General features: G+C 48.3%; 67 protein-coding genes and 1 tRNA gene (1 of these 68 running past the window's edge). 54 read left to right on the top strand and 14 right to left on the bottom strand.

Annotated features, from left to right (window positions below):
- The 5 genes in view from CCE91_RS11920 to parC are tightly spaced (at most 59 nt apart) and all read left to right on the top strand, a layout consistent with a single transcriptional unit that may run on beyond the window.
- Positions 1 to 398: the 3' portion of a DUF1249 domain-containing protein gene (locus CCE91_RS11920; protein WP_086435536.1), read on the top strand. Its footprint begins 55 nt before the window's first position; only the last 398 of its 453 coding nucleotides appear in the window; the start codon falls outside the window, past its left edge; its stop codon occupies positions 396 to 398.
- Positions 398 to 1186: a metallophosphoesterase gene (locus CCE91_RS11915; RefSeq protein WP_157984170.1), complete on the top strand. Its 789-nt coding sequence runs from the start codon at positions 398 to 400 to the stop codon at positions 1184 to 1186. The genes CCE91_RS11920 and CCE91_RS11915 overlap by 1 nt, the downstream gene beginning before the upstream one ends.
- Positions 1187 to 1220: 34 nt before the next feature.
- Entirely contained in the window at positions 1221 to 1793 is a 573-nt protein-coding gene (locus tag CCE91_RS11910; protein ID WP_086435534.1) for a YqiA/YcfP family alpha/beta fold hydrolase, read from the top strand.
- Between the two features lie 59 nt (positions 1794 to 1852).
- Complete coding sequence (gene parE, locus CCE91_RS11905; protein ID WP_086435533.1) at positions 1853 to 3745, top strand: DNA topoisomerase IV subunit B; 1893 nt, start codon at positions 1853 to 1855, stop codon at positions 3743 to 3745.
- Positions 3746 to 3785: 40 nt separating this feature from the next.
- Entirely contained in the window at positions 3786 to 6029 is a 2244-nt protein-coding gene (gene parC / locus CCE91_RS11900; RefSeq protein WP_086435532.1) for a DNA topoisomerase IV subunit A, read from the top strand.
- Between the two features lie 16 nt (positions 6030 to 6045).
- On the opposite strand, the gene CCE91_RS11895 is transcribed toward parC, so the two are convergent.
- Positions 6046 to 7137, bottom strand: coding sequence for an HD-GYP domain-containing protein (locus CCE91_RS11895; RefSeq protein WP_086435531.1), 1092 nt, complete (start codon positions 7135 to 7137; stop codon positions 6046 to 6048).
- Positions 7138 to 7263: 126 nt separating this feature from the next.
- Between CCE91_RS11895 and CCE91_RS11890 the strand changes: the two genes are divergently transcribed.
- Positions 7264 to 8013 carry a 1-acylglycerol-3-phosphate O-acyltransferase gene (locus CCE91_RS11890; protein ID WP_086435530.1) on the top strand — a complete coding sequence of 250 codons (750 nt, stop codon included), beginning with the start codon at positions 7264 to 7266 and terminating at the stop codon, positions 8011 to 8013.
- A gap of 2 nt (positions 8014 to 8015) precedes the next feature.
- Positions 8016 to 8417 carry a ribonuclease E inhibitor RraB gene (gene rraB, locus CCE91_RS11885; protein ID WP_198678040.1) on the top strand — a complete coding sequence of 134 codons (402 nt, stop codon included), beginning with the start codon at positions 8016 to 8018 and terminating at the stop codon, positions 8415 to 8417.
- A gap of 91 nt (positions 8418 to 8508) precedes the next feature.
- On the opposite strand, the gene CCE91_RS11880 is transcribed toward rraB, so the two are convergent.
- The 3 genes from CCE91_RS11880 to pepA are packed head-to-tail and all read right to left on the bottom strand — an operon-like array spanning position 8509 to position 13376.
- A complete protein-coding gene (locus tag CCE91_RS11880) occupies positions 8509 to 11358 on the bottom strand; it encodes a valine--tRNA ligase (protein ID WP_086435528.1) in 2850 nt (949 codons plus the stop codon).
- Positions 11359 to 11395: 37 nt separating this feature from the next.
- Positions 11396 to 11866: a DNA polymerase III subunit chi gene (locus CCE91_RS11875; RefSeq protein WP_086435527.1), complete on the bottom strand. Its 471-nt coding sequence runs from the start codon at positions 11864 to 11866 to the stop codon at positions 11396 to 11398.
- 4 nt (positions 11867 to 11870) lie between these two features.
- Complete coding sequence (pepA, locus tag CCE91_RS11870) at positions 11871 to 13376, bottom strand: leucyl aminopeptidase (RefSeq protein WP_086435526.1); 1506 nt, start codon at positions 13374 to 13376, stop codon at positions 11871 to 11873.
- Between the two features lie 273 nt (positions 13377 to 13649).
- Between pepA and lptF the strand changes: the two genes are divergently transcribed.
- Both lptF and lptG read left to right on the top strand, forming a co-directional pair.
- Entirely contained in the window at positions 13650 to 14756 is a 1107-nt protein-coding gene (lptF, locus tag CCE91_RS11865) for an LPS export ABC transporter permease LptF (RefSeq protein ID WP_086435525.1), read from the top strand.
- A complete protein-coding gene (lptG, locus tag CCE91_RS11860; protein ID WP_086435524.1) occupies positions 14756 to 15826 on the top strand; it encodes an LPS export ABC transporter permease LptG in 1071 nt (356 codons plus the stop codon). Before lptF ends, lptG begins: the two co-directional genes overlap by 1 nt.
- 1 nt (position 15827) lies before the next feature.
- Here lptG and CCE91_RS11855 read toward each other — a convergent pair whose 3' ends face one another.
- Positions 15828 to 16334 (bottom strand): RDD family protein, encoded by a 507-nt coding sequence (locus CCE91_RS11855; protein WP_086435523.1) that lies wholly within the window; start codon positions 16332 to 16334, stop codon positions 15828 to 15830.
- Between the two features lie 193 nt (positions 16335 to 16527).
- Here CCE91_RS11855 and CCE91_RS11850 point away from each other — a divergent pair.
- The 12 genes from CCE91_RS11850 (at position 16528) to dnaB (ending at position 25751) form a co-directional block, all read left to right on the top strand.
- Positions 16528 to 16614, top strand: a tRNA-Leu gene (locus CCE91_RS11850).
- Between the two features lie 232 nt (positions 16615 to 16846).
- Positions 16847 to 19225, top strand: a complete 2379-nt coding sequence (gene rnr, locus CCE91_RS11845) for a ribonuclease R (protein WP_086435522.1) — start codon at positions 16847 to 16849, stop codon at positions 19223 to 19225.
- Entirely contained in the window at positions 19222 to 19974 is a 753-nt protein-coding gene (rlmB, locus tag CCE91_RS11840) for a 23S rRNA (guanosine(2251)-2'-O)-methyltransferase RlmB (protein ID WP_086435521.1), read from the top strand. Before rnr ends, rlmB begins: the two co-directional genes overlap by 4 nt.
- Positions 19967 to 20404 carry a hypothetical protein gene (locus tag CCE91_RS11835; protein ID WP_086435520.1) on the top strand — a complete coding sequence of 146 codons (438 nt, stop codon included), beginning with the start codon at positions 19967 to 19969 and terminating at the stop codon, positions 20402 to 20404. Before rlmB ends, CCE91_RS11835 begins: the two co-directional genes overlap by 8 nt.
- A gap of 151 nt (positions 20405 to 20555) precedes the next feature.
- Positions 20556 to 20927 (top strand): 30S ribosomal protein S6, encoded by a 372-nt coding sequence (gene rpsF, locus CCE91_RS11830; RefSeq protein ID WP_086435519.1) that lies wholly within the window; start codon positions 20556 to 20558, stop codon positions 20925 to 20927.
- 39 nt (positions 20928 to 20966) lie between these two features.
- Positions 20967 to 21278, top strand: a complete 312-nt coding sequence (gene priB / locus CCE91_RS11825; protein WP_086435518.1) for a primosomal replication protein N — start codon at positions 20967 to 20969, stop codon at positions 21276 to 21278.
- A gap of 10 nt (positions 21279 to 21288) precedes the next feature.
- On the top strand, positions 21289 to 21516 hold the full coding sequence (gene rpsR, locus CCE91_RS11820; RefSeq protein ID WP_006956988.1) for a 30S ribosomal protein S18: 228 nt from the start codon (positions 21289 to 21291) through the stop codon (positions 21514 to 21516).
- A gap of 43 nt (positions 21517 to 21559) precedes the next feature.
- Positions 21560 to 22012: a 50S ribosomal protein L9 gene (rplI, locus tag CCE91_RS11815; RefSeq protein ID WP_086435517.1), complete on the top strand. Its 453-nt coding sequence runs from the start codon at positions 21560 to 21562 to the stop codon at positions 22010 to 22012.
- Positions 22013 to 22162: 150 nt separating this feature from the next.
- Positions 22163 to 22723, top strand: a complete 561-nt coding sequence (locus CCE91_RS11810) for an RNA polymerase sigma factor (RefSeq protein WP_234996338.1) — start codon at positions 22163 to 22165, stop codon at positions 22721 to 22723.
- On the top strand, positions 22716 to 23228 hold the full coding sequence (locus tag CCE91_RS11805; protein WP_086435516.1) for a hypothetical protein: 513 nt from the start codon (positions 22716 to 22718) through the stop codon (positions 23226 to 23228). The genes CCE91_RS11810 and CCE91_RS11805 overlap by 8 nt, the downstream gene beginning before the upstream one ends.
- Positions 23229 to 23243: 15 nt before the next feature.
- Positions 23244 to 24203, top strand: coding sequence for a DUF4097 family beta strand repeat-containing protein (locus tag CCE91_RS11800; protein ID WP_157984169.1), 960 nt, complete (start codon positions 23244 to 23246; stop codon positions 24201 to 24203).
- A gap of 129 nt (positions 24204 to 24332) precedes the next feature.
- Complete coding sequence (dnaB, locus tag CCE91_RS11795) at positions 24333 to 25751, top strand: replicative DNA helicase (protein ID WP_086435514.1); 1419 nt, start codon at positions 24333 to 24335, stop codon at positions 25749 to 25751.
- A gap of 19 nt (positions 25752 to 25770) precedes the next feature.
- Here dnaB and CCE91_RS11790 read toward each other — a convergent pair whose 3' ends face one another.
- Positions 25771 to 26241 carry a chemotaxis protein CheX gene (locus tag CCE91_RS11790; protein ID WP_086435513.1) on the bottom strand — a complete coding sequence of 157 codons (471 nt, stop codon included), beginning with the start codon at positions 26239 to 26241 and terminating at the stop codon, positions 25771 to 25773.
- A 119-nt stretch (positions 26242 to 26360) separates the two neighbouring features.
- Entirely contained in the window at positions 26361 to 26804 is a 444-nt protein-coding gene (gene zur, locus CCE91_RS11785) for a zinc uptake transcriptional repressor Zur (RefSeq protein ID WP_086435512.1), read from the bottom strand.
- 115 nt (positions 26805 to 26919) lie between these two features.
- On the opposite strand from zur, the gene dusA reads away from it, so the two are divergent.
- The 16 genes from dusA to CCE91_RS11705 all read left to right on the top strand — a co-directional run bounded on the left by dusA (position 26920) and on the right by CCE91_RS11705 (position 38146).
- Positions 26920 to 27984, top strand: a complete 1065-nt coding sequence (gene dusA, locus CCE91_RS11780) for a tRNA dihydrouridine(20/20a) synthase DusA (protein WP_086435511.1) — start codon at positions 26920 to 26922, stop codon at positions 27982 to 27984.
- A gap of 191 nt (positions 27985 to 28175) precedes the next feature.
- Entirely contained in the window at positions 28176 to 28442 is a 267-nt protein-coding gene (locus CCE91_RS11775) for a hypothetical protein (protein WP_086435510.1), read from the top strand.
- Positions 28443 to 28676: 234 nt separating this feature from the next.
- Complete coding sequence (locus CCE91_RS11770) at positions 28677 to 29849, top strand: dipeptidase (protein WP_234996339.1); 1173 nt, start codon at positions 28677 to 28679, stop codon at positions 29847 to 29849.
- A gap of 251 nt (positions 29850 to 30100) precedes the next feature.
- Positions 30101 to 30412, top strand: coding sequence for a 30S ribosomal protein S10 (rpsJ, locus tag CCE91_RS11765; RefSeq protein WP_008488677.1), 312 nt, complete (start codon positions 30101 to 30103; stop codon positions 30410 to 30412).
- A gap of 38 nt (positions 30413 to 30450) precedes the next feature.
- Positions 30451 to 31089, top strand: a complete 639-nt coding sequence (gene rplC, locus CCE91_RS11760) for a 50S ribosomal protein L3 (RefSeq protein WP_086435508.1) — start codon at positions 30451 to 30453, stop codon at positions 31087 to 31089.
- Between the two features lie 18 nt (positions 31090 to 31107).
- Positions 31108 to 31713 (top strand): 50S ribosomal protein L4, encoded by a 606-nt coding sequence (gene rplD, locus CCE91_RS11755; RefSeq protein ID WP_086435507.1) that lies wholly within the window; start codon positions 31108 to 31110, stop codon positions 31711 to 31713.
- Complete coding sequence (gene rplW / locus CCE91_RS11750; protein ID WP_086435506.1) at positions 31710 to 32012, top strand: 50S ribosomal protein L23; 303 nt, start codon at positions 31710 to 31712, stop codon at positions 32010 to 32012. Before rplD ends, rplW begins: the two co-directional genes overlap by 4 nt.
- 14 nt (positions 32013 to 32026) lie before the next feature.
- Complete coding sequence (rplB, locus tag CCE91_RS11745; protein ID WP_086435505.1) at positions 32027 to 32851, top strand: 50S ribosomal protein L2; 825 nt, start codon at positions 32027 to 32029, stop codon at positions 32849 to 32851.
- 16 nt (positions 32852 to 32867) lie between these two features.
- The gene (gene rpsS, locus CCE91_RS11740; protein WP_086435504.1) at positions 32868 to 33146 is read left to right on the top strand and encodes a 30S ribosomal protein S19; all 279 of its coding nucleotides are present in this window, start codon (positions 32868 to 32870) and stop codon (positions 33144 to 33146) included.
- A gap of 11 nt (positions 33147 to 33157) precedes the next feature.
- Positions 33158 to 33490, top strand: a complete 333-nt coding sequence (gene rplV, locus CCE91_RS11735; RefSeq protein ID WP_086435503.1) for a 50S ribosomal protein L22 — start codon at positions 33158 to 33160, stop codon at positions 33488 to 33490.
- A 10-nt stretch (positions 33491 to 33500) separates the two neighbouring features.
- On the top strand, positions 33501 to 34184 hold the full coding sequence (gene rpsC / locus CCE91_RS11730) for a 30S ribosomal protein S3 (RefSeq protein ID WP_086435502.1): 684 nt from the start codon (positions 33501 to 33503) through the stop codon (positions 34182 to 34184).
- Positions 34185 to 34195: 11 nt separating this feature from the next.
- Positions 34196 to 34609, top strand: coding sequence for a 50S ribosomal protein L16 (rplP, locus tag CCE91_RS11725; RefSeq protein WP_086435501.1), 414 nt, complete (start codon positions 34196 to 34198; stop codon positions 34607 to 34609).
- Positions 34609 to 34800: a 50S ribosomal protein L29 gene (rpmC, locus tag CCE91_RS11720; RefSeq protein ID WP_086435500.1), complete on the top strand. Its 192-nt coding sequence runs from the start codon at positions 34609 to 34611 to the stop codon at positions 34798 to 34800. The genes rplP and rpmC overlap by 1 nt, the downstream gene beginning before the upstream one ends.
- Entirely contained in the window at positions 34800 to 35063 is a 264-nt protein-coding gene (gene rpsQ, locus CCE91_RS11715) for a 30S ribosomal protein S17 (RefSeq protein ID WP_086435499.1), read from the top strand. The genes rpmC and rpsQ overlap by 1 nt, the downstream gene beginning before the upstream one ends.
- 184 nt (positions 35064 to 35247) lie before the next feature.
- Positions 35248 to 36801: a BCCT family transporter gene (locus CCE91_RS11710; RefSeq protein WP_086435498.1), complete on the top strand. Its 1554-nt coding sequence runs from the start codon at positions 35248 to 35250 to the stop codon at positions 36799 to 36801.
- The gene (locus tag CCE91_RS11705; protein WP_086435497.1) at positions 36794 to 38146 is read left to right on the top strand and encodes a hypothetical protein; all 1353 of its coding nucleotides are present in this window, start codon (positions 36794 to 36796) and stop codon (positions 38144 to 38146) included. Before CCE91_RS11710 ends, CCE91_RS11705 begins: the two co-directional genes overlap by 8 nt.
- On the opposite strand, the gene CCE91_RS11700 is transcribed toward CCE91_RS11705, so the two are convergent.
- The 6 genes from CCE91_RS11700 to CCE91_RS11675 are packed head-to-tail and all read right to left on the bottom strand — an operon-like array spanning position 38124 to position 43988.
- A complete protein-coding gene (locus CCE91_RS11700; protein ID WP_086435496.1) occupies positions 38124 to 38555 on the bottom strand; it encodes a Na+/H+ antiporter subunit G in 432 nt (143 codons plus the stop codon). The genes CCE91_RS11705 and CCE91_RS11700 overlap by 23 nt on opposite strands.
- A gap of 31 nt (positions 38556 to 38586) precedes the next feature.
- A complete protein-coding gene (locus tag CCE91_RS11695) occupies positions 38587 to 38856 on the bottom strand; it encodes a K+/H+ antiporter subunit F (protein ID WP_086435495.1) in 270 nt (89 codons plus the stop codon).
- The gene (locus tag CCE91_RS11690; protein ID WP_086435494.1) at positions 38850 to 39341 is read right to left on the bottom strand and encodes a Na+/H+ antiporter subunit E; all 492 of its coding nucleotides are present in this window, start codon (positions 39339 to 39341) and stop codon (positions 38850 to 38852) included. Before CCE91_RS11690 ends, CCE91_RS11695 begins: the two co-directional genes overlap by 7 nt.
- On the bottom strand, positions 39338 to 40852 hold the full coding sequence (locus CCE91_RS11685; RefSeq protein ID WP_086435493.1) for a monovalent cation/H+ antiporter subunit D: 1515 nt from the start codon (positions 40850 to 40852) through the stop codon (positions 39338 to 39340). Before CCE91_RS11685 ends, CCE91_RS11690 begins: the two co-directional genes overlap by 4 nt.
- Positions 40852 to 41196, bottom strand: a complete 345-nt coding sequence (locus CCE91_RS11680; protein WP_086435492.1) for a Na+/H+ antiporter subunit C — start codon at positions 41194 to 41196, stop codon at positions 40852 to 40854. Before CCE91_RS11680 ends, CCE91_RS11685 begins: the two co-directional genes overlap by 1 nt.
- A gap of 2 nt (positions 41197 to 41198) precedes the next feature.
- The gene (locus CCE91_RS11675; RefSeq protein ID WP_086435491.1) at positions 41199 to 43988 is read right to left on the bottom strand and encodes a monovalent cation/H+ antiporter subunit A; all 2790 of its coding nucleotides are present in this window, start codon (positions 43986 to 43988) and stop codon (positions 41199 to 41201) included.
- A gap of 399 nt (positions 43989 to 44387) precedes the next feature.
- Between CCE91_RS11675 and rplN the strand changes: the two genes are divergently transcribed.
- The 17 genes from rplN to rplQ all read left to right on the top strand — a co-directional run bounded on the left by rplN (position 44388) and on the right by rplQ (position 52902).
- A complete protein-coding gene (gene rplN / locus CCE91_RS11670) occupies positions 44388 to 44756 on the top strand; it encodes a 50S ribosomal protein L14 (RefSeq protein WP_086435490.1) in 369 nt (122 codons plus the stop codon).
- A 10-nt stretch (positions 44757 to 44766) separates the two neighbouring features.
- Positions 44767 to 45084 (top strand): 50S ribosomal protein L24, encoded by a 318-nt coding sequence (rplX, locus tag CCE91_RS11665; RefSeq protein WP_086435489.1) that lies wholly within the window; start codon positions 44767 to 44769, stop codon positions 45082 to 45084.
- A gap of 19 nt (positions 45085 to 45103) precedes the next feature.
- Positions 45104 to 45643: a 50S ribosomal protein L5 gene (gene rplE / locus CCE91_RS11660; RefSeq protein WP_086435488.1), complete on the top strand. Its 540-nt coding sequence runs from the start codon at positions 45104 to 45106 to the stop codon at positions 45641 to 45643.
- An 11-nt stretch (positions 45644 to 45654) separates the two neighbouring features.
- A complete protein-coding gene (rpsN, locus tag CCE91_RS11655) occupies positions 45655 to 45960 on the top strand; it encodes a 30S ribosomal protein S14 (RefSeq protein ID WP_086435487.1) in 306 nt (101 codons plus the stop codon).
- A gap of 24 nt (positions 45961 to 45984) precedes the next feature.
- Positions 45985 to 46377: a 30S ribosomal protein S8 gene (gene rpsH / locus CCE91_RS11650; protein WP_086435486.1), complete on the top strand. Its 393-nt coding sequence runs from the start codon at positions 45985 to 45987 to the stop codon at positions 46375 to 46377.
- 13 nt (positions 46378 to 46390) lie between these two features.
- A complete protein-coding gene (rplF, locus tag CCE91_RS11645) occupies positions 46391 to 46924 on the top strand; it encodes a 50S ribosomal protein L6 (protein ID WP_086435485.1) in 534 nt (177 codons plus the stop codon).
- Positions 46925 to 46933: 9 nt separating this feature from the next.
- Positions 46934 to 47287: a 50S ribosomal protein L18 gene (rplR, locus tag CCE91_RS11640; protein ID WP_086435484.1), complete on the top strand. Its 354-nt coding sequence runs from the start codon at positions 46934 to 46936 to the stop codon at positions 47285 to 47287.
- Positions 47288 to 47296: 9 nt separating this feature from the next.
- On the top strand, positions 47297 to 47803 hold the full coding sequence (rpsE, locus tag CCE91_RS11635; protein WP_086435483.1) for a 30S ribosomal protein S5: 507 nt from the start codon (positions 47297 to 47299) through the stop codon (positions 47801 to 47803).
- Positions 47804 to 47809: 6 nt separating this feature from the next.
- Positions 47810 to 47992, top strand: coding sequence for a 50S ribosomal protein L30 (gene rpmD, locus CCE91_RS11630; protein WP_086435482.1), 183 nt, complete (start codon positions 47810 to 47812; stop codon positions 47990 to 47992).
- A 4-nt stretch (positions 47993 to 47996) separates the two neighbouring features.
- Entirely contained in the window at positions 47997 to 48431 is a 435-nt protein-coding gene (gene rplO / locus CCE91_RS11625) for a 50S ribosomal protein L15 (protein ID WP_086435481.1), read from the top strand.
- A 5-nt stretch (positions 48432 to 48436) separates the two neighbouring features.
- Positions 48437 to 49765 carry a preprotein translocase subunit SecY gene (gene secY / locus CCE91_RS11620; protein ID WP_086435480.1) on the top strand — a complete coding sequence of 443 codons (1329 nt, stop codon included), beginning with the start codon at positions 48437 to 48439 and terminating at the stop codon, positions 49763 to 49765.
- A 25-nt stretch (positions 49766 to 49790) separates the two neighbouring features.
- Complete coding sequence (gene rpmJ / locus CCE91_RS11615; protein ID WP_086435479.1) at positions 49791 to 49904, top strand: 50S ribosomal protein L36; 114 nt, start codon at positions 49791 to 49793, stop codon at positions 49902 to 49904.
- 133 nt (positions 49905 to 50037) lie between these two features.
- Complete coding sequence (rpsM, locus tag CCE91_RS11610; protein WP_086435478.1) at positions 50038 to 50394, top strand: 30S ribosomal protein S13; 357 nt, start codon at positions 50038 to 50040, stop codon at positions 50392 to 50394.
- Positions 50395 to 50408: 14 nt separating this feature from the next.
- Complete coding sequence (rpsK, locus tag CCE91_RS11605) at positions 50409 to 50798, top strand: 30S ribosomal protein S11 (protein ID WP_086435477.1); 390 nt, start codon at positions 50409 to 50411, stop codon at positions 50796 to 50798.
- A 30-nt stretch (positions 50799 to 50828) separates the two neighbouring features.
- Positions 50829 to 51449, top strand: coding sequence for a 30S ribosomal protein S4 (rpsD, locus tag CCE91_RS11600; RefSeq protein WP_086435476.1), 621 nt, complete (start codon positions 50829 to 50831; stop codon positions 51447 to 51449).
- A 25-nt stretch (positions 51450 to 51474) separates the two neighbouring features.
- Positions 51475 to 52464 carry a DNA-directed RNA polymerase subunit alpha gene (locus CCE91_RS11595; RefSeq protein WP_086435475.1) on the top strand — a complete coding sequence of 330 codons (990 nt, stop codon included), beginning with the start codon at positions 51475 to 51477 and terminating at the stop codon, positions 52462 to 52464.
- Positions 52465 to 52503: 39 nt separating this feature from the next.
- On the top strand, positions 52504 to 52902 hold the full coding sequence (rplQ, locus tag CCE91_RS11590; protein WP_086435474.1) for a 50S ribosomal protein L17: 399 nt from the start codon (positions 52504 to 52506) through the stop codon (positions 52900 to 52902).
- An 82-nt stretch (positions 52903 to 52984) separates the two neighbouring features.
- Here the strand turns inward: rplQ and CCE91_RS11585 are convergent, their stop codons facing one another.
- Positions 52985 to 53830, bottom strand: a complete 846-nt coding sequence (locus tag CCE91_RS11585; protein ID WP_086435473.1) for a hypothetical protein — start codon at positions 53828 to 53830, stop codon at positions 52985 to 52987.
- Positions 53831 to 54101: the final 271 nt, after the last annotated feature.

Genomic DNA, 54101 nt, shown 5'->3' with positions numbered 1-54101 from the left:
TGGCAGCGCGTAACTATGTGGCGCTGCAACGGCTGTTGCCGCAGTCGAATGCTGTTGGCGCAAAGCGTCAGGTACGGGTGAGTGAGCACTTGCTGTTTGAAGTTGAAATTAAAGAAGCAGCGCCCTTTACAACCATAGTGCAAATCAAACAAGAACGGAGTTCCTGGTCTTATCCCACGGCGCTGGAAGCGGATATTGAAGTTCGGTTGTACCACGATGCTCGCTTGGCCGAAGTAACCAGTAGTAATGGCATTTCGCGGCTACAGGCGCGCTACGAAACACCGAATCCGAACATGCACGAGGCCGATGAGAAACGTCAGGTAAATAAATTTCTGGCTGAATGGCTGCAACTTTGCTTGCAGCAAGGGCGGTCAGATTTGCAGTGGGCTTACAGTTAATGTCAGCAGCAGTGCAAACTCCGGTTAGTGTCATTCAGATAACGGATTGCCATTTATTTAGTGACCCTGATGCCCGCCTGGCTGGGGTAGACACTAAGGCTAATCTGACTTGTGTGCTGGAGCACATGGCACGCTATTTTCTGCCGCAAAGTATCATTTTAACCGGCGACCTTAGTCATGACGCCAACCCTGACACTTTAGCGTGGCTGCAAGCCCAGTGCCTGCAACACTTTCCGGGCAGTAGCTGGTTTTGGTTACCCGGTAACCATGATGACCCGGCGTCGCTGGCGCAGCAGTTCGACCAGCTCAATCCGCTGCGAGATTGGCAACAAAACGGTTGGCAGGTGTGTTTGCTGAACAGCCACAGTGGTCGCCCTGAAGGAGTTTTATTAAACAGCGAACTGGCTCGTATTGAGGCGCTGGCGCAACAAGGGCTGCCAGTGGCTTTGTTTGTGCATCACCATCCAGTAAAGTTAGGCTGTTTTATTGACCGCCATATGCTGGCTGAGGCTGACCCCTTGCTGCAATTACTGACCCAGTATCCAACAATTAAGTTGCTGGCGCATGGTCACACCCATCAGGAGTCGCGACTGCAATATGCGCAAGCTGCTATTCTGGGTTGCCCGGCAACTAGCGTGCAGTTTCAACCCAAGGCGCCGGAATTTGAGCTTGCTGGTACTAAACCAGGTTATCGGTGGTTGCAGTTACAGCAGAACGGCACTTTTACCAGTGGGGTAGTACGAGTGGTAGATGGTAGCGTTGCTGATGTAACTCAGGGTGTGTACTGATTGGCTTTGATATAAGCACAGGGATGATTGAATAATGCTGTTATATTTGCACGGTTTTGAAAGCAGTCCGGACTCAGACAAAGCACAGTTTATGAAACGCGCGGTTGAGGCTGCGGGTAAGCAGTGCTTGCTACCGCAATTGCCTGCCTCCATGGTGGCGACAAAACAACTATTGGATGACTATATCAACAGCCACGCAATTAGTGCTGTGATGGGAAGTTCGCTCGGCGGCTTGTGGGCTCACTATGTAGCCAGTGAAATAGTGCGACTAAAGCAACAGCAGTTGCGCGGTGTATTAATTAATCCAGCTGTTGCACCCGGGCCGCGCTTTGATCATTATGAACGCGAACGTTATCACCCGTATTTAAAACAAAACTACCAACTAACCGATGCTGATGTCGCCTGTTTGCAGGAAGCTGGCTCGAAATTAACTCAGCAGAGCGAGTTGTTGATACTGTTGCAACAAGGTGATGAAACCTTAAACTACCGGGATGCAACGGAATTTTATCAAAGCCAAAGACTTGTGGTTGAGCACGGCGGTAATCACAGGTTTGTTGGTTTAGAACGCTATGTACCGACACTGCTTGAGTTTCTGAAAATCATGTAACAGTATAGGCACACGAATCTATCCTGAGCGCTAGCAAACACAACTATAAAGAAGAAAGCATGACTGATTATAAAGCTGATGCCATAGAAGTTTTAAACGGACTAGAGCCTGTTCGCAGACGTCCCGGCATGTATACCGATACCAGTCGACCCAATCACCTGGGGCAGGAAGTAATAGATAACAGTGTTGATGAGGCTCTAGCGGGGTTCGCCCGCAATCTTCAGGTTATTTTACACCCTGACCAGTCACTGGAAGTATTCGATGATGGACGTGGTATGCCGGTGGATATCCATCAGGAAGAAGGGGTTTCCGGGGTTGAGCTGATCATGAGCCGACTGCACGCCGGTGGTAAATTCTCCAATAAAAATTATCAGTTCTCTGGTGGCTTGCACGGGGTAGGTATTTCGGTTGTAAATGCGCTATCGAAACGTGTTGAAGTTACGGTAAAGCGTGACGGTAACGTTTACGAGATGGCCTTTGAGAATGGCGATAAAGTGTCAGAGCTCAGCATTACCGGCACCGTAGGCAAACGCAACACAGGCACCCAGTTGCGCTTCTGGCCCGATCCTAAGTACTTTGATTTTGCCAAGTTCTCTGCCTTAAAACTTACGCATTTGCTGCGCGCTAAGGCCGTTCTTTGCCCGGGTTTAACTATTAACTTTAAGAACCTGGTAGATGAAACTGAAGAAACCTGGTGCTACCAGGATGGCTTACGCGATTACTTAGTTGAAGCTGTTAGCGATTTACCGACGCTGCCGGAAGAGCCTTTCATCGGTAAGTTAGCCGCGAAAGACGAAGCGGTTGACTGGGCGGTTACCTGGCTGCCGGAAGGTGGCGAAGGCACCATGGAAAGCTACGTGAACCTGATTCCGACACCGCAAGGTGGTACTCACGTGAATGGCTTACGGCAGGGTTTGCTGGAAGCTATGCGCGAGTTCTGTGAATTCAGAAACTTGCTGCCGCGTGGGGTAAAACTAACACCGGAAGATATTTGGGAACGCTGTAGCTACATCTTGTCGGTGAAAATGCAAGATCCGCAATTTGCCGGACAAACCAAAGAGCGTTTGTCATCGCGTCAGTGTTCCGCGTTCGTGTCAGGTATTGTGAAAGATGCGTTTAGCTTATGGCTGAATGAACACACTGAATTGTCTGAACAACTTGCTGACTTGTGTATTAACAACGCGCAACGCCGCATGCGGGCCAGCAAGAAAGTTGTTCGTAAGAAAGTAACCCAGGGGCCGCCGTTGCCGGGTAAACTTACCGACTGTGCCACGCAGGACCCAAGCCGAAGCGAATTGTTTTTGGTTGAGGGTGATTCTGCCGGCGGTTCGGCTAAGCAAGCACGTGATCGCGATTTTCAGGCGGTGATGCCGCTGCGCGGTAAAATTTTAAATACCTGGGAAGTCGAATCAGACCAAATTCTGGGTTCACAGGAAATACACGATATTTCAGTGGCTATTGGCGTTGACCCGGACTCGGTTGACCTGGAGAAGCTACGCTACGGAAAAATTTGTATTCTGGCCGATGCCGACTCCGATGGTTTACACATTGCTACGCTGTTATGTGCGTTGTTTGTACGTCATTTCCGCCCACTGGTTGAGCACGGACACATTTATGTGGCCATGCCGCCGCTCTATCGGGTAGACGTTGGCAAAGAAGTGTTTTATGCCCTGGACGAAGATGAGAAGCAGGGCATTTTAGACCGCATTGAGGCTGAAAAACGCAAAGGCAAAGTGAACACACAGCGCTTTAAAGGTCTGGGCGAAATGAACCCCTTGCAACTGCGCGAAACCACCATGGATCCGAACACGCGCAGACTAGTGCAGTTGACCGTAGATGAACTGCCTGACACTGATGAATTAATGGATATGTTATTGGCGAAGAAGCGTTCGGGTGATCGTCGGGTGTGGCTGGAAAGTAAAGGCGATCTGGTCGATTTAGCTGATTTATAAGTGCTTAGAACGAAACTGAGCCAATGGAGAATAGAAGAATATGTCGCTGGAAGCTGTTGAACAAATTCCGTTAAAGCGTTTCACCGAAGACGCCTATTTAAACTATTCCATGTACGTCATCATGGACCGGGCGTTACCGCATATAGGCGACGGTTTAAAGCCGGTGCAACGACGTATTATTTACGCCATGTCAGAACTTGGCTTGTCAGCGCTATCCAAACATAAGAAATCTGCGCGTACGGTCGGTGATGTGTTGGGTAAATTCCATCCTCATGGCGACAGCGCTTGTTACGAAGCTATGGTGTTAATGGCGCAGCCATTCTCTTATCGTCATCCGCTGGTTGACGGGCAGGGTAACTGGGGCTCGCCAGACGATCCTAAATCTTTTGCAGCCATGCGTTACACCGAAGCTCGGCTTTCTAAGTTCAGCGAAGTACTGTTAAGTGAGCTGGGGCAGGGCACGGTTGACTGGGTACCAAACTTTGACGGTACCATGCAGGAACCACGCATGTTGCCTGCCCGCTTACCGCATATTTTGCTAAATGGTGTTACCGGTATTGCGGTTGGTATGGCAACCGACATTCCTCCACACAACGCTGGTGAAGTTGCGCATGCTTGTGCGTTATTGCTGGAGAAGCCATCGGCTACTCTGGCTGATGTAATGGAACACCTGAAAGGCCCTGATTATCCCACCGACGCTGAAGTGATAACGCCGCGTGAAGACATAGTTAAATTATATGAAAGTGGCCGTGGCAGCATTCGCATGCGCGCTAAATATGTGATGGAAGACGGCGAAGTGGTAATTACTGCATTACCACATCAAGCCTCAGGCGCGAAGATTCTGGAACAAGTTGCTGGGCAAATGCAGGCTAAAAAACTGCCAATGGTCAGTGATTTACGTGATGAGTCCGATCATGAAAACCCAACGCGTCTGGTGGTAGTACCGCGCTCTAACCGGGTTGACGTTGAGCAGTTGATGCAGCATTTGTTTGCCACCACAGATCTGGAAAAGCAATATCGGGTGAACCTGAATATGCTGGGTCTGGATGGTCGTCCGCAGGTTAAACCTATTCTAAGCGTACTGCAGGAATGGCTGGTTTTCCGTCAACGTACGGTTACCCGCCGTTTGCAACATCGCTTAGACAAAGTGCTGGCGCGGTTGCATATTCTTGAAGGCTTATTAATTGCCTATCTGAATATTGACGAAGTTATTGCGATTATTCGTACTGAAGATAAGCCAAAGCAAGTGTTAATGGCCAAGTTTGGGTTAACAGATACCCAGGCTGAAGCCATTTTAGAATTGAAATTGCGGCACTTAGCCAAGCTTGAAGAGTTTAAGTTAAAAGGTGAGCAAGACGAGCTGGCCAAAGAGCGTGATCAATTAGAATTGGTACTGGGTTCTGATCGTCGTTTGAAAACCATGATTAAGAAAGAGCTACTGGCGGATGCTGAAAAATATGGTAACGAGCGCCGCTCTCCATTAATTGAGCGTGATGAAGCAAAAGCACTGTCTGACCGCGACCTTACCCCGGCTGAGCCTGTTACTGTGGTGCTGTCGAAGAAAGGTTGGGTGCGCTGCGCTAAAGGCCATGATGTTGATGGTAGTAGCCTTACCTACAAAGCTGGTGATGAATTCTTATCGGCTGCGCAGGGCAAGAGTAATCAGCAAGCCGTGTTTGTGGATAGCTCAGGCCGCAGTTTTGCCTGTGAGGCTCACCTGTTACCATCCGCCCGGACTCAGGGCGAACCATTAACCGGACGCTTCAGTCTGGTGTCTGGTGAAACGGTCGAACAGGTATTAATGGCGAAGGACGACCAACGTTATTTGCTGGCTTCTGACGCAGGCTATGGCTTTGTTTGTCAGTTCAATGACCTGGTTAGCCGCAACAAAAATGGTAAAGCCATTCTGAGCTTACCAACTGGCGCGAAAGTGTTACCACCGCAAGCTATTCAACAAGCTGAAAATAGCCGCGTGGCCGTGGTGTCTAACGAAGGCCGCTTGCTGATATTCCCGCTGGCTGACCTACCTGAGTTGTCCAAGGGTAAAGGCAATAAGATGATTAGTATTCCAACACTGCGGGCACAAAGTCGCGAGGAATACGTAGTGGCGGTGGCGGTGTTGGGCGAAGATAGTGCGCTCACCTTGCTAGCCGGCAAACGTAAGCTAACGTTGAAGCCAGCTGATTTAGAACACTACCTGGGTGAACGGGGTCGTCGCGGTAATAAACTACCGCGTGGCTTGCAACGCGTAGACGCATTAGTAGCGGATCAGGCTGACGCCTGATCCTGTTACGCTATTCTTAACTTTCTTGTTTTTCCTGCAGCAGGCTTTCCATAGCCTGCTCAAATACAGTTACCCAGAAGCTACTTAGCTGAGTACCCGCCAGTCGATTGATTTCCGCTACCGCGCGCCGAATCGGACGCTTGGTATGTTGCTCGTTCGCACGCTCATGGGTCAGTGCATCAAAAGTATCAACAATAGCTAATATCTTGGCACCATCGGAAATTTCTTTATCGGTAAGCCCCAGCGGATAACCGTTGCCGTCGGGTTGCTCATGGTGTTGCAGAATCATCATTTTGGCACTCTGCCAGTCGGCCATGTTTTCTAACAGTTTGGCCGAGCAGTACACGTGACTTTTAATCAACTTGCGTTGATTCTTGCTTAGCGGAGTGGTTTGATGCAGCAGTTCCAGCGGCATAAAGCCCATGCCGAAATCGTGTATGTAGCAAGCGGCGGTGAGTTGGCGTTGGTCAACAATGTCACCAGCGAATCTATTTAGCAGTAGCGCCATTTTAAGCTGCCGGTCAGCCCGGTCGTGCCAGTAGCGCGAACGGCTTTCAACTGATGCCATCAGCTCACGGAAAAAGCGTAAATCGTGCTGCCAGTCAAACTGCTGCGGAGAGTCTAAAGCTTCGGTTAGCACCAGCTTAGGGTCTAGCGCTGCTATAAGCTGATTCAACAGCGCCGGTTGTTCATCGGGTTGGGCTTGAACCACTTGTTGGGAAAGCTTCTGCGCACGTAGCTGACGTTCGTGAGAGTAGTGGCTTTTACCATGTAACTGGCAGTTAGTGACAAACTCAAGCGTTTGATCCAGCACAATGAAAATAGCATCACTGAGTAAGTTGGTGTAGTTCAACTGACCGTTTCGCAGCGCTTGCAATAAGTCTTCCACGGCACCGAGCAAACTTATCATCGGCGCAAAGCCAACCAGGCCCAAATCACCTTTAATGGTGTGGATAGCCCGGAACAAGCTTTGTTGGCGATCAATTAAATGCGGATCGCTTTCCAGCGCAATAATATCTTCTTCACACTGTTGATAGAGCTCTCGAATCTCGTCAAGCAATTCCTGCATGACATGCTCTTCAACATCGGTGCAAATAAATTCAGCCATAGTGTAGGTCCCCTGGTTGCGCAGACATTACAGCCTATTTCTTAATCAGCGTCCAGTAAGCATAACTGATCGGAGTTTTTTTCATGAAAAACACGTTATACTACTGCCGTCAAATTGGGAGTACACATGTTAGCTGTTTTGCGATTAATCTGTCTGGCGATATTTTTTATAGTGGTCGGTATTGGTGGTTCGCTGTTTTGTATACTGCGACCCTTTCATCCCGACAATACGCGCGTTGTTTCGCACCTGTTCGGGCGTATGCACCGCCTACTGGGCTTGCGTATTGAGATTCGGGTAGCACCTGAGGCGCAGCAAGGCGGGCCTTATGTGTATATTGCGAATCATCAGCATACCTATGATATTTTTACGCTCAGCAGTGCGGTGCCGAAAAATACCGTTACTATTGGCAAAAAGAGCTTAAAATGGATACCATTTTTTGGGCAACTGTATTGGTTGTCCGGAAATATCTTAATTGACCGCAAGAATAGTGGTAAAGCTAAAGGCACCATAGCTCAGGCAGCAAATGCAATTAAGCGCGGCAAGCAATCGATTTTGTTGTTCCCGGAAGGCACCCGCAGTTACGGACGTGGTTTATTGCCGTTTAAAACTGGCGCGTTTCGAACCGCTATTCAGGCGAATGTAAATATAGTGCCGATTTGCGTGTCGGACTTGCACAATAAAATTAAGCTAAACCGCTGGAATAACGGCTTGTTGATCATAGAAATTATGCCGCCAGTTTCCATACTGGGGTATTCAACAGACCATGCACGTGAGCTTATGAACGAGTGTCACGCTCGTATGGCAACAAAAATAGCTGAGCTGGACGCTGAAGTTGAACAACGCGAGCGCACAGTTACAGAACCGGAGAACAAATAATGGTGAGCCTGGATTTAGATGAATTAAGAGCACAAAGCCGGGAAACCGTGGCCGCGATGCTGGCCGATGGTCTTCCTGCCGACGAAGACTATGTCATCGAGCACCATATCGCCAGTACCGACTTTAGCAAGCTGGAAAAAGCGGCAGTGGAACTGGTAAAGCTTAATTACCACGTTGATGATGCTGACGAATTTGAGCTAGATGACGGTTCGCGCTGTTTTGCCTTTGTGGCCGTGGCTGAGTGTCAACTGGACGAAAAATTACTCGACGAGCAAACCTGTGAAGTAGCCGAGGTTGCTAAAACAACTGGCGTTGAGTATGACGGTTGGGGCACTTATCTTGGTGACGACGATGAAGACGAAGGTGACTTTGATGAAGACGACTACCTGGAAGACGATAACTAATCATCAGTTAGCCTAAGTTCGCTCTGAAATAAAAAATCCCCGCAGTGTTAGCCACTAGCGGGGATTTTTGTATGCACCAACAACACCTAACTTACATATCCGCTATGCGTTTACGTTGTTGTGTTAACTGCTGAAGTTTTTGCTCAGCCTTGGCCAGCTTGCCTTTTTCTTTCTCAATAACGGCCGCTGGCGCGTTATCAACAAACTTACTATTGCCCAGTTTGCCAGCCACCCTTTGCTGCTCTTGCTGTGCTTTGCCAATAGCTTTGTCCAGTCGTGCCAACTCGGCATCTTTGTCAATCAGACCAGCCATTGGAATGTGCAGCTCTACTTTACCGGCAAGCGCTGTGGCACTTGCTGGTAGCACTTCGTTGTCGCTGGCAAAGCGCAGGCTGTCCAGCCGCGCTAAGGCGCTCAGGAAGCCCTGGTTATCATTAATACGGCGCTCGGCTTCAGTGTCAGCACCCACAATAATCAAATCCAGCGGCTGGGCCGGTGATAAGCCCATTTCACCACGTATGTTGCGAATACCTTCAATAACCTGTTTTAGCCATTCCATGTCGGCCATGGCTTGCTTATGCTCAGGCTTGGCAACTTGCGGATAAGCCTGCAACATAATGGTGTCGCCCTTCACGCCAGCCAGTTCTGCTACTCGTTCCCAAATGGCTTCGGTAATGAATGGCAGAATCGGATGCAGCATACGCAATAACTGCTCCAGCACTGTTACCAGAGTATGGCGGGTGCCACGTAACTGAGCTTCGGAGCCTTGTTGCAGAATTGGCTTGGTCAGCTCCAGATACCAGTCACAGAACTGGTTCCAGGTAAATTCGTAGGCAATACTTGCTGCCTGATCGAAGCGATAGTTATCGAGCGCGTGGCGGAACTGACCTAAGGTTTCATTGAAACGTTCAATAATCCATTGATCCGGCAACGACAACTGCAGCTCGCCACCCTTTTGGCCGCAATCCTGGTCTTCGGTGTTCATTAGCACGTAGCGGCTGGCATTCCACAGCTTATTGCAGAAGTTGCGATAGCCCTCAAGACGCTTCATGTCCCAGTTGATATCGCGACCGGTAGAAGCTAGTGCGGTTAGGGTGAAGCGCAAGGCATCTGTACCGTGAGCGACAATACCTTCCGGGAATTCTTTGCGGGTACGCTTGGCTATTTTTTCTTCCAGCTTCGGCTGCATCATGTTGGCAGTACGTTTAGTTACCAGCGTATCAATGTCGATACCATCAATCATGTCGAGCGGATCCAGCACGTTGCCTTTCGACTTCGACATTTTCTGGCCTTCTTCGTCACGAATAAGTCCGGTTACATACACGGTTTTGAACGGTACCTGAGGTTTGCCATGCTCGTCTTTCAGGAAATGCATGGTCATCATGATCATGCGCGCTACCCAGAAGAAAATAATATCAAAACCTGTTACCAGTACATCAGTAGGGTGGAAGGTTTTTAAGTCTTCAGTATTGTCCGGCCAGCCAAGGGTGCTGAAGGTCCATAGCGCTGACGAGAACCAGGTGTCCAGCACATCTTCGTCCTGACGTAACACACAATCACCCAGATTATTCTGCGCGCGCACTTCGGCTTCATTGCGGCCTACATAGACATTGCCTTGTTCGTCATACCAGGCTGGAATACGATGTCCCCACCACAGTTGACGCGAGATACACCAGTCCTGAATATCACGCATCCAGGAGAAGTACATGTTCTCATATTGCTTAGGTACAAATTGAATGTCGCCGTCTTCCACTGCTTTAGTGGCAACTTCAGCCAGTGGTGCAACGCGCACATACCATTGGTCGGTCAGGTGCGGCTCAATTGGCACACCACCGCGGTCGCCGTAAGGAACCTTGTTGGTATGAGTTTCAACTTTATCCAGCAAGCCGGCGTCTTCAAATTCACTAATCAGCAGCTTACGCGCAGCGAAGCGCTCTAAGCCGTGGTACTGAGCTGGTAACAAGCCATCAAAGCCGTTAATGTTATCCAGCTTTTCACCGGTAGGGGTGTACAGCCCGGCGTGCTGCATAACACACGCCTGATCATCAAAAATGGCAATCATATCTAATTTCTGGCGCTTGCCGACTTCGTAATCGTTAAAGTCGTGCGCCGGCGTGATTTTCACACAGCCGGTACCAAATTCAGCATCAACGTAGTCGTCAGCCACAATAGGAATGCGGCGATTCACCAGCGGCAGGTCAATAAATTTGCCGACCAGATGTTGATAGCGCTCATCAGTTGGATGCACGGCTACACACACGTCGCCCAGCATAGTTTCAGGGCGGGTAGTTGCTACTACCAGATAGTCATCGCCTGCCTGAGTTTTAGCGCCGTCGGCAAGCGGATAACGCAGGTGCCAAATGTGGCCCTGCTGTTCTTTATTTTCTACTTCCAGATCGGAAATCGCGGTTTGCAGTTTCGGATCCCAGTTCACTAAGCGTTTGCCGCGATAAATTAAACCTTCCTGATGCAACTGCAGGAATACTTCCTGAACCGCATTAGACAGGCCTTCATCCATGGTGAAACGCTCACGATCCCAGTCTACCGAATCGCCTAAACGACGCATTTGCTGCGTAATGGTGCCACCGGATTGCTCTTTCCACTTCCAGATTCTATCAATAAAGGTTTCACGACCAAGCTCTTGACGACTTTGCCCTTGTGCTGCTAACTGACGCTCCACTACCATTTGGGTAGCAATACCAGCGTGGTCAGAACCAACCTGCCAAAGTGTATTGAAACCGTCCATGCGCTTGTAGCGCGTCAGGGTATCCATAATGGTGTGCTGAAACGCGTGGCCCATGTGCAAACTACCGGTGACATTCGGTGGTGGAATCATGATGCAGTATGATTCACCTTCACCTGACGGCTTAAAATATCCCGCCTGCTCCCAGCGAGCGTAAATAGTTTGTTCAAGATCTTGTGGCGAGTACGTCTTGTCCATAGCAACCTTCAAAGTATGTGAAAAGTTTAAAGTCGGGTTAGTCAGCCTGGGGCTGGTTCGCATTGGCCTGTAAGCTTGCAGGCGTTGTTGTTAGCTGGAATCCCATTTGCCGGTAGGCCTTGTAGCGCTCACGGGCTGTTTGTTTGTCCGCTTCAGTAACAGGTACCCGGTCAATAATATGCCGGGCGCCTTGTAACTGGTTCGGAACCTCGGTGCTTAGCACCAAATGTGCGGCTACCCGGCGCGGCTTTATAGCATCAGCACTGGCCCAGCAAATCTCAACTGGCGCTCCACCTGGTGGGCCTTCACCCAATAGATTATGAGGAACAAAAGCATCGGCCGGGTGTTGCCATAGTTTTTCATCCAGCGCTAAGGCTTGCTGTTTGTCTTCACACCACACCCGCACCGAACGATGCTGGCGCCAGGCCTCGGCCACACGTTCACAGTAAAACGTCAGCCATTGTTCGGGCGGTAGTGAGTCAAGCAAATAGAAAGTGCCGTTAGCCATTCTTTTATTCGCTTGGTGCGTTATCAGCGCGATTAATCAAAAACTGCGTCAGCATAGGTACCGGTCGTCCGGTTGACCCTTTCTTCTTGCCACCACGCCAGGCGGTACCGGCAATATCCAGATGCGCCCAGTTATATTTGCGGGTAAAGCGCGACAGGAAACAAGCGGCAGTAATAGTTCCGGCTTCGCGTCCGCCTAAGTTACTCATATCCGCAAACGGGCTATCGAGCTGATCCTGATATTCGTCCCAAAGTGGCAAACGCCAGGCTCTGTCACCGCTTTGCTCGGAAGCATTAAGTAGTTCATGGGCTAGTGGATTATGCGAACTTAACAGGCCACTGGCATGCGCACCCAAAGCGATAACGCAGGCGCCGGTAAGGGTGGCGATATCAACCACCAGCTCCGGGTTATAGCGCTCGACGTAAGTGAGGGTGTCACATAACACTAAGCGGCCTTCAGCGTCGGTGTTCAGCACTTCAACGGTTTGCCCACTCATGGTGGTTAACACGTCGCCAGGGCGATAGGCTTTGCCGTCTGGCATGTTTTCGCAACCGGCAATAGCACCCACTACGTTAATCGGCAACTGCAACTCGGCTAGTGCCTGCATAACGCCAAGTACTGAGGCGGCGCCACCCATGTCGTATTTCATTTCGTCCATGGCTGCCGCTGGCTTAATAGATATACCACCGCTGTCGAAGGTTAGGCCTTTACCCACCAGCACCAGTGGTGCCTGATCAGGTTTGCCACCTTGATATTCAAGCAAGCTAAGCACGGGTTCATTTTCTGAACCACGGCCTACCGCAAGATAAGCGTTCATACCAAGCTCGGCCATTTCGGCTGGTTCAACCGTACGCAGCGTCACGTTGCCGTAGTTGTCGGCTAGTAGCTGACTTTGCTCAGCCAGATAGCGTGGCGTGCAGATGTTTGGCGGCATATTGGCCACATCGCGACACACTGTCATACCTTTAGAGATAGCTAACGCATGTTGAATGGCGCGTTCGCCCACAGGTAGCTCACGGCGGGTTGGTACGTTGAATACCAACTTACGTAGTGGTCGGCGTGGCTCTTCTTTGCGGGTTTTTAAGTGATTAAAGGTATACAAGCCAGCTTGGGCGGCTTCTACCGCCTGACGAACTTTCCAGTAAGTATCACGGCTTTTAACGTGCAATTCACTCAGAAAACAAACGGCTTCCATTGAGCCGGTTTCGTTTAGCGTGTTAATTGTTTTTTCTATAATTTGCTTATACTGGCGTTCATCCAGCTCACGCTCTTTGCCGCAACCGACCAATAGCACGCGCTCACTAAGAATGTTTGGTACGTGATGTAATAGCAATACCTGACCGGCCTTGCCTTCCAAATCACCACGCCGTAACAGGTTGCTTAAATAACCGTCACTTACTTTATCCAGTTGTTCGGCTACACCGGACAGGCGTCGCGGTTCAAACACACCAACCACAATGCAGGCTGAGCGTTGTTTTTCCGGGCTACCGCTTTTTACACTGAATTCCATGATGGCTCCTGTTTACTATGCTTGTTGCTGATGATTGTGGTAGCTAATAGGTAAAGATACCTTGCTAATCACCAAGCTGAGCGACTATCGTAACAAATAACGACCTTGGACACCGCTACCAACTAATGTTGATTTTAGCGGTTTATCTGTCGTTAGTAGGGCTTGGCAAAGTTGACACACTGCCATACCCATAGAATAATTCTTGTTAAAACGACAAGTTTACTTAAAACTTGCCGTATTTCCAGTAAAAAGCAACGTTAAGCGTGGTTATCAGTGCTCATATTCCGTTATTTAACGCGAGAAACATTCAAATCACAAATCGCCGTTTTAGCGGTGCTGATGACTATCTTTGTTAGCCAAAAGTTTGTTCGGGTGCTGGCTGACGCCTCAGATGGCGATATTCCCAGTCAAGTTGTCATTCAACTGCTCTCACTGAATCTTCCTGCGCTAGCAGCACTTATCCTCCCGCTAAGTCTGTTTTTAGGTATTTTGCTGGCGCATGGCCGCATTTATGCAGACAGCGAAATGACGGTGCTGCATGCCTGTGGTGTGAGCGAATGGTACGTTACTCGCGTGACGCTTATTCTGGCTACCGTATTAGCTTTAGTTACGGCGTCGTTTACCTTGTGGTTGGTACCCTGGTCGTTAGAGCAAGAGCAGAAGGTGGAAGACCGCGCGCGTTCTGAAACTGGCCTGAGTGTGATTATGCCCGGGCGATTCCAGCAAGCTAGCAACCGCAAGGCGGTTATTTTTGTGCAGGGGCTAGATGCGAACGGTGATCTTGATGAAGTTTTTGTGGCGCAAACGTTCCGCGGCGAAAATGGCGAAGACTTGGGTGGCAGTGTGGTTATGGCTGACACCGGACGCGTCTTAGTGGAAGCCTCAGGCTCACAAATGCTGGTGCTGGAGGGTGGCAACCGGTATGCCGGCGGCGCTCCATCGGGAGAATATCAGGTCATGAGTTTTGATCGTTACCAATTGCAGATCCGTGAGCAAGAGGCATCAGAACAGCTACGTAAGTTAGAAGCCTACTCCAGCCTGGAATTAATGGCCGACGACAGTATTGAAGCACAAGCCGAATTGCAGTGGCGTATTGCTATACCACTAGCCATGCCGCTACTCACCCTAATTGCGGTTCCACTGAGTCGGGTTAACCCGCGCCAGGGTAAGTTTGGTCGCATGGCGCCGGCTTTGCTGATTTATCTGGGGTATTTCTTACTGTTGATGGCGGCACGCTCCGCTATTAATGACGGCGTTATTCCAACCTCCATTGGCTTGTGGTGGATACACGTATGTTTACTGATTTTTGGTGTCATTCTCATTGGTAAGGGGCGCCCGGCAGGCTTGCGTCTATTGGCCCGAATGCGGGGGGCGCGCTAATGTTTTCTATTCTTGACCAGTACATTGGCAAAACCGTATTAAAAACCTCGCTACTGAGTTTGGCGGTGCTAACCGGACTGTCTTGTCTGATTCGCTTTGTCGAGCAGTTAAAATCAGTGGGTGAGGGCAGCTATTCGATTGTTAATGCGGGCGTGTTTGTGTTGTACAGCTTACCCCGTGATCTGGAAGTTTTCTTTCCCATGGCAGCCTTATTGGGCGGTCTTATTGGTGTTGGCATGTTGGCCAGTAATTCTGAATTAGTGGTCATGATGGCGGCCGGACGTTCGCGTCTGAACATCGTTAGCTCAGTTATGAAATCAGCTGTGATCATGATGGTCGCTGTTATGGCGATTGGCGAATGGGTAGCGCCGGCCATGGAAAGTCAGGGGCGGGAATTGCGTGCCCGGGCCATTTCCGGTGGCAGCCTGATTTCATCCCAACGTGGAGTATGGGCGAAAGATGGCTATCACTTCGTTAACATTGCGGAAGTTGAAGACACCGGCAATATTAGCGGTTTGGTGATCTATCGGTTTGATGAGAACCGCCAGTTGAACTCTATTGTGCAGGGCCAGAGGGCAGTGTTTACCGGCAATAGTTGGCGCTTGCGAGATGTCACTATTACGGAATTACTAGCCGAGCGCATTGAAACCGAGAACATTAACAGCTGGACCTGGGAATCGTCGCTAACCCCCGATAAATTAGGGGTGGTTACGGTAAAACCTGAGTCGTTGTCGGTTCGTGGGCTATTAGACTATCTGGATTATTTAAGCGCGAACAATCAAGCGGCCGAGCGTTACGAGCTGGCCTTATGGCGTAAGTTATTAGCTCCGGTAACTGTGGCTGTTATGTTGTTAGTGGCGTTGTCGTTTATCTTCGGGCCACTGCGCTCTACCACCATGGGTGCGCGCATTCTGCTTGGGGTTATCACCGGGTTTGGATTTCATGTGAGTAATGAAATCTTTGGGCCGCTGGCGCAGGTTTATGCGCTACCACCGGTAATGGGCGCCTTGCTGCCAAGCGTGCTGTTTGCAAGCTTAGCAGTATGGATGATGCGACGGCGCGGCGGTTAGGTTATAAATCTTTCCAGTAATAAAGTTGGTTTGCTTCTTTGGAAAGTGTAACCAACTCGGTTTTGGCTGCGTAGTCATGCCAGGCTCGTCGATTTTTAAAATCTACTAACACCCACAAATTGCCCAGTCCGAACAGACAAGTAAGTACGCGAATAGCCGCTTGTTTTGCGCTCATGCGAGAGCCGTCGCGATTTTGTACTTTCAAGCGCCAGGCGCGCATGCCTATGGTTTGCCCACTGCGCCACCAGAACCAACCAAAAAACAGCCCCAGTACAACTAGTATGTAGAGCGAATAGAACGGCGAATTATTGAGCCAGCCTGCGTGATCCTGACCTTCGGCTAAGGTAAGCATGCCAGTGGCCGTGAGCAGCGCCGCAAAAGCCAAGGCCAATGCCGACGACAGCATAATAATAGCGGCCGCAACCAGTACGTCGTAAATCCAGGCGGCAAAGCGGCGAAGAAAGCTGGCGCTGGGAAAGCCAGCGTGCAAGGCATGAGTGGTGTTCATAAGGGGTTCCGTAAGTCAAAATCTGCGCCGAAGAGTGTAGCATGACCTGCCCGGATTCAAAATCTGCGGTCGTTTACCAGCAAAGAGCTCTTGGCTGAACAGCTTTTAAGCAGTTGAGCCGGCGGCACTCATAATTTACTTGATCGAAGTTAAGCCATGCGTATAATGCGTCGCACTAAGCTATTCCCAACTTGCCGAAGTGGCGGAATTGGTAGACGCAGCGGATTCAAAATCCGCCGCTGGTAACAGCGTGGGGGTTCAAGTCCCCCCTTCGGCACCATTTATTTGTATCCCCAGCTATAAAAACCTTCTTAAATTGGTTTCCCTGCCGGTAATTAATCTAATATTCATTAATCATATTTAGAGTTCTGACCTGAGTCGTATATACTGACCCAGAAGCAAGTTGCTGTTTTCAAAGGTTTCCAAAAAACGTGAAGAAACCGTCAGCATGACAAACTCAAAAAATTCATACCAAAAATATACAGCGCCACAACAGAGCTGTTCGAGGAACTATGGTAAATACCACAGACAAACAAAGTGACAACAATCAGCCCGAGTACGAAGTCGAAATTCCGTCTCGCGAAGCTATGCTCGAAGCCGTAACTGAGCAATTAAAGCCAATGTCCTTTGACGACCTGGTGAACAAATTCAATTTAACCGATGAACGCCAACATATTGGCATGAAGCGGCGCCTGCGCGCGATGGAGCGCGACGGCCAACTTATTTACACCAAAGCAAATGCCTATGGCTTGCCAGATAGAATGGAACTGCTGAAAGGGCGCATCATTGGTCATAAAGACGGTTTCGGTTTTTGTACGCTAGATGAAGGTGGCAGCGACGTATTCATTCCGCATCACCAAATGTACTCGGTACTGCATGGCGACCGCGTGCTGGTAAAAGAGCACGGCACCGACAGCCGTGGTCGTCGTGAAGGGCGAATTGTGCGGGTAATTGAACCGCGTGATGCTGAAATTGTTGGACGTTATTTCGTCGAACATGATTTAGGTATTGTAGTACCTGACGACGGCCGTATTTGTCAGGATATTCTAATACCTGAAGGCGCAAAAAATGGCGCTCGCCACGGCCAAATCGTGGTGGTGAAAATTACTCGTCGGCCAAGCCGCCGTACCAGCCCAATCGGTGAAGTTGCTGACGTTCTTGGTGACCACATGGCACCGGGTATGGAAATAGAAGTTGCGATTCGCGAACACGATATTCCTACCGAATGGCCGTCAGATGTATTAAAAGAGCTTGAGCAGATTAGCGATACCGTGCCTGCTGAAGCTTATGAAGACCGACAAGATTTACGCGAGCTTCCGCTCATCACCATTGATGGCGAAGATTCGCGAGACTTTGATGATGCAGTTTGTGTTGAGCCTGATGGCGACGGCTGGCGCTTATGGGTTGCCATTGCCGATGTTAGTTATTACGTACGCACCAACACGGCACTGGATAAAGAAGCACTGAAACGCGGTAACTCGGTTTATTTCCCGAATTTTGTGGTACCGATGCTGCCGGAGAAACTATCCAACGGTTTGTGTTCGTTGAATCCTGACGTTGACCGCTTGTGTATGGTTGCGGAAATGCGCATTGATAGCCGTGGTAAGTTGAAGGCATCAACCTTTTATCCCGCTGTGATGAAATCGCATGCACGCTTAACCTACTCGAAAGTGGCCTCTATGCTAGAGGGCAATGCTGAGCTGCGCCGCGAGTATGACCATGTAGTGGGTTCGGTAGAGCGCCTGCATGAGTTGTTTAAGGTGCTGAAAGCTGCCCGTCAACGCCGCTCGGCCATTGAATTTGAAACGCTGGAAACTCGTTTTATCTTCAATGCGCAGCGTAAAATTGAACGTATTGAGCCGGTGCATCGCAATGTGGCTCACACCATTATTGAAGAGTGCATGATCATGGCCAACGTGGCCACGGCTCTGTTCATTGAAAAGAATGAAGAAGCTGGCGCGCTGTTCCGTATTCACGAAACTCCGAAAGAAGAAAAGCTCACTAATTTCCGCGCCTTCTTAGGCGAACTTGGTTTAACTATGAGCGGTGGCGATGAGCCAACGCCGAAAGACTATGCCAAAGTATTGGCAGACGTTGCTGAGCGTCCGGATCACGAGCTGATTCAAACTATGCTGCTGCGTTCCATGCAGCAAGCGGTTTATAGTCCGGATAACGTGGGGCATTTTGGTCTGGCATTGGATTCTTACTCCCACTTTACGTCGCCAATTCGACGTTACCCTGATTTGATTTTGCATCGTGCTATTAAAGCACTACTGAAAAAGCAAAACGGTCCTTCGGCTGGCTTAAATGGTAGCTGGATGTACCCGGATGACCAACTTGAGAGTCTGGGTGTGCACTGTTCCATGACCGAACGCCGTGCTGATGACGCTACGCGTCAGGTCGATGAGTGGTTGAAGTGCGAATATATGCAGGATCATGTTGGTGCAGAGTTTGGCGGTGTTATTGCCTCAGTAACCAGCTTTGGTTTGTTTATTCGCCTGGACGACATGCAAATTGATGGTCTGGTGCATATCACCAATCTGGATAACGATTACTACCATTTTGACGATAAGCGTCACCTGTTGATTGGCGAAAACTCACGTCAGGTGTATCGCCTTGGCGATAAAGTGCAGGTAAAAGTACGCTCAGTAAATCTGGACGACCGGAAAATTGATTTGGAATTGATTTCATCGGTAAGCCCAACTGGTGAAACGCGATTGCAGTCACCAGAAGAACAAGCCGAAGCTCGTGCAGAACGCGAGAAAAAAGGTAAGAAAGGCGGCCGTGGTCGCAGCCGCAGTCGCAATAATAAGGGTGGTGGGAATAAAGGTTCCGGCCCTAAATCAGGCAAGAAACCAAGTAAAAAACCAGCGAAAAAGACCAAAGAATGAGTAAAAAAATAACAGTGTTTGGCTTGCACTCGGTGCGAGCCCTGATTGAACAGCACCCGGAACGTTTGGTGGAACTCTTTGCAACCAAAGAGCGACAAGACCCGGCGTTGCAAAAGCTGATTAGTTCCGCCCAGAAAATGGGGGTACGCCCGCAGTTCGTGCCGAAGGCGAGTTTGGATAAACGTGCTGAAAGCGGCAATCACCAAGGCGTGGTCGTTACGGCTTTGGCGGCTCCGGCGCTAACGGAAAACGATTTAACCGAGTTATGCCAAAAGCAGGGCGATCGCGCGCTGTTTTTAGTGCTGGACGGCGTTACCGACCCGCATAACCTGGGCGCTTGCCTGCGTAGCGCTGATGCTGCTGGTGTTACTGCGGTTATTGTGCCGAAAGACAAATCCGCCACCATGAATCCAACTGTGCGCAAAGTAGCATCTGGTGCTGCTGAAACCGTGCCACTGGTACAGGTAACTAATCTTGCCCGGGCGTTACGACAGTTACAGGACGAGCAAGTGTGGTTAGTTGGCACCGCTGGTGAAGCAACGCACAACCTGTACGAAGTAGATTTCAAAGGTCCGCTGGCTATTGTGATGGGTGCGGAAGGCGACGGTATGCGCCGATTAACCCGCGAAACCTGTGACCAACTAGTTTCTATTCCGTTAGCCGGCAGCGTCAGTAGTTTAAATGTTTCGGTTGCCACTGGTGTGTGCTTGTACGAAGTAGTGCGCCAACGGCAGTTTGCCCGTGCCTAAGCTAAATCGTTGGCAACCGCTGGGGCTGGTAGCTCTGGTTGGGCTAGTGTTTCTGTTTGGTTGGTTGCCCAGTGGTATGCTTGATGACAGCCAGCGACAACAAAAACCGCAGCTGTATTTGAGTGTCACTGGTACTGAGAATAATGCCAGTTTAACGACCTTGGCCGAAGACATTAGCTCCAGGCTGGCGGCTCGTCACGAACTGGTATTAGTACCTCAGGCAAGTCCGTCGAGCTGGCGTTTGTTTCTTAGTATTAACCAACAGCAACGGATTGTTATTCAAGCCGAACTAACAGCTCCGATTCAAACGCGTGACGACCAACCCAGGGTAGCCCGCTTTGTTGTCGATGGAGCTGAAAATGCCGCGCCTAATTTGTCGGCGCAAGTGGTAGATATGACCCTGTCAGAAATAACCTCTGTAAACGAATAGCAGGCCTTGCTTGTAGTTTGCCCTGGTATACGCTAAAATCCCGCGGCTTAAATCAGTCTTATAGTATTTTCATTTTTTTAAAAAAGAGCGTTCCTTGCTTTTCGGCGGTGCGACTGATCCGTACAAAGGCTATGAACCATAAGGAGCAGTAATGCGTCATTATGAAATCGTATTTATGGTCCATCCGGACCAAAGCGAGCAAGTACCTGGCATGATCGAGCGTTATAGCGAAACGATCACGCAAGGTGGTGGCACGATTCACCGTCTGGAAGACTGGGGTCGTCGTCAACTGGCTTACCCAATCAATAAGTTGCATAAAGCACACTATGTTCTGTTGAACATTGAAGCTTCAGCTGAAGTTGTAGAAGAACTGGAAACAGCTTTCCGTTACAACGACGCGGTTCTGCGCAACATGATCATGCGTAAGAAAGAAGCTGTGTCTGAACCTTCTCCGCTGACAAAGCCGAAAGAAGAGCGTCGTGGCGATAGCCGTGATCAACAAGACGATAGTGAAGCTGCATAAGTCGGTTGGTAACACAACTGATTGTATGCACAACAACCCATGGATTTAAGTACCAACCAGTTCGTTATAGACGGTAACGTCTGCAAACCGGCAAAGGTTACGAAAAGTCCAGCTGGCATCAGCCATCTTCACTTTGCACTGGAACATATTTCAGAACAATTTGAAGCCACACTCCCGCGACGTAGTTATGTTCGCATACAGGTCGTGTTTAGTGGCGCTGAAGCAAGTGAATGGGTGACAAAGTTAACAGTGGGTAGTGCAGTTCAGGTTCGGGGATTTCTGAACCGTCAGGAAGACAACAATGGCCTGGCAAAATTAGTACTGCATGCTCAGCAACTGAAAATGATTTGAGGAGACCATCATGGCTCGTTTTTTCCGTCGCCGTAAGTTCTGCCGGTTTAAGGCAGAAGGCGTTAAAGAAATTGATTACAAAGATATCGCTACTCTGAAAAACTACATCACTGAGAGTGGCAAAATCGTTCCTAGCCGTATTACCGGTACTTCTGCGAAGTATCAACGGCAGTTGGCGCGTGCAATTAAACGTGCACGTTACTTGTCTTTGCTGCCTTACACTGATTCACATCAGTAAGCCCAGCTTTGCGAACGATCTCAGAGATTAGAGGTAGCGAACAATGGAAATTATTTTACTAGATAAAATCGCCAACTTAGGCGGCCTTGGTGACAAGGTTGCAGTAAAGTCTGGTTATGCACGTAACTTTTTGTTCCCGCAAGGTAAAGCAGTTCCTGCAACCGAAGCGAACGTAAAAGTATTTGAAGAGCGTCGTGCTGAATTAGAAGCAAAAATTGCTGAAGATTTAGCTGCTGCAGAAAAACGCGCTGAAACAGTGAATGCACTGGAACCAGTTGTGATTTCTTCTAAAGCTGGTGACGAAGGTAAACTCTTCGGTTCTATCGGTACTCGCGATATCGCTGATGCAGTGACTGCAGCTGGCGTTAAAGTGCAAAAGAGTGAAGTATTGTTACCTAACGGTACTTTGCGTGACGTTGGTGAATACGAAATCGAATTGCATTTGCATGCCGATGTATTCGCAACTGTTACTTTGAAAGTTGTACCTGCTGAGTAAGTTATTCGTAACTAAACTTGGTTAGAAATAAAAAAACCACGCTTATTGGCGTGGTTTTTTTTGTTTAATTTTCACTCCCGGTAAACCTTTCCTGATCATCTTCCTTCATACTAAGCACAACATCACTAGTTAAGATTACAAGGGGCTTCTGTGGTTGCACAGGTTATAGCTGCTCACGAGCGCTTTCTAGACGACGATAGTCCGTTGGTTGAGCGGGCGAAAGCAGGCGACATGCAGGCTTTTCAGCAACTGTTTCAACGCCACCAAAAACGTGTCTTTGGCTTGGTTTACCGGCTTTGTAACGACACCAGCTATGCCGAAGATTTAGCGCAGGAGGTGTTTGTGCAGGTGTGGCATAAACTGCAGAGCTTTCGCGGGGAGAGTAAGTTTAGTACCTGGCTGCACACGGTAGCCACGCGGGTTGCGATTGGTGAATTGCGTAAGCAGCAGCGCTGGTTTCGGCGGGTTCGACTGCAGTTCGCTGACGAAACTGTACCTGAGCAAAGCGTTGACGCGCCGGCTGATCTTGGTGAGTTGGATAAACATATTCAAAGGTTACCGGAAAAAACGCGCTGGGTGTTTGTGCTGCATGCACTGGAAGGATTGCGTCACGATGAAATTGCCGAACAGCTAAATATTGCGGTAGGCACCAGTAAAGCACAGTTTCATCGCGCCAGAGGTTTGTTAGAGGAGTGGTTAAGCAATGAGTAACCAACAACAGCTTGATGATTTAATTGCCGAGCATAATAGCGAGCTAACCCCACGACGCGACTTATGGCGTGGAGTGGAAGCGGCCATAGCGCATGCCGAGCAACGCAAAGCGGATAGCAAGCAAGTACCAGTGCACCGACAACCCGGGGCCTGGGCAATTGCGGCGGGTGTGGTGTTAGCCGTAACTATGATTACTACGAATATCTGGTCGCCGGTGAATACCGAGGTACCCGCCACGGCACAATTGGTAGACGTACTGAATACGCATCAACAGCAGCAGCGTGAGCAATTGTTGGTGAGTTATCAACAAAGCAGCTATGAGCCCTCTGCTACGGCTGAAGCTGAGCTTACGAAATTACGTGATGCGGGTGATGCGCTAAGCAAAGCGCTGCAGGAAGACCCGCAAAACCAGGCCTTACTAGAAATGTTACGCTGGGTGCATGAACAAGAACTCATGTTACTCCAGTCCGAATTGAAATCTGAAACTCGTTGGCAACAACTGTAAGTTATGAGGTGTAAAATGAAATTATTAACAGGCGTTTTATCGGTTTTGTTACTGGCATCAGTAACCTCAACCGTGTTTGCCCAAGGGCGAGCAGTGAATGAGCAACGTGACATTCCAGCTACCGCAAGCGTTAATATCGAGAATATGCGCGGTGACCTGAAGGTTATCGGAAGTGATAGAAGCACCGCCGAAGTTACCGGTACCCTGGATGAAAAAGCCGAAGGCTTTACCATGGAAATGCGTGGCAATACCTTATTTATTAAAGTTGAAATGCCACGGAACGTAGATTGGCGCGGTGAGCGCGATGAAGGTTCCAACCTGGTGGTACGCTTGCCCCAGTCAGTAGGCGTTAGTGTTTCCGGAGTCTCAACCGATGTTGAAATCACTAATATACATGGTGGTACTCAGGTAACCTCAGTTAGCGGCGATTTAACGGCACGTAACCTACAGGGAAATATTCGTTTAAATACCGTAAGTGGTGATGTGACATCACGTCAGTTAGCCGGTGATATTGCGGTAGAAACTGTCAGTGGTGATATTGATGACCGTGATGCCAGTGGTACGGCAATAAGTTATCAGTCGGTAAGTGGTGATGTACTTGCCATTACCAGTATCAAGACGGTAAATGCACAGACTGTATCTGGTGACATAGAGCTTGATTTAAAAACCATCGAATCGCTGACGTTAAAGAATGTCAGTGGTGATGCGAATGTCGGCTTGCAGTTGCAACCAAACTCCCGTTTGGAGGCTACCAGTGTAAGTGGCGACTTACGGTTAACTTTTGCGGGTGACCTGGATGCTCAGTTTGAGCTGGCCGCTAATGCCGGCGGTGATATTATTAACCGCATTACCGACCGCCGAGCTGAAAAGGCTAAATATGGACCTGCACGCTCGTTAGATTTTCGGGTTGGTGAAGGCAGCAGCACAGTGAAGATGAACACTGTGAGTGGCGACATTGAAGTGCGTAAAAACTAAGCCAACACCTAAACAAAAGTCATTGTAAAGCTATTTAAAAAGCGGATCTGCTCTAGATCCGCTTCCCTCTTTCTCCCGCATTTTGTATAGTTCCTGATTGGTATATTACGCAGAAAAATTGAGACAGGCATGGCCGCATACGGAACCAAAGGTAACCGTAAAGACAATTCGTTCAGCTCCGACGCAAAACTGGATGCAATTAAAACCCCTCCGCACTCGATAGAAGCAGAGCAGTCCGTGCTGGGCGGCTTAATGCTGGATAACGATGCCTGGGATAACGTTGCCGGCAAGGTTATTGAGGATGACTTCTATCATCGCGCGCATCGAAAGATATTTGCTGCTATGCAATATCTTGCGGAGCGATCACAACCTATCGATTTAGTCACCGTATCTGAAGCCTTAGAGGCTACTGGCGAGCTTAATGATGTGGGTGGCTTTGCCTACATTGGCGAAATTGCGAAGAACACGCCTAGTGCCGCCAATATCAATGCTTATGCGCAAATTGTGCGGGAACGCGCGGTGGTTCGCGAAATGATCTCGGTAGCAAACGAAATCTCCGAGTCAGGGTTCGACACCCAAAATCGTAGTAGCGCCGAGTTGCTCGATATTGCCGAGAGCAAAGTTTTTAAAATTGCCGAAAAGCGTATTACCGGTAGTGAAGGGCCACAGCGTATTGGGTCGGTGTTGGAAAAGACCATTGCTCGTATTGAAGAAATGAGCAAAATCAAGAACCACAACGGCGTTACCGGTGTGTCCAGCGGCTTCCACGACTTGGATCGCATGACGGCGGGTTTACAGCCGTCCGACTTGATTATTGTAGCGGCACGGCCGTCTATGGGTAAAACCACCTTTGCCATGAACCTGGCTGAGCATGTGGCACTGAATGAAGATAAGCCAGTATTAGTATTTAGTTTGGAGATGCCTGCTGAACAGCTGATGATGCGTATGCTGGCCTCACTAAGCCGGGTGGATCAAACCAAAATACGTACCGGGCGACTTGCCGATGACGACTGGGCTCGCATAGCCTCGGTTATGAATATGCTGGACGAGAAAGGCAATATGTTTATTGATGACTCTTCCGGCCTTACACCTACCGAAGTGCGTTCACGGGCGCGGCGGGTAGCGCGTGAGTTTGGTGGTTTGTCCATGATCATGGTGGATTATTTGCAGCTTATGACAGTGCCGGGTATGAGTGAAAACCGAACGCTGGAAATTGCTGAAATTTCACGGTCATTGAAATCTCTGGCGAAAGAACTAAAAGTGCCGGTAGTTGCTTTGTCGCAGCTAAACCGTTCACTGGAACAGCGTGCTGACAAAAAACCAATCAACTCGGATTTACGTGAGTCAGGTTCAATTGAGCAGGATGCCGACGTCATCATGTTTATTTACCGTGATGAAGTGTATCACCCGGATTCTAGTCAGAAAGGTTTGGCAGAAGTTATTATTGGTAAGCAGCGGAACGGGCCTATTGGCTCGCTGGAATTAAAGTTCCATGGTCAGTTGTCGCGTTTTGACAACTTCGTTCGTGCCAGTGATGATGATTACTAAGTAAGAGGGAAGATCGCGCTTAAACAGCGCGATCGAAACAAATTTCAATGTAAGCTTTGCCGGCAATATGAGTGAACGGCATAATAAGCTTAGGCCCTTCAGAACGATGTGAAATGGTATGGTTTTTACCGGACACTACAATTGGTGTGGCCATTTCAAAATCGTAGCCTTTCTCACCAAGTTCGCGTTTTGCGCCGCCGGTAACCATATTCGTTATTTCACCAACCATATCGCAAACTTCAGCATCTAACTTGTCAGGTTTCTCGCCCAGCATCTTGTGCATAATTTCGCAGGCCAGATTTTCTTCAAAGGAAATTGAGAAGGAGCCTTTCAGTTGTGGGCCAACCATGCCGATTACGCCAGAAACGTCACCGCGAGCCATCTCGTCTTTTTTCATAGCCGCTTTACCAGCTTTAAGCTCGAGATTAGCCATAGTGCCGAGAACATTTTTGAGAGCATTTAAAAATGGATTTACGAACTCTGCATTCATATCAAGAAACCTTGCTTCCATGGTTAGCCTATCGTTGCTGTAGACAGTTTAACATGCATTCTAATTACTCGCCTTTCGGTATGACGGCGAACCCTATGGTTTAACTTTTAACCAGCCACTTAGATGTGACAATCACGACATCGTCCATGTGCTTCTATGGTCTGTGTGGAGACCAGAAAACCTTGTTCCTCGGCTTGTTTATAAAGTTCTTCATAAACCCCGTCAGATTGGATTTCCTGAACCGACCCACAGTTCTCGCAAATTAACATTTGCACTGGATGCTGGTGGCCGAAGTGACTACACAACACATAACTGTTGGACGAAGTGATTTTGTGCACGAACCCTTGTTCTTGCAAAAAATCCAATGCCCGGTAAATAGTCGGGGGTTTGGCATTTGGTACTGCCGTTTTCAACTTATCGAGTAAGTCGTATGCGCCAATAGCATTTGCTTCTGCCGCCAGAATTTCGAACACCTCACGGCGCGCGGGTGTCAGACGGACACCGCGTTGTTCACAGAGCTTTTCGGCTTTGGTAACAAGCCGCTTCGATTCATTTTTAAGCATTATTGAAGTTTACCACGGCAAATCATAATCGCATAGACTGAAGCTGCCAGTGATCGTAGACTATGCAGTTGTACAGAGCTTCGGCTTTTTAAGATCCCGCAAACTGGTTGTTATCATGTCCCAATTAAGTTCCGAACCATCGTCTACCACAGCACCGACAAAACCCGCATCTGATAATTTTGTATTATCAGTGGCACCAATGCTGGACTGGACCGATAGGCATTGCCGCTACTTTCATCGGCAGTTAAGTCAGCATACTGTGCTATACACCGAAATGGTGACTACCGGCGCGTTGATTTACGGTAAAGGCGACTTTTTGGCATTCCATCCACATGAGCAGCCGCTGGTGTTACAGCTAGGTGGTAGTGATGCCGAAGCTTTGGCTAAAAGTGCCGTATTGGCCCAGCAGCGCGGTTATCAGGAAGTGAATATTAATGTTGGTTGCCCGTCGGACCGGGTTCAAAACGGTAGTTTTGGTGCCTGCTTAATGGCAGAGCCGGAGCTGGTGGCGGCTGGCGTGAAAGCAATTAGGGCGGCAACGGGCCTGCGCGTGAGTGTAAAGACGCGGCTTGGTATTGACGATCACGATAGCGATGAGTTTTTAGATACCTTTATTGATACGGTTGCAGATGCTGGTTGTGAACACTTTACCCTGCATGCCAGAAAAGCCTGGTTAAAGGGCTTAAGCCCCAAACAAAATCGTGAAATTCCACCATTGCAATACGAGCGTGTTTACCGCGCCAAGCAACGCCGCCCCGAATTACATATTACGCTTAATGGCGGCGTAAAAACTATGGCCGAAGTGGCGCAACATCAGCCTTTTGTTGATGGCGTGATGATTGGCCGGGAAGCCTACCAAAATCCCTGGCTATTGACCGAGTTTGATAATTTTATGCAGCAGCCAAATCGCAGCATTGAGCGTGCTCAGGTGATTGAAACTATGGTGGCATACACCACTGCTCATGTTGCTGCCGGCGGCCGTTGTTGGCACGTAGCGCGGCACATGCTTGGTTTGTTTCAGGGCTTGCCCGGTGCCAAGCGTTGGCGCCAGTATTTAAGTCAGAACGGACCTCAGGCTAGCAGCCCTGAAGCTTTGCTTTGGGGGGCGTTTGAGGCGGTGCAGGAAGCCATGTTAAAAGCTGACGAAAAAATAGCGGAATTTGCTAAAAACAGTGGTTAAAAACACTATCGCAACATCTCGCTAAACTTAGCCTGCCATTGTTGGTGAGTATAAAAGTTATTTTAAAACAATAACTTAAATTCACTTTGCGGCATTGGCACAACCTTTGTATTAACTCCTTCGACTAAAACGGCATGACAGTCATCAATTCGATACTGCATGAACCTCAACCCAAGCGAAGGAGATTTACCATGAAAGCCATTACCACTACTGCAGCAGCCCTGATATTGATGAGCTTTACTGCAACCAGCAACGCCAACGAAGTTGTTACTAAGCAATCTATTCTGAGTGACATTGCTACTGCCATTACCGTACAAGTAGCAGCTGTAACTGCTGACAGCGTAACCAGCGCAAAAAACGCATTACAAGAAACTATTGTGCAATGGTATCAGCCTACTGAAGAAGCTCAGTTAGCTACTACTGTAGTAACCAAGCGCACCCCTGGTGTAAGCGAGTAATTAACATCAGGGTGGAAGCATGACTTCATTTATCATACTGACAGTGTTAGCTATATTAGCACCGGTGGTAGGAACCGTAGTCGCCGGTGCTGTAGTAACCTTTACTTCACTTAAGAGTCATTTTTAGCGCACTGGTAAGGGCGTGACCTGCGCTAGACTACTGTGCTAATCTGCTGCTTCCTCAGCATGCTAATGAAGGAAGTAACAGTGAAGAAAAGTATTTTAGTTGGCCTGATGGGTGCATTCTTTGCAACCACGGCAGCAACCGCAGCGGAACCAATAGAAGCCTCTGCTAAAGCACAAGAACTGGCACAAAAGTATTTAGTTGTTGATACCCACATTGACGTTCCCTACCGATTAAACAATAAATGGGAAGACGTTACCCGGGCTACCGCGAATGGTGATTTCGATTATCCGCGCGCCAAAGAAGGCGGGTTGAACGTTCCTTTTATGTCTATTTATATTCCAGCGGCGCTGGAACGTACCGGCGGCAGTTATCAACTGGCTCATCAGCTTATTGATAGCATGGAAGCACTGGCGACTCGTGCGCCACACAAATTCGCCATGGCATACTCAGTTGACCAAGCATTGCAACAGCAAGAGCGTGGCGTTATTTCGCTGGCCCTGGGTATGGAAAATGGCTCGCCTATTGAAGGTAAGCTGGAAAATCTCTACGAATTCTACAACCGCGGTATTCGCTACATTACGTTAGCGCATTCTGAATCTAATCATATCTCTGATTCTTCATACGACATTCGTCGGCAGTGGAACGGCCTCAGTGACTTTGGTAAAACTCTGGTAAAAGAAATGAACAAAGTCGGCGTGATGGTTGATGTTTCTCACATCTCCGATGACGCGTTTTTCCAGGTTATGGAAATCAGTGAAGCGCCGGCATTAGCCTCGCATTCGTCACTACGTCGTTACACGCCGGGTTTTGAGCGCAACATGAGCGATGAAATGATCAAAGCGCTGGCCGAAAACGAAGGCGTTATCATGATTAACTTCGGTTCTTCGTTTGTAACCGAGCGTGCCAATCAGTTTGGTGACATGCTGCGTAAGCGTATTGCAGCCGTTAATGAAGAGTTGGGCGAGGGCACTGACGCAGCCGAAGCTAAGATTGCGGAAATTCGTGCTTCCAACCCTTATCCTTTTGCTGATTTGAATACCGTACTTGATCATATTGATCATGTGGTTGAGCTGGTTGGTATTGATTACGTTGGTATTGGCTCAGACTACGACGGTGTGGGTGACTCCTTACCAATTGGTTTGAAAGACGTGTCTAGCTATCCGAATCTGGTGCAAGGTTTATTGGACCGTGGTTACTCTGACACTGATATCGAAAAAATCCTCGGTCAGAACCTGATCCGGGTGTGGCGTGCGAACGAAGCTTATGCGGCAAAACATTAATTCAGTCGCATGAATCTATAGCTTATTCGGCGTTGACATGTGGCCGCGAAGGAGTATAATTCGCGGCCACGATTCGTTCTAAAGTGGCTCTTTTTAAAAGCTCCTAAAGAAGTGGATCGGTTTACCACAGCAGCCCCGATAGGGGGTTGAATGGATTTTCGTTGAAAATACCTCGCCCGGTATGTGCCAGGGTGCAGGTTTTTTTCTGTGCTCTTTTTTAAATGCTCTTTATTTTGAGGCTTTGATTTTATATGGCTAATCAAAGAATTCGGATTCGTCTGAAAGCGTTCGATCACCGTCTGATTGACCAGTCGACTGCAGAAATTGTTGAAACTGCAAAGCGCACTGGTGCTCAGGTACGTGGTCCAATCCCACTACCGACGCGGAAAGAACGTTTCACCGTGTTGATTTCTCCACACGTGAACAAAGATGCGCGTGACCAGTACGAGATCCGTACCCACAAGCGTCTGATTGACATCATGGACCCAACTGATAAGACCGTAGACGCGTTAATGCGTTTAGATCTTGCTGCTGGTGTTGATGTTCAAATCAGCCTGGGTTAAGCGGGCAGTAATAGGATTACACACGAGAGGTTTTAACAATGGCTATTGGTCTAGTCGGTCGTAAAGTAGGAATGACGCGTGTCTTCCAGGAAGACGGCGCTTCTGTACCTGTTACTGTGATTGAAGTGACTGCAAACCGTATTACTCAGATTAAATCTGAAGAAACGGACGGTTACCGCGCATTACAAGTAACAACTGGTGAAAAGAAAGCGCATCGCGTCACCAAGCCACTTGCTGGTCACTATGCGAAAGCTGGTGTAGAAGCAGGTCGCGGTCTCTGGGAATTCCGCCTGGAGAACGGTGAAGGTGAAGATTATACAGTAGGCTCTGAGCTGACTGTTGAGGTGTTTGCGGACACCAAGAAAGTAGATGTTACGGGTACTTCGAAAGGTAAAGGTTTCGCAGGTACAGTTAAGCGCTGGAATTTCGCCATGCAAGACGCAACCCATGGTAACTCGTTGTCGCATCGTGCGCCGGGTTCTATCGGTCAGAACCAGTCACCTGGTCGCGTATTCAAAGGCAAGAAAATGGCGGGTCAAATGGGTAACAAACGTATTACCGTGCAAACTCTAGAAGTTGTACGTGTCGATGCGGAACGTGGCCTGTTATTGGTCCGTGGCGCTGTCCCTGGTGCAACTGGCGGTGATGTAATCATCAAGCCGGCTGTCAAGGCGTAACGTCTGAGGAGAATGGTGATGGAATTAACATTTAAAGACGCAAAAGGCGCTCTTGAGGTTTCCGAAGCTACCTTTGGACGTGAGTTCAACGAAGCTCTGGTACATCAGGTTGTTGTTGCCTTTGCAGCTGGTTCCCGTCAGGGCAGCCGTGCGCAAAAGACGCGTTCTGAAGTACAAGGCGGTGGTAAGAAGCCTTGGCGTCAAAAGGGAACTGGTCGTGCCCGTGCTGGTACGATTCGTAGCCCAATCTGGCGTTCTGGTGGTGTGACTTTTGCAGCTAAGCCGCAGGATCACAGCCAGAAAGTAAACAAAAAAATGTATCGTGGTGCTATCAAAAGCATCCTGTCTGAATTGATTCGTCAGGAGCGTTTGATTGTTGTAGAAAGCTTTGGTGTTGATTCACCTAAGACTAAGCAACTGGCTGCGAAACTGAAAGAATATGACTTAAGCGATGTATTGATCATCACGAAAGAAGTAGACGAGAACTTGTTCTTAGCTTCGCGCAATTTGTACAAAGTTGATGTACGTGACGTTCAAGGCGTTGACCCAGTTAGCCTGATCGCTTTTGAGAAAGTGTTGATGACTGCTGATGCGGTTAAGCAGCTTGAGGAGGTATTATCATGATGCGCGAAGAACGTTTGCTACAAGTGATTTTAGCACCTCACGTTTCTGAAAAATCAACCATGACTGCTGAATCTTACAATACCTTGGTATTCAAAGTAGCAGTTGATGCGAAGAAATCAGAAATCAAAGCTGCAGTTGAAAAACTGTTTGAAGTTGAAGTTGAAGGTGTTCGCACCGTCAATGTCAAAGGCAAAACCAAACGGACAGGCTCTCGCTTCGGTAAGCGTAGTGACTGGAAGAAAGCGTATGTCAGCCTGAAAGAAGGTGCGGACATCGACTTCGTCGGCGGCGCTGAATAACAGGAGGAATTAGAATGGCTATTGTTAAGTGTAAGCCTACGTCTCCGGGTCGCCGCCACGTTGTTAAAGTGGTTGGTCAGGACCTGTACAAAGGTAAACCTTACGCGCCGTTGCTGGAGAAAAACAGCAAGAACGGTGGTCGTAACAATAACGGTCGTATTACAGTTCGTCATATCGGCGGTGGTCACAAGCATCACTACCGTTTGGTTGACTTTAAACGCGACAAAGATGGTATCCCTGCAAAAGTTGAGCGTCTGGAATATGATCCAAACCGTTCAGCAAACATTGCTTTGGTACTGTATGCAGATGGTGAACGCCGCTACATCTTGGCACCTAAAGGCTTAAAAGCTGGTGACAAAGTGCAGTCGGGTGCTGATGCGCCAATTAAACCAGGTAACACCTTACCGTTACGCAACATCCCAGTGGGTTCTGTTGTTCACGCGGTAGAGTTGAAGCCAGGTAAAGGTGCGCAAATGGCTCGTTCAGCCGGTGCTTATGTACAAATTCTTGCCCGCGACGGCGCGTATGTAACCCTGCGTTTACGCTCAGGTGAAGTACGTAAAGTCCAGTCAGAAGGTCGTGCAACCATCGGTGAAGTTGGCAATGCAGAACACATGCTGCGTCAATTGGGTAAAGCAGGTGCTACGCGTTGGCGTGGTGTTCGTCCTACCGTTCGCGGTGTGGCGATGAACCCTGTAGATCACCCACACGGTGGTGGTGAAGGCCGTACCTCTGGTGGTCGTCATCCGGTTACTCCTTGGGGTACACCAACTAAGGGTTACAAAACCCGTAAAAACAAGCGTACTGATAAGTTCATCGTACGTCGTCGCAACAAATAAGAGTTGAGGATTTAACATGCCACGTTCTCTTAAAAAAGGTCCGTTTATCGACCTTCACCTATTGAATAAGGTGGAGAAAGCGTTGGAAGCCGGGGAAAAGAAGCCAATTAAGACTTGGTCCCGTCGTTCAATGATTATCCCAGATATGATCGGCTTAACTATCGCTGTTCATAATGGCCGCCAGCACGTACCAGTTTTCGTTTCTGACGAAATGATTGGTCACAAGCTAGGTGAATTTGCACCAACCCGCACTTATCGTGGCCACGCCGCTGATAAGAAAGCGAAGAAACGGTAAGGGGAGCCATAATGGAAGCTATTGCTATACATAAGTTTGCCCGCCTTTCTGCGCAAAAGGGCCGTCTGGTTGCGGATCAAATCCGTGGTTTACCAGTCGCGAAAGCATTAGAGTTATTGGCATACAGCCCTAAAGATGCAGCTGGTCTGCTGAAAAAGGTGCTGGAGTCTGCCATCGCAAATGCGGAGCATAATGAAGGCGCCGACATCGATGAGCTTAAAGTCGCAAAAATCATGATTGACGTTGGTCCTACCATGAAGCGTATTAAGCCTCGTGCGAAGGGTCGTGCCGATCGTATCTTGAAGCGTACCAGCCACATTACTGTGGTTGTGTCAGATAGCTAGGAGATAAGTTATGGGTCAGAAAGTACATCCTAATGGTATTCGCCTAGGTATCACCAAACCATGGAATGCAACCTGGTATGCGAATACAAAAGACTTTGCAAACAATCTGCACAGTGATCATCAAGTTCGTGAACTGCTGAAAAAGCAGCTGAGCAATGCCTCAGTTTCACGTATCGTGATTGAGCGTCCTGCAAAGAGCGTACGCGTTACTATTCACACTGCTCGTCCGGGCGTTGTGATTGGTAAGAAAGGTGAAGATGTCGAGAAGTTACGTCAAGCAGTGTCAAAACTGACTGGTGTTCCAGCTCAAATCAACATCTCAGAAGTGCGTAAGCCAGAGCTAGATGCACAACTTGTTGCTGATAACATTGCTGGTCAGCTAGAACGCCGTGTAATGTTCCGTCGTGCTATGAAGCGTGCGGTACAGAATGCGATGCGTTTAGGCGCGAAGGGTATCAAAGTGGAAGTGAGCGGACGTCTTGGTGGTGCTGAAATCGCACGTACTGAGTGGTACCGTGAAGGTCGTGTACCATTGCACACATTGCGTGCTGATATTGACTACTCGACTGCTGAAGCAAATACCACTTACGGTATCATCGGCGTTAAAGTTTGGGTTTTCCGTGGCGAAGTCCTTGGTGGCATGCCTACTGAAGAAAAGCCAGCTCCAGCGAAACGCCCTAAAGGCCGTAAGTAAGGAGAGACTAAATGTTACAACCAAAGCGTACTAAATTCCGTAAGGTTCACAAAGGTCGTAACCGTGGCCTGGCGCAATCTGGTAGTAAAGTCAGCTTCGGCACTTTCGGTTTGAAAGCTGTTGACCGTGGTCGTATGACTGCGCGTCAAATCGAAGCGGCTCGTCGTGCCATGACGCGTCATGTGAAACGTCAAGGAAAGATTTGGATTCGCGTATTCCCTGATAAGCCAATTACCAAGAAGCCTCTTGAGGTGCGTATGGGTAAAGGTAAGGGTAACGTGGAGTATTGGGTAGCTCAAATTCAGCCAGGCCGCGTCCTGTATGAAATGGACGGTGTTTCGGAAGAATTGGCGCGTGAAGCGTTCAACCTTGCGGCACGTAAGCTGCCATTCAAAACCACCTTTGTTACTCGGACGGTGATGTAATGAAAGCGAGCGATCTGAAAGAAAAAACTGTCGAGCAACTGCAAGAAGAGTTGTTAGGTTTGCGTCGTGAGCAGTTCAATCTGCGCATGCAAGCTGCAACTGGTCAGTTGAATCAGACTCATATGATGAAGCAGGTACGTCGCGATATCGCGCGTGTCAAAACCATCTTAAACGATAAGGCAGGTGCGTAATGGCTGAAGAAAAACGTGTCCGTACTCTGCAAGGTCGTGTGATTAGCGACAAAATGGATAAATCCATTGTTGTTGCAGTATCACGCCGGGTTAAACACCCTGTGTATAGCAAGTACATTACTCGTACTACTAAACTGCATGCGCACGACCAAGACAACCAGTGTAAGCAAGGCGATACCGTGATTATTCGCGAAACTCGCCCTGTGTCTAAGACTAAGTCTTGGGCATTGGTTGAAATTGTAGAGCGCGCTGAAGTGATCTAACTGATACTTTAGACGGTATTAATAAACGGCTCCTCTTGTAGGAGCCGTTTTTTTTACTATAGTTAAGCTGTCTTTACGCAAAGGTAAGTAAGTTTTTGACAAGCAAAGGGATGCGGTCAAAACGAAGTACCGCGCATCTTAGTCACTTGTCTCCTTTGTATTTCATAATCTAAGGGGAACATTTGTGGGCCTGCTGCAAAATTTAAGAAAAACAATAGTTATACATCCTCAGGTATTCTTCACCTCCGTTGCAATCATTCTAATCTTCGTTCTTGGTACTGTTTTCAATCTAGAGACAGCTCAGACACTTTTTAATGCCACCAAAGACGGCATTACAGCCAATTTTGGTTGGTTTCTAATTCTAGCTGTCCAATTATTTCTGGTTTTCGCCATTTATCTGGCCGTGAGTCGCTTTCGATTTGTGCGTATTGGTGGCAATGAGGCTAAGTCGGATTACTCATTTTTAACCTGGCTGTCGATGTTATTTAGCGCCGGTATGGGTATAGGTTTAATGTTTTGGGCCGTGGCTGAACCCATTTTCCACTACACAGCACCACCTGATATGGAAGGTGTGAGCCTTGCTGCAGCCACCCGTGCCATGGATATTACCTTCCTGCATTGGGGTTTACATGCCTGGGCAATTTACGCAGTTATTGGACTGACGCTGGCTTACTTCACCTTTAATCGTGGTATGCCGTTATCCATACGTTCGGCTTTTTATCCGCTGTTAGGCGATAAAATTTACGGCTTCTGGGGTAACGTAGTAGACATTCTGGCGGTAGTTGCGACCCTGTTTGGTGTGGCCACATCGCTCGGACTTGGCGTTAGTCAGGTGAACGCAGGCTTAAACGAGGTCTTTGGTGTCACTCAGTCAGTGGGTGTTCAGGTTGGACTTATTGCGGCGATTACTGGTTTAGCCACTATTTCCGTACTCAGTGGTTTGGATGGTGGTATTAAGCGACTCAGCCAGTTGAACCTGAGCGCTGCAGCGCTGTTATTGCTGTTCGTTATTGCATTAGGGCCTACCTTATTTATCTTGAAAATGTTCGTGCAGAGCACCGGGCATTACCTGCAAAACCTGCTGGAGTTATCGAGCTGGGCACAAGCGTATCAGCAAGACACTGACTGGCAATCCAGCTGGACCGTGTTCTACTGGGCTTGGTGGATAGGTTGGTCTCCTTTTGTTGGTGTGTTTATCGCACGTATTTCAAAAGGTCGTACTATTAAGGAATTTATTTTAGGTGTGTTGTTAGTGCCTTCCGCCATGACTTTCTTATGGATGAGCGGCTTTGGTGGCACTGCAATCTGGCAAGCGATGAACCAGGGAGGTGGCATTGTTGATGCGGTTAACGCTGACTATGCTATGAGCCTGTTTGCTATGTTAGAGGCGCTACCCTGGAGCTTTATAACCAGCCTGCTGGCGATGTTATTGGTGGTGGTGTTCTTTGTTACCTCATCGGATTCCGGCTCGCTGGTTATCGATATGCTAAGTTCTGGCGGTAATATGGATCCACCGAAAATTCAGCGCGTATTCTGGGCCCTGCTAGAAGGTGTGGTAGCGGCGGTGTTGCTATTAGCCGGTGGTTTATCAGCACTGCAGGCGGCAGCTATTTCAACCGGTCTGCCGTTTACGGTGGTGTTGATGCTGATGGCGGTGTGTTTGTATAAAGCATTGCGGGAGGACTATACCACCCAGCACATCTATCCCCGGGTTGAAAAGGAGTCACCGCATGTTTAAGCAAAGCATACTCTCCCTATCAGTGCTGGTTGCACTGTCTGTGCCTGCCTCAGTGCAGGCACAGGACACAGACAACTCAGAAATACGGTCGCAATTAGAGTTATTGAAAGCGCGTATTGCTGAGCTTGAGCAGAAGCTCGAGCAACAAGAACAACGGGTTGCCGAGCAAGAGTCCGAAAGTACGGACGAAGCTGTTGAGCGCCCTGATCGTGTTAACAATAATCAGAAAATTCAAATTGCTGACGTTGACGAGCTAGAAGAACGTTTGGAAGACACCAAAAATACCCCTATTGAAGTCGGTGGTGCGGTGCGGTTCCAGTACGAATATTCGGACTACAACGAAGGCAATAAAGACCGCGTTGGTGATTTGGACTTTGACATTTTCCGACTGGATTTCAGAGGTGAGATGGGTGATGTCATATTGTCAGCACAGTATCGCTGGTTCCAGTATATGGACGTGGTTCAGCACGCGTACTTCGGCTATAACTTCACCGACGACTGGCAGGGCCAAGTTGGCGTGGTCTCAGTACCATTCGGAATCATGCCGTACAACTCTCACAGCTACTTCTTTAACTCCACTTTTTATGCAGGACTTGAAGATGAATACGATGGTGGGGTTCGATTCCTCTATAGAACTGACGAATGGGATTTTGACATTGGTTTTTATAAAGCCGATGAACAGGGCGGGGTAGACACTGCTGCGTCATCGCGTGCCGACCGGTATTCGTATGAAACCGTTGGTGTTCGTTTACCTGGCACTGATATTTATGCGGATCCTGAGCTGCCTATTGCAGAAAGTAATAGTTGGGCGCTACGTGGAGCCAGAAAAATTCAGTTTGCTAATGACGGTACGCTGGAACTTGGCTTGTCGGCCCAATGGGGCGACTTGCACGATGGTAGCGACAGCATAGGTGATCGTCAGGCGTTTGCGGCTCATGCAAAATACAACTACGACCGCTGGGAGTTTATGGCGCAGGTAGCTGACTATAAGTATGACGTGGATGTGGCCAACGAAGGCATAGTGGTAGGTGCGTATGCTTATTACGACACCATTCCTGCTTCAGCAACTTTCTACACGGCTAACGTGGCTTATAACTTGCCGGTAGACTTTGGTCCGGTAACTAGCCTGACTTTTTACAATGACTTTAGCTTGATGACCAATAAACAAGGGTATCGGGAAGACACCACTATGAATGTGCTAGGCATGGCTTTAGCTGCCGGCGGTGTTTATACCTACTTTGATATTGTCACAGCGCGGAATCAGCCTTTCGCTGGTGGTTCTATGGCTGGTGAAAGCGAGGACACCAACACTCGCTTTAATATCAACTTTGGTTATTACTTTTAACTTCCGGAGCACTTTCATTATCCGCAGACTCAGTCGAAACATCAGGGTTTTCGGCTGAGCTGAACGGGCCGGGATGCGAGCGTAAGTCCTGAGTTGCGCTAACAGTTCTAAGCTCTAAATGCAGAGCCGCTTTGGCAAGCAAATGAGCACTGATGGGCGCCGTTAGAAATAGAAAGCAGGCAATCAACAATTCATGCATGCTCAATACTCCTGAGCTTGCCGAGAAATACGTAATCGAAGCCAATACCACACCACCTACACCTAAGGTGGTGTTTTTGGTGGGGGCGTGTAAACGGGTCATGAAATCCGGTAAACGAGCTAAGCCCAATGAACCTATTAACGCAAAGCTGCCACCTAGTATCAAAAAGAACGTGATAAGGCACTCTGCCCAAAACGGTAATTCAGCCATAATTTTTATCCTTACCTATAATTCGCGCTAGTTATTCTATGATGTCACCGCGCAACAAGAACTTCGCCGCAACCACAGTGCCAATAAAGCCCAGCATGGCAATTAGCAGTGCGGCTTCAAAATAAAAGGTGCTGCTGTGCCAAATACCCAGTAGCAGTAGCAGCGCCAATGAATTTATGTAAATGGTGTCCAACGCTAAAATCCGATCTGGCGTGCTTGGGCCTTTAACTAACCGCCAGACGTTTAATAGCAGGGCTATACTGAACAGCAAGAATGCTGCTTGCATGGCAAAAGTTAACATCCAAAAATCTCCTTCAGGCGACGCTCGTAGCGATGCTTAATGTCATGAATCATGGCATCGGTGTCATCTACGTTTAAGGCGTGAATAAGTAGGTACTTACGGTCACGACTGATTTCAGATGAAATAGTCCCTGGGGTCAGGCTGATGGTACCCGCTAAAATAGTAATAGGCACCTGACCTGTTAATTCCAGCGGAAACTCAACCAAAGCTGGGCTCAAGCGGCGTTTATAGCCAATGATAAGGCCGGCAATCTTAAAGTTCGCCACCACAATATCTACCAGTAATAAAAAGAAATACTGAATTGCCCGGAAGGGCTTATGCAAATGTACTTCTTCCTCCCGCGCTCGTGAGGTGTACCAGGCAATAGCCAGTGACAATATCGAGCCTAGTACCACTAACCCCATTGTTATCGAGTTCTGTAGGAGTAACCAAACAATTAGTAGCGCCAGAGCTAGCCACGGCGCCGGGAGTAGTTTCTTAATCATAAAGTGCTACCTCCCAATACTTGATAGATATAGCGTTGCGGTTGGTATAAATCGTTGGCAATGGCATCGGTAAATGCCGATACCGGTTGCGCAAATACCGTTAATAATACGGCTGCGCTCAGTAGCACCGTGACAGCCACTAGCTGACCATTGGCCGAGCGGGTTTCGCCAGCCTTACCTTCCAGCGTATGCCAGAACATTTTGCTGCCGGCGCGAGCCAGTGCCACCATAATCACCAGGGTACTACCTAGTACCACTGGCCATAGCCAGTTGGCCTGATCGCCAACTCGCGCGGCCTCTAAGATATGAAGCTTACCAACAAAGCCTGACAATGGCGGCATACCAATGATGGTAATTGCTGCTGCGAAGAACATGATGGCAACTACGCTGTGTTGTGCTAGTTTGCGGCCAGATACAATGCGAGATGCCGTTTTCCCGCGTTGCATTGCCATAACATCGACCACTAAGAATAATGCGGCAGTAACAAAAGTAGAGTGAATCAAATAGTACATGACCGCGCTTACCGCACGTTCATTGGCAATACTTAGGGTAGTTAGCATAGTGCCAACAGATATTACTACCAGATAGGAAATCACCATGCGCATATCGCGACTGCCCAGCACGCCAACAGCACCGATTAGGAGTGTTGCCAAACCGAGCCACCACAACCACTCATAACCCAGCAGACTTGCCGCACCGGCTGTTTCACCAAACACTAACGTGAATACCCGGAGAATGGAATAAACACCGACCTTGGTCATTATTGCAAACATTGCAGCAACTGTTCCTGTGGTCATTGTGTAAGCCTGAGGAAGCCAGAAATACAAAGGCAATAGCGCAGCTTTTAAACCAAAAACTACCAACAATAGCATTCCGCCAGCGCGAGCCAGAGCCGCTTCGTCTCCTGTCAGAGCAGCAATTTTACCGGACATGTCAGCCATGTTCAGTGTGCCAGTAGTACCATAAAGAACACCGAGTGCTATAAGGAACAATGCGGAACCGGCCAGATTCAGTAATACATAGTGTAAACATGCCCGCAGCTTGAGCTTACCGCCGCCATGCATGAGCAGCGCATAGGAGGCAATCAACAGAACTTCGAAAAAGACGAACAGGTTAAATAAATCACCGGTAAAGAAAGCACCGTTTATCCCAAGTAACAGAAACTGGAATAAGGCGTGGAAGTGCGAACCAAGATTATCTTCACCATAACAGGCGTAAGCAAGAATAGGGAGTGACAGCAGGGCCGACAACAGCACCATAACAGTGGCTAGCCGGTCCACCGCCAACACAATGCCAAACGGTGCTTGCCAGCTACCAACTGCATACACTTGCATGCCATATTGATGCACCTGTAATAGCAAAGTAACAGCTGCTGAGATCGTCAGTATGCAGGCTACGATGCCGATTAAGCGACGATACCGCTGGGGATTTTCACCCCAGGGAAGAAGTTGCAGCAAAGCTGCTAATAATGGAATTAATATCGGAGCTATAACTAGATGCTGTTGCCACATTAGCGTTGTCCCTCTGCGTCACTGTGGTCTAAATCATTAACTTCGTCAGAACCAATTTCACCGCGTGCGCGCACCGCTAAAATAACAGCGTATGCAGTCATGGCGAAACCGATAACAATGGCCGTTAGCACCAAGGCTTGCGGGAGCGGATCGGCAATAGGTTTGGTATTGCCAATAATAGGTGCTCCTTCAATGACTAGTCGCCCAGTGGAAAACAGAAATAAGTTAACCGCGTACGAAAGCATTGTAATGCCCACAACGATGGGAAATGACCGGCCTCGTAGGATTAGGAAAACACTACAGGCCGTGAGCATGCCAACGGTAATTGCAAATAAGGCTTCCATTATTAATGTCCTTTTTGAGTCGGTCGGTGGCGTGTTGTCATTTGACCAAAGTTGGCCAAAATCATGAGAGTTGCACCAATTACCGTTAGGTACACGCCAAGATCGAACAGGATGGCAGTGGCAACCTCAAATTTGCCTACTATCGGCCAGTCCACATAGGTAAACCAGGACGTAAGAAAGTTCTTATCAAAGAACCAGCTACCAATGCCGGTAAACACCGCAATCATTACACCTAATGCGGCAATAGACTGATAGTTATGGTCAAAGCGATGCTTCATCCAGTCCACGCCATTTGAAACATACTGCAATATCATTGCTGCGGCAGTTACCAAACCAGCAATAAATCCGCCACCCGGTAAGTTATGCCCCCGCAAAAATATATAGGCAGAAACCATGAGCGCTAGCGGTAGCATCATCTGTGCAACGGTAGTGAGCATCATCGGATGTTTAATGCTATGCCAGGGGCGACCGTCTACATCACTCGATGGCATGGAAGGGCGCAGATTATTAAGCAGTTTATGGATACCAGCTGCCGCAATAGCCAGCACGGTAATTTCACCTAAGGTATCAAAACCCCGGAAATCAACCAGAATAACGTTTACCACGTTAGTACCGCCGCCACCGGATACAGAGTTGTTGAGGAAAAATACCGAGATACTCTCCAGTGGGCGGGTAATAATTGCATAGTTCAGCGTGCCTACTACACCGCCGATGAAACCAGCCAGCAAGATATCGCGCGCAACCCGGCGACCGCTGGATGCTCTTGGAATACGCTGCGGCATAAAGAACAATGCCAGAATCATCAGAATAATACTGACCACTTCCACGACCAGCTGAGTCATTGCCAAATCCGGCGCCGAGAAATGCGCGAACGATAGCGATACCACTAAGCCTACTACCGACAGCATCATTAATGCGGTTAGGCGTTGGCGGTGCAGCACTGCGGTTCCCAATGACGCCAGAATCAGAATAATAGCGCCAACCATACTAACGGTGTCGATAGGCAGCTGTGGTCTGCTACCTGTTAACGACTGAATAGCGATAAGTTCAGGCAGTAAGAAAATGAGTACTATTGCAAACAGCAGCGCCATGTAGCGTTGTAATGAACCAGTTTCAAGCTTAGCTATGACATAGCTGCAGCCGTCTGAAAGCTTTTGCACTGTTGTTTCAAAAATTTCTTTGGCATCAGTTTGGTCAAACTGGCGATTAAAGTTAAATATTTCCTGACGGCCCAGATAAATGACGGCGCCACCCACTAATGCCAGCAGACTCATGAGTAGTGGCAAGTTAAAGCCGTGCCAAAGCGCAATTTTGATCGGTACTTCACTACCCAACACGGCAGCTACTGCAGGAGTCAGCAGGTCGCTTACCAGCAACATCGGCATTAAACCAACAGCGATACATAGAATGCTGAAAATAAGTACCGGAGCGCGCATCAGGAACGGCGGTTCATGCGGTACCTTAGGTAACTCACGGGTAGGGCGGTCGATGAACACACCGTGCACGAACCGCACCGAGTATGCTACCGACAGCATAGCGCCCAGCGTTGCTAATACTGGTACCAACCAGGACAAGCCGCCGAACAGATGTTGATTAACGGTTTCAGTGAACCACATCTCTTTTGACAAGAAGCCGTTAAACAGTGGTACCCCGGCCATGGAAGCCGCGGTAATTAACGATAGTATGTAGGTAAACGGCATGAGCTTGCGCAAGCCACCCAGCCGGCGAATGTCACGGGTACCGGTTTCATGGTCAATAATGCCGGCAATCATAAATAGGCCAGCTTTAAAGGTGGCGTGGTTTAAAATATGGAACATTGCGGCAATTACCGCACCTGAAGTTCCCAAACCCAGCAGCATGGTAATCAAACCAAGATGACTGATGGTGGAAAACGCCAGCAAGCCCTTTAAATCGGTTTTTATAATGGCAAAGTAGGCGCCAAACAGCATGGTCGCCAAGCCGGTAAGGGTAACTATGTAAAACCATGGCTCGGTGCCACCCAAAGCTGGGTGTAAGCGGGCCATTAAAAAGATACCGGCTTTTACCATGGTGGCCGAGTGTAAGTAAGCACTTACCGGTGTTGGCGCGGCCATAGCGTGTGGTAGCCAGAACTGGAACGGGAATTGAGCCGACTTGGTAAAGGCGCCAAGTAACACTAAAATCAGCGCGGCTAAATATAGGTTATGATTTTTAATCTGTTCAGCTGCGGCAAATACAGCATCAAGCTCGTAGCTGCCAACAATGTGGCCAATTAGCAGAATACCAGCCAGTAACGCTAAGCCACCGGCACCGGTAGTTGCCAGCGCCATGCGCGCCCCCCGGCGAGCATCACTTTGATGAAACCAGTAACCAATCAATAAGAAGGACGAGACGCTGGTTAGTTCCCAGAATACCCACAACAAAATAAGGTTGTCGGCTAGGGCAATACCCAGCATGGATGCCATAAACAACAATAAGCAGGCGAAGAAGCGGTTCGCATCATCTTTGCTGCTTAAGTAATAGTGCGCATACAAAATGATGAGTAGGCCAATACCTAAAATAAGACCGCTAAATAATAAAGAAAGGCCATCTAGTCGAAATGCCAGATTGAGTCCTAACTCCGGTAGCCAGGGCAACAACACCTGAGGCACTGCACCCGCTAATGTTTGTGTAGCCATAACTACTAGCAGGGTGAAAGCAACCAGAGCTGGTAGCGCCGTGGCTAACGAGACTATGCGGCGGGATTTGCCGTATAGACATAAAGGTATAAGCGCGCCCAACAGTGGTAAGAAAACAATCAGCAGTAGATTCATAGCAGTCCTTAGGCAGTCTTTCTGTTACTGTTTACTTGTAACCGGAACTGAAGTGACGCAGCACTACTGCTACGCAACCACATGTTTAACTATGGGCTAGAATTTACCACTTCCAAGCGTGCTTTGCCAACACGGACAGTCGCTTCTTAGCATCCGTTCATCTTATTCATTTGATGATGGTTTTTTTGCTTCAGGGAGGGTATGATGTGGGTCTGGTTTGCAGAAAAACCGGCCCTTTCTGAATATCTCATAATTATTTACGTTTCGCTCTACCCCCACAATATTTTATCTGTTACAATTCGCCGCCCTTTTATATGGGGAAGTCTTACACAAATAATTGTGTATGGACTAGCAGCGACCCGAGAGGGTCTGTTTTTTTAATCAAGCGGAGCACTACTAATGATCCAAATGCAAACTACTCTGGAAGTGGCCGATAATTCCGGCGCTCGCAGCGTACAATGTATTAAGGTTCTGGGTGGTTCGCACCGCCGTTACGCGAATATCGGCGACATCATTAAAGTTTCTGTTAAAGAAGCGATTCCTCGCGGAAAAGTGAAGAAAGGTGATGTTGTTAACGCGGTGGTCGTTCGCACCAAGAAAGGCGTCCGTCGTCAAGACGGGTCAGTCATCCGTTTTGACCGCAACGCGGCTGTTTTGTTAAATAACAATCAACAGCCGATTGGCACTCGTATCTTTGGACCAGTGACTCGTGAACTACGCTCTGAGCAGTTCATGAAAATTGTTTCTCTGGCACCAGAAGTACTGTAAGGAGTCAGTTATGGCGGCAAAAATTAAACGTGATGACGAAGTAGTAGTCCTGGCCGGTAAAGACAAAGGTAAGCGCGGGAAAGTGCTTAAAGTTGTTGCCGGTGCAGATCGCGTTATCGTTGAAGGCGTGAATGTAGTCAAGAAACACCAGAAGCCAAATCCGGCTTTGAATGTTCCTGGCGGCATTATGGAGCAGGAAGCTTCAATCCACGTGTCTAACGTAGCGATCTACAACCCAGAGACTGGTAAAGCAGATCGTGTTGGTTTTCGTTTTGAAGAAGGCAAGAAAGTTCGTGTCTTCAAATCAAACGACAACACAATCATTTAATTAAATTTGGAGTTTTACGATGGCGAAACTGCATGATTTTTACAGAGAATCAGTAGTTCCTGAACTGGTTAAAGAGTTCAGCTACAACAGCGTCATGCAAGTCCCTCGGATTGAAAAAATCACCCTGAATATGGGTGTTGGTGAAGCTCTGGCAGACAAAAAGATTTTAGACAATGCTGCGGCGGACCTTGAAGCAATTGCTGGTCAACGTCCAATTCGCACATTAGCTCGTAAATCTGTCGCCGGCTTCAAAGTCCGTGAAGGCTTCCCGATTGGCTGTAAAGTGACTCTGCGTGGCGAACGTATGTGGGATTTCTTGCAACGATTAGTTTCGATTGCTATTCCACGTATTCGCGATTTTCGTGGTCTTAACCCGAAATCTTTTGATGGTCGCGGAAACTACAGTATGGGCGTACGTGAACAGATTATCTTTCCTGAAATCGACTATGACAAAGTCGACCGGGTTCGTGGTCTGGATATCACTATCACCACTACTGCTGGCACTGATGACGAAGCTCGCGCTTTGCTCGCTGCCTTTAGCTTCCCGTTCAAGAAGTAAGGTGTAGAGTTATGGCAAAAGAGTCAATGAAAATGCGTGAGCACAAGCGTACTAAGCTTGTTGCAAAATTCGCTGAAAAACGCATCGCACTGAAAGCTGTGATTAGTGATCCGAAAACTTCGGATGAAGAGCGTTGGGAAGCCGTGCTGAAATTGCAAAGCCTTCCGCGTGATTCTAGCCCTGTCCGTCAGCGTAACCGCTGTCGTGTAACGGGTCGTCCACATGGTTTCCTGCGTAAATTCGGAATGAGCCGTATCAAGGTTCGTGAGAAAGCGATGCGCGGTGAAATTCCTGGCTTGAAAAAAGCTAGCTGGTAAGCCACGAGTCACGGGAGAACAAATATGAGCATGCAAGATCCGATTGCGGATATGTTCACACGAATCCGCAACGCTCAGGGTGCTAACAAAGTTACCGTGAAGATGCCTTCATCTAAGCAAAAACTGGCAATTGCTCAGGTTTTGAAAGAAGAAGGTTATGTCACGGATTTTAGCGTTTCAGGTGAAGTTAAAGCTGAACTTGAAATTACGCTGAAATACTTTGAAGGCAGCCCTGTTATTGAAACGATTGAGCGCGTAAGTCGCCCTGGTCTGCGTATCTATAAGAAACGCAACGAATTACCTAAAGTTATGGGTGGTTTAGGGGTCGCAGTTGTTTCAACATCGAAAGGTCTGATGACTGACCGTGCTGCGCGTACCGCAGGTCTCGGTGGTGAGATCCTCGGCTACGTAGCGTAATAGGAGGTAGGAAATGTCACGTGTTGCTAAAGCACCCATTGCCATTCCTGCCGGCGTTGAAGTTGCGCTAAACGGTCAGGAAGTAACAATTAAAGGTGCCAAAGGCTCATTGAGCCTAGTAGTTAACGATGCTGTTGAACTCGTAAGAGAAGACAGTGAGCTGCGTACTGTAGCCCGCGAAGGAGTTGCAAACTCTAACGCACAGGCTGGTACCGCTCGCGCGATACTACAAAACATGGTGGTTGGTGTCACGCAGGGTTATGAGCGTAAACTTCTGTTGGTTGGTGTTGGTTACCGTGCGCAAGCACAAGGTAACAAACTGAACTTAACATTAGGTTTCTCACATCCTGTGGAGTTTGCAATTCCGGAAGGAATTACAATTGAAACTCCGGCACAAACTGAGGTTGTGGTTAAAGGTGTAGACAAGCATTTAGTAGGCCAAGTGGCCGCTAACATCCGCGCTTACCGTAAGCCTGAGCCTTATAAAGGCAAAGGTGTGCGTTACGCTGATGAGCAAGTGCGCCGTAAAGAAGCCAAGAAAAAGTAAGGTAAAACGATGGACAAAAAAACAGCTCGCTTACGTCGTGCAACTCGCACCCGTAAGAAAATGCAAGAGTTGGGTGCAAACCGACTGGTCGTTCACCGTACTCCACGGCATATTTACGCACAGCTGATTGCACCGAACGGTTCTGAAGTACTAGCTTCAGCTTCTACTGCTGAGAAAGCGATTCGCGACCAGGTTGGTAAAACTGGTAACGTTGATGCTGCCAAAGTAGTTGGTAAGTTGATTGCTGAACGAGCGATTGAGAAAGGCCTTAAAGAGGTTGCTTTTGATCGCAGTGGTTTTAAATACCACGGTCGCGTTGCTGCTTTAGCAGACGCTGCTCGTGAAGCTGGACTTCAGTTCTAGGAGACGAACATGGCAAATGCAAATGTAGAAGCTCAAAACGGTGAACTGGTAGAGAAGTTGATTACAGTTAATCGTGTTGCAAAAGTAGTTAAAGGTGGTCGTATCTTTAGCTTCACAGCACTAACTGTAGTTGGCGATGGTCAGGGTAAAGTTGGCTTTGGTTACGGTAAAGCTCGCGAAGTTCCAGCTGCTATTCAAAAAGCAATGGAAAAAGCGCGTCGTAACATGGTGAACGTACAGCTGAAAGGTGATACCTTGCAGCATCCTGTTAAAGGCCGTCACTCAGGTTCACAGGTTTTCATGCAGCCAGCTTCTGAAGGTACAGGTATCATCGCCGGTGGCGCGATGCGTGCAGTACTAGAAGTAGCCGGTGTGCACAACGTGCTGTCTAAAGCATATGGTTCAACCAACCCAATCAACGTAGTACGCGCGACTATTAAAGCGCTGTACAACATGAAATCGCCGGAGCAAGTAGCGGCGAAGCGTGGATTGCGCGTTGAAGACATTTTGGGGTGATGAACAATGGCGAAAAAGACAATCAAAGTAACACAGACGCGTAGCTCAATCGGTCGTTTACCAAAACACCGCGCTACACTACGTGGTTTGGGTCTGCGCCGTATTAACCACACGGTCGAGCTGGAAGATACCCCAGCCGTTCGTGGCATGGTTAATAAAGTTATTTATATGGTAAAGGTGGAGGGTTAATACGATGTATTTAAATACTATCGCGCCTGCACCTGGCGCTAAGACAAGCAAGAAGCGTCTTGGACGCGGTATTGGTTCGGGTCTCGGCAAAACTGCGGGTCGCGGTCACAAAGGTCAGACATCACGTTCTGGCGGTACCGTGAAGCCAGGTTTTGAAGGCGGTCAGATGCCAATTCAGCGTCGCTTGCCTAAGTTCGGTTTTACTTCACGCAAGTCAATTACGACTGCAGAAGTGAACTTGGCAGAGATTGCTAAAGTTGCAGGTGATGTTGTTGATTTGGCGGTATTGAAAGATGCTGGCCTAATTCGCAAAAACGTATTGAACGTCAAAGTGATTAAGTCTGGCGAAATCAATCGTGCTGTCACTGTCAACGGCATCAAGGTTACCAAAGGCGCCCGCGAAGCTATTGAAGCTGCTGGCGGCAAAATCGAAGGATAGGTCTAATGGCTAAACCAGGATTGGAATCAAACAGAGCTCAAGGTGGCTTGTCGGAACTGAAACGTCGCCTGCTGTTCGTACTCGGCGCGATTATTGTGTTCCGTGCGGGCTCCTTTGTGCCTATTCCTGGTATTGATGCCAATGTACTGGCGCAATTATTCGATCAGCAACGAGACACCATTGTGGCCATGTTTAACATGTTCAGTGGTGGTGCCTTAGAGCGTGCATCGGTACTTGCGCTTGGTATTATGCCGTACATCTCAGCTTCAATTATTATGCAGCTGGCATCCGTGGTTCATCCGCGGTTGGCAGAGCTTAAGAAAGAAGGTGAGGCGGGTCGGCGTAAAATCAGTCAGTACACCCGTTGGGGAACACTGGTCCTAGCGATTTTCCAATCTATCGGTATAGCTACTGGCTTACCGAGTTTAATGCCGGGCCTGGTCATTGACCCTGGCTTTGCGTTTTACTTCACTGCTGTGGTGAGTTTGGTTACCGGTACCATGTTTTTAATGTGGTTAGGTGAACAAATTACCGAGCGTGGGATTGGTAATGGTATCTCTATTATAATTTTCACCGGTATTGTTGCAGGACTACCGTCTGCCGTAGGGCAAACGATAGAACAGGCACGTCAGGGTGATCTTCACTTGTTGTTATTGTTATTGATTGGTGTCATCGTTTTTGCAGTAACCTACTTCGTCGTATTCGTTGAACGCGGACAACGTCGAATTGTGGTAAACTACGCAAAACGTCAGCAAGGCCGTAAGGTTTTTGCTGCACAAAGCACACATTTACCGCTTAAGGTAAATATGGCTGGTGTTATTCCACCAATCTTTGCATCAAGTATCATTTTGTTCCCAGGTACTATCGCAACTTGGTTCGGCCAAGGCGAAGGCATGGTTGCAAATTTCTTACAGGAAGTGTCTCTGACGTTATCGCCAGGGCAACCACTGTACGTGATGCTTTATGCTGCCACGATTATCTTTTTCTGTTTCTTCTATACCGCGTTGGTGTTCAACCCTCGCGAGACAGCAGATAACTTGAAAAAGTCAGGCGCGTTTATTCCGGGCATCCGCCCAGGTGAACAAACCTCGCGGTATATTGATAAAGTGATGACGCGATTGACGTTGGCTGGTGCCTTATACATTACCTTTGTCTGTCTGGTTCCTGAGTTCATGATGATTGCGTGGAACGTACAATTCTATTTTGGTGGTACGTCTCTATTGATTATCGTTGTGGTTATCATGGATTTTATGGCACAGGTCCAAACTCATATGATGTCTCATCAATATGACTCGGTCCTGAAGAAAGCTAACCTGAAGGGCTACGGCCGGTAGGGTTAGATAAATACGGAGTGTAGCAATGAAAGTTCGTGCTTCCGTGAAGAAAATCTGCCGTAACTGTAAAGTTATTAAGCGTAACGGTGTTGTTCGAGTCATTTGTACTGACCCGAAACACAAGCAACGGCAAGGTTAATTCGATGAAGAAGTCCGCGGCCGGAATTTGATTCTTGGCTGCGGCTTTGATTTGTTTGCAATCAGGTCACCGGTTGAGTATCCTAACGGGCTTTTCGTACTGGTGTACCTCATAAACTAAAGGAGACGTGTTAGTGGCCCGTATCGCTGGCATTAACGTTCCTGACAATAAGCATGCAGTCATTGCCTTGACTGCTATCTACGGTATTGGCCGTACTCGTTCGCAGCACATTTTAGCTGCAACAGGTATTGCGGAAGATACTAAGATTGGCTCTTTGTCAGAAGAGAAATTAGATTTACTTCGTGAAGCAGTGGGTAAATTCGCTGTTGAAGGTGACCTTCGTCGCGAAGTATCAATGAACATCAAACGACTGATGGACCTGGGATGTTACCGTGGTCTACGTCATCGTCGTGGCTTACCTCTACGTGGACAGCGCACTAAAACAAATGCGCGCACCCGTAAAGGCCCGCGTAAACCTATTCGTAAATAAGGGGGGAGTGAGACATGGCTAAAACACCAACTCGTTCTCGTAAACGCGTTAAGAAACAAGTCGCAGATGGCATGGCACACGTACATGCGTCTTTCAATAACACCATTGTGACCATTACTGATCGGCAAGGTAATGCGCTCTCATGGGCAACTGCAGGTGGTTCAGGTTTCCGTGGTTCACGTAAATCTACTCCGTTTGCTGCTCAGGTAGCTGCAGAACGCGCTGGAGAAATGGCGAAGGAATATGGTTTAAAGAACTTGGAAGTGTTTGTGAAAGGTCCTGGACCTGGTCGCGAATCATCGATTCGTGCACTAAATGCGGTAGGTTATCGCATCACCAACATCACTGATGTTACACCTATTCCTCACAACGGTTGTCGTCCGCCTAAGAAACGTCGCGTTTAACAGGCGTCATACGATAGTTGGAGAAAGATCATGGCTAGATATTTGGGTCCAAAACTCAAACTGAGTCGTCGCGAAGGAACAGATTTGTTCCTGAAAAGCGGCGTCCGCGCAATCGAAACGAAATGTAAACTCGAAAGCGCACCGGGTCAGCACGGCGCACGTCGCGGCCGTTTGTCTGATTACGGTTTACAGTTACGTGAAAAGCAAAAAGTTCGCCGTATGTACGGCATTCTGGAAAAGCAATTCCGTAATTATTATAAAGAAGCTGCCCGTATTAAAGGCAACACTGGTGAGAACTTGCTGCAATTGCTTGAGCAACGCCTGGATAACGTCGTTTACCGTATGGGATTCGCGTCTACCCGTGCAGAAGCTCGTCAGCTGGTCAGTCACAAAGGTGTCGTAGTGAATGGCCAGGTAGTCAACATTCCGTCGTTCAAAGTTCGTCCGGAAGATGTTGTGTCTGTTCGCGAAAAAGCGAAAAAGCAGGCGCGCATCGCTGCTGCGCTGGAACTTGCAGAACAACGCGAGAAGCCAGTATGGGTGGAAGTAGACAATAGCAAGTTGGAAGGTCAGTTCAAGCGTCTTCCAGATCGCGCAGATTTGTCTGCTGAAATTAACGAACAGTTGATCGTAGAGCTTTACTCTAAGTAAAGCTCAAGCATAAAGAGAGGACACAATGCAGGGTTCTGTTACCGAATTCCTTAAGCCAAGGCTAGTCGATATTGAGCAAATCAACCCGACCCACGCAAAGGTGACTTTGGAGCCTCTAGAGCGTGGCTTTGGTCATACGCTGGGTAATGCCATTCGCCGTATTTTACTTTCGTCCATGCCTGGAGTGGCAGTGACTGAAGTAGAAATCGATGGTGTATTGCACGAGTACAGCAGTAAAGAGGGTGTTCAAGAAGACATCATCGAAATTCTGTTGAACCTGAAAGGTTTGGCAGTGCGCATGGAAGGCAAAGATGAAGCGACACTGACCTTGACCAAATCCGGAGCGGGCCCTGTCAAGGCAGGCGATATTACTCATGATGGCGACGTTGAAATCGTTAATCCTGAGCACGTGATTTGTACGTTAACCGGCGACGCAGAGTTATCTATGCGTATTAAGGTTGAACGTGGTCGCGGATATGTGCCTGCGAGTGCTCGCAAGTCAGCAGATGATGAAGAACGTCCAATTGGTCGTCTTCTTGTTGACGCTTCTTTTAGTCCGGTTGAGCGCATTGCTTACAGTGTAGATTCTGCACGTGTTGAGCAACGCACTGACTTGGATAAACTGGTTATCGACATGGAAACGAATGGCACTTTAGATCCTGAAGAAGCTATTCGCCGTGCAGCAACAATTTTGGCTGAGCAGTTAGAAGCCTTTGTTGAGCTACGCGACATGAGCGAGCCAGAAGAAAAAGAAGAGAAGCCGGAATTTGATCCGATTCTTTTACGTCCAGTTGACGATTTAGAGTTAACTGTTCGATCAGCGAATTGTTTGAAGGCTGAAGCTATTCAGTACATTGGTGACCTGGTACAGCGTACCGAAGTTGAGCTGTTAAAAACGCCTAACTTGGGTAAGAAATCGCTTACAGAAATCAAAGACGTATTGGCTTCACGCGGTCTGTCTCTGGGTATGCGCTTAGAGAACTGGCCTCCGTCAAGCTTAGTCGATAAAGACTAAGGTCACTGTAAATAAAGATTTACTGAGAAGGGTATAGGTATGCGCCATCGTAAGAGTGGTCGTCAACTCAACCGTAACAGCAGCCATCGCAAAGCGATGTTCAGCAATATGGCAAGTTCTTTGGTTCGTCACGAAGTGATCAAAACCACTGTGCCAAAGGCTAAAGAACTGCGTCGTGTGGTTGAGCCGCTAATCACATTAGCGAAGCAAGACAGTGTGGCTAATCGCCGTCTGGCTTTCTCTCGCACCCGTGATAGCGAAGTTGTAGGTAAGCTGTTCAACGAACTGGGTCCACGTTATCAAGAACGTCCAGGCGGTTACACTCGCATTCTTAAATGTGGGTTCCGTGCTGGTGATAACGCACCTATGGCTTATGTTGAGTTAGTAGGCCGTCCAGAAGCTGACAATGCTGAAGTTGTAGAAGCAACTGAAGAGTAAGTTAGTTAATGAACATAAAAAAAGCCGACCTTAGGGTCGGCTTTTTTTTATGTATTATTTAAGAAAAATTAGCTGAAACAAATCAATTCGGCGGCGCGTTGTGGAGTTCCAGCGCAACGCTATCTAAATCTTGAGTATTTAACCCTGCAGCTGTTGCAGCCGATTCAATCTCTTCCTTAGTCATGCCTGCCTGTAATGCTCCGCGCAATATATCTTTGGTTTTCTCACGTTGCATCAATTCCTGTTCTTCTGGTGAAACATCTTTATCAAGATAAGGAATAATTGATTGCATAGTGCTTAGCAAGTAATCACCTAAAGCCGGCAACGCGTTTAATGCGCTATCCATAAACTGGGCTAGTTTGCCTGGTGAGGTATCGTTGGCGGACATTAACACCTGTTGCGTCATCTCAGGATCGCTCTCAACCGCTGCCTGCACAATGCTATCTAACTCATATGGAGCTATTAGGCTGGCCGCTCGCACTATATCGTCTATGTAGCCAGGCTCTGCCTTTATGGCAATACGCACAATATTTGCCGGACTATCCATATCGCGAGCTATTGAAGTAATAACAATGTCTTGCGTTAATGCTGGTTCGGTCAGTATGGCAGCCCGAATAATATGTGAGTAATGGCGAGGTTCTTTATTAAAAGCGGCATTTAAAATGGGATTAATATGTTCTGGGTAGTTGTTTACTAAAACTCTAACGGAGCGAACAATACTTAAGTTCTGTTTTAGCTGTTGATCAAGTAAACGCTCATAGGCTTTAGTCAAACGTTGTTGTTTATCATCTACAACTACGGAGCCTCGTTCCTGCTGAGGTGAAGATTGCGATTCGGTAGTCTGGGGTAAAGCGATAGCTTTGCAGGTAGTGAACGAGAGAGCGGTTAAAATCGCGCACGTAAGTAAGCTATGGGGTACTCGAACCATAATAATCCTTGTCGCTGCAGTTTGAAGTCTTCCGCTATTAGTCGCGGTTATTGTTATATTTATTAACTCTGCATAGCAACATAGCAGCTGTTGCGTAGAAAGTGTACTGAATCAGACCAGAAAATGCCCGCAAAGTTCAATGGGAGTGCAATAAATGAGCAGTCAGAATTTTTCTTCTAAAAAGATCTTGCGTTGGCCGTTACGATCCTTATAATTCGCCGCCGCTGTCACGGAGAAACACAACTTAGGTTGATGCCTCAAGGCAGCAAGG

Origin of the sequence: Pseudidiomarina planktonica (assembly GCF_900177775.1) — a bacterium.
Taxonomy (GTDB): domain Bacteria; phylum Pseudomonadota; class Gammaproteobacteria; order Enterobacterales; family Alteromonadaceae; genus Pseudidiomarina; species Pseudidiomarina planktonica.
Note: the sequence above shows the minus strand (reverse complement) of the source record. Positions and strands in the feature narration are given on the sequence as shown.

Bases quoted from the DNA above. Each gene is read 5' to 3' on its own strand.
- rpsC (WP_086435502.1), top strand. From the start codon at position 33,501: ATGGGTCAGAAAGTACATCCTAATGGTATTCGCCTAGGTATCACCAAA.
- rplR (WP_086435484.1), top strand. From the start codon at position 46,934: ATGGACAAAAAAACAGCTCGCTTACGTCGTGCAACTCGCACCCGTAAG.
- CCE91_RS11800 (WP_157984169.1), top strand. From the start codon at position 23,244: ATGAAATTATTAACAGGCGTTTTATCGGTTTTGTTACTGGCATCAGTA.
- CCE91_RS11890 (WP_086435530.1), top strand. From the start codon at position 7,264: ATGTTAGCTGTTTTGCGATTAATCTGTCTGGCGATATTTTTTATAGTG.
- rpsS (WP_086435504.1), top strand. From the start codon at position 32,868: ATGCCACGTTCTCTTAAAAAAGGTCCGTTTATCGACCTTCACCTATTG.
- parC (WP_086435532.1), top strand. From the start codon at position 3,786: ATGTCGCTGGAAGCTGTTGAACAAATTCCGTTAAAGCGTTTCACCGAA.
- CCE91_RS11770 (WP_234996339.1), top strand. From the start codon at position 28,677: ATGGGTGCATTCTTTGCAACCACGGCAGCAACCGCAGCGGAACCAATA.
- CCE91_RS11685 (WP_086435493.1), bottom strand. From the start codon at position 40,852: ATGTGGCAACAGCATCTAGTTATAGCTCCGATATTAATTCCATTATTA.
- rpsR (WP_006956988.1), top strand. From the start codon at position 21,289: ATGGCTCGTTTTTTCCGTCGCCGTAAGTTCTGCCGGTTTAAGGCAGAA.
- rpmC (WP_086435500.1), top strand. From the start codon at position 34,609: ATGAAAGCGAGCGATCTGAAAGAAAAAACTGTCGAGCAACTGCAAGAA.
- rplE (WP_086435488.1), top strand. From the start codon at position 45,104: ATGGCGAAACTGCATGATTTTTACAGAGAATCAGTAGTTCCTGAACTG.
- CCE91_RS11875 (WP_086435527.1), bottom strand. From the start codon at position 11,866: ATGGCTAACGGCACTTTCTATTTGCTTGACTCACTACCGCCCGAACAA.
- rnr (WP_086435522.1), top strand. From the start codon at position 16,847: ATGGTAAATACCACAGACAAACAAAGTGACAACAATCAGCCCGAGTAC.
- CCE91_RS11790 (WP_086435513.1), bottom strand. From the start codon at position 26,241: ATGAATGCAGAGTTCGTAAATCCATTTTTAAATGCTCTCAAAAATGTT.
- secY (WP_086435480.1), top strand. From the start codon at position 48,437: ATGGCTAAACCAGGATTGGAATCAAACAGAGCTCAAGGTGGCTTGTCG.
- rplC (WP_086435508.1), top strand. From the start codon at position 30,451: ATGGCTATTGGTCTAGTCGGTCGTAAAGTAGGAATGACGCGTGTCTTC.
- rpsD (WP_086435476.1), top strand. From the start codon at position 50,829: ATGGCTAGATATTTGGGTCCAAAACTCAAACTGAGTCGTCGCGAAGGA.
- CCE91_RS11775 (WP_086435510.1), top strand. From the start codon at position 28,176: ATGAAAGCCATTACCACTACTGCAGCAGCCCTGATATTGATGAGCTTT.
- rpsF (WP_086435519.1), top strand. From the start codon at position 20,556: ATGCGTCATTATGAAATCGTATTTATGGTCCATCCGGACCAAAGCGAG.
- rpmJ (WP_086435479.1), top strand. From the start codon at position 49,791: ATGAAAGTTCGTGCTTCCGTGAAGAAAATCTGCCGTAACTGTAAAGTT.
- rpsQ (WP_086435499.1), top strand. From the start codon at position 34,800: ATGGCTGAAGAAAAACGTGTCCGTACTCTGCAAGGTCGTGTGATTAGC.
- pepA (WP_086435526.1), bottom strand. From the start codon at position 13,376: ATGGAATTCAGTGTAAAAAGCGGTAGCCCGGAAAAACAACGCTCAGCC.
- rplW (WP_086435506.1), top strand. From the start codon at position 31,710: ATGATGCGCGAAGAACGTTTGCTACAAGTGATTTTAGCACCTCACGTT.
- CCE91_RS11585 (WP_086435473.1), bottom strand. From the start codon at position 53,830: ATGGTTCGAGTACCCCATAGCTTACTTACGTGCGCGATTTTAACCGCT.
- CCE91_RS11680 (WP_086435492.1), bottom strand. From the start codon at position 41,196: ATGGAAGCCTTATTTGCAATTACCGTTGGCATGCTCACGGCCTGTAGT.
- CCE91_RS11910 (WP_086435534.1), top strand. From the start codon at position 1,221: ATGCTGTTATATTTGCACGGTTTTGAAAGCAGTCCGGACTCAGACAAA.
- CCE91_RS11695 (WP_086435495.1), bottom strand. From the start codon at position 38,856: ATGTTAACTTTTGCCATGCAAGCAGCATTCTTGCTGTTCAGTATAGCC.
- rpsK (WP_086435477.1), top strand. From the start codon at position 50,409: ATGGCTAAAACACCAACTCGTTCTCGTAAACGCGTTAAGAAACAAGTC.
- rplO (WP_086435481.1), top strand. From the start codon at position 47,997: ATGTATTTAAATACTATCGCGCCTGCACCTGGCGCTAAGACAAGCAAG.
- rplX (WP_086435489.1), top strand. From the start codon at position 44,767: ATGGCGGCAAAAATTAAACGTGATGACGAAGTAGTAGTCCTGGCCGGT.
- rpsH (WP_086435486.1), top strand. From the start codon at position 45,985: ATGAGCATGCAAGATCCGATTGCGGATATGTTCACACGAATCCGCAAC.
- rlmB (WP_086435521.1), top strand. From the start codon at position 19,222: ATGAGTAAAAAAATAACAGTGTTTGGCTTGCACTCGGTGCGAGCCCTG.
- lptG (WP_086435524.1), top strand. From the start codon at position 14,756: ATGTTTTCTATTCTTGACCAGTACATTGGCAAAACCGTATTAAAAACC.
- rpmD (WP_086435482.1), top strand. From the start codon at position 47,810: ATGGCGAAAAAGACAATCAAAGTAACACAGACGCGTAGCTCAATCGGT.
- CCE91_RS11855 (WP_086435523.1), bottom strand. From the start codon at position 16,334: ATGAACACCACTCATGCCTTGCACGCTGGCTTTCCCAGCGCCAGCTTT.
- CCE91_RS11895 (WP_086435531.1), bottom strand. From the start codon at position 7,137: ATGGCTGAATTTATTTGCACCGATGTTGAAGAGCATGTCATGCAGGAA.
- CCE91_RS11915 (WP_157984170.1), top strand. From the start codon at position 398: ATGTCAGCAGCAGTGCAAACTCCGGTTAGTGTCATTCAGATAACGGAT.
- rpsJ (WP_008488677.1), top strand. From the start codon at position 30,101: ATGGCTAATCAAAGAATTCGGATTCGTCTGAAAGCGTTCGATCACCGT.
- zur (WP_086435512.1), bottom strand. From the start codon at position 26,804: ATGCTTAAAAATGAATCGAAGCGGCTTGTTACCAAAGCCGAAAAGCTC.
- rplF (WP_086435485.1), top strand. From the start codon at position 46,391: ATGTCACGTGTTGCTAAAGCACCCATTGCCATTCCTGCCGGCGTTGAA.
- CCE91_RS11595 (WP_086435475.1), top strand. From the start codon at position 51,475: ATGCAGGGTTCTGTTACCGAATTCCTTAAGCCAAGGCTAGTCGATATT.
- rplI (WP_086435517.1), top strand. From the start codon at position 21,560: ATGGAAATTATTTTACTAGATAAAATCGCCAACTTAGGCGGCCTTGGT.
- rplP (WP_086435501.1), top strand. From the start codon at position 34,196: ATGTTACAACCAAAGCGTACTAAATTCCGTAAGGTTCACAAAGGTCGT.
- rplV (WP_086435503.1), top strand. From the start codon at position 33,158: ATGGAAGCTATTGCTATACATAAGTTTGCCCGCCTTTCTGCGCAAAAG.
- CCE91_RS11705 (WP_086435497.1), top strand. From the start codon at position 36,794: ATGTTTAAGCAAAGCATACTCTCCCTATCAGTGCTGGTTGCACTGTCT.
- rplB (WP_086435505.1), top strand. From the start codon at position 32,027: ATGGCTATTGTTAAGTGTAAGCCTACGTCTCCGGGTCGCCGCCACGTT.
- CCE91_RS11880 (WP_086435528.1), bottom strand. From the start codon at position 11,358: ATGGACAAGACGTACTCGCCACAAGATCTTGAACAAACTATTTACGCT.
- CCE91_RS11675 (WP_086435491.1), bottom strand. From the start codon at position 43,988: ATGAATCTACTGCTGATTGTTTTCTTACCACTGTTGGGCGCGCTTATA.
- CCE91_RS11805 (WP_086435516.1), top strand. From the start codon at position 22,716: ATGAGTAACCAACAACAGCTTGATGATTTAATTGCCGAGCATAATAGC.
- dusA (WP_086435511.1), top strand. From the start codon at position 26,920: ATGTCCCAATTAAGTTCCGAACCATCGTCTACCACAGCACCGACAAAA.
- CCE91_RS11690 (WP_086435494.1), bottom strand. From the start codon at position 39,341: ATGATTAAGAAACTACTCCCGGCGCCGTGGCTAGCTCTGGCGCTACTA.
- rplN (WP_086435490.1), top strand. From the start codon at position 44,388: ATGATCCAAATGCAAACTACTCTGGAAGTGGCCGATAATTCCGGCGCT.
- rplQ (WP_086435474.1), top strand. From the start codon at position 52,504: ATGCGCCATCGTAAGAGTGGTCGTCAACTCAACCGTAACAGCAGCCAT.
- rpsE (WP_086435483.1), top strand. From the start codon at position 47,297: ATGGCAAATGCAAATGTAGAAGCTCAAAACGGTGAACTGGTAGAGAAG.
- rplD (WP_086435507.1), top strand. From the start codon at position 31,108: ATGGAATTAACATTTAAAGACGCAAAAGGCGCTCTTGAGGTTTCCGAA.
- priB (WP_086435518.1), top strand. From the start codon at position 20,967: ATGGATTTAAGTACCAACCAGTTCGTTATAGACGGTAACGTCTGCAAA.
- CCE91_RS11700 (WP_086435496.1), bottom strand. From the start codon at position 38,555: ATGGCTGAATTACCGTTTTGGGCAGAGTGCCTTATCACGTTCTTTTTG.
- rpsN (WP_086435487.1), top strand. From the start codon at position 45,655: ATGGCAAAAGAGTCAATGAAAATGCGTGAGCACAAGCGTACTAAGCTT.
- dnaB (WP_086435514.1), top strand. From the start codon at position 24,333: ATGGCCGCATACGGAACCAAAGGTAACCGTAAAGACAATTCGTTCAGC.
- parE (WP_086435533.1), top strand. From the start codon at position 1,853: ATGACTGATTATAAAGCTGATGCCATAGAAGTTTTAAACGGACTAGAG.